This is a genomic window from Mesorhizobium sp. M0816 (genome assembly GCF_040320005.1).
GTDB lineage: Bacteria > Pseudomonadota > Alphaproteobacteria > Rhizobiales > Rhizobiaceae > Mesorhizobium.
Genome location: NZ_JAMYOT010000001.1, coordinates 114321 through 171991, shown reverse-complemented (window position 1 = coordinate 171991; position 57671 = coordinate 114321). Strand labels below are relative to the sequence as shown.

Annotated in this window: 50 protein-coding genes and 1 pseudogene (2 of these 51 cut by a window edge); 39 read left to right on the top strand and 12 right to left on the bottom strand. The window is 62.0% G+C overall.

The window, feature by feature from the left end:
• From smc to nadE, 6 genes are all read left to right on the top strand, one after another.
• Positions 1 to 1952, top strand: partial view of a chromosome segregation protein SMC gene (smc, locus tag NKI17_RS00810; RefSeq protein WP_023674159.1) — the 3' portion only. 1507 nt of this gene lie to the left of the window's left edge; only the last 1952 of its 3459 coding nucleotides appear in the window; the start codon falls outside the window, past its left edge; it ends in the stop codon at positions 1950 to 1952.
• A gap of 109 nt (positions 1953 to 2061) precedes the next feature.
• A complete protein-coding gene (locus NKI17_RS00805; RefSeq protein ID WP_352455763.1) occupies positions 2062 to 3033 on the top strand; it encodes an NAD-dependent epimerase/dehydratase family protein in 972 nt (323 codons plus the stop codon).
• A 186-nt stretch (positions 3034 to 3219) separates the two neighbouring features.
• Positions 3220 to 5157 (top strand): asparagine synthase (glutamine-hydrolyzing), encoded by a 1938-nt coding sequence (asnB, locus tag NKI17_RS00800; RefSeq protein WP_352571383.1) that lies wholly within the window; start codon positions 3220 to 3222, stop codon positions 5155 to 5157.
• 19 nt (positions 5158 to 5176) lie between these two features.
• A complete protein-coding gene (locus tag NKI17_RS00795; RefSeq protein ID WP_352571429.1) occupies positions 5177 to 5440 on the top strand; it encodes an acyl carrier protein in 264 nt (87 codons plus the stop codon).
• Positions 5441 to 5462: 22 nt separating this feature from the next.
• Complete coding sequence (locus NKI17_RS00790) at positions 5463 to 7010, top strand: class I adenylate-forming enzyme family protein (RefSeq protein ID WP_352571382.1); 1548 nt, start codon at positions 5463 to 5465, stop codon at positions 7008 to 7010.
• Entirely contained in the window at positions 7007 to 8014 is a 1008-nt protein-coding gene (gene nadE / locus NKI17_RS00785; RefSeq protein ID WP_352571381.1) for an NAD(+) synthase, read from the top strand. Before NKI17_RS00790 ends, nadE begins: the two co-directional genes overlap by 4 nt.
• A 276-nt stretch (positions 8015 to 8290) precedes the next feature.
• Here nadE and NKI17_RS00780 read toward each other — a convergent pair whose 3' ends face one another.
• Together NKI17_RS00780 and NKI17_RS00775 are read right to left on the bottom strand one after the other, a co-directional pair.
• Complete coding sequence (locus NKI17_RS00780) at positions 8291 to 10048, bottom strand: adenylate/guanylate cyclase domain-containing protein (RefSeq protein WP_352905257.1); 1758 nt, start codon at positions 10046 to 10048, stop codon at positions 8291 to 8293.
• A gap of 293 nt (positions 10049 to 10341) precedes the next feature.
• Entirely contained in the window at positions 10342 to 11457 is a 1116-nt protein-coding gene (locus tag NKI17_RS00775) for a hypothetical protein (protein ID WP_352592441.1), read from the bottom strand.
• Between the two features lie 508 nt (positions 11458 to 11965).
• On the opposite strand from NKI17_RS00775, the gene NKI17_RS00770 reads away from it, so the two are divergent.
• The 6 genes from NKI17_RS00770 (at position 11966) to NKI17_RS00745 (ending at position 17807) form a co-directional block, all read left to right on the top strand.
• Entirely contained in the window at positions 11966 to 12850 is an 885-nt protein-coding gene (locus NKI17_RS00770; RefSeq protein ID WP_352905256.1) for a dihydrodipicolinate synthase family protein, read from the top strand.
• 39 nt (positions 12851 to 12889) lie between these two features.
• The gene (locus NKI17_RS00765) at positions 12890 to 13549 is read left to right on the top strand and encodes a GntR family transcriptional regulator (RefSeq protein WP_023674176.1); all 660 of its coding nucleotides are present in this window, start codon (positions 12890 to 12892) and stop codon (positions 13547 to 13549) included.
• A gap of 61 nt (positions 13550 to 13610) precedes the next feature.
• Positions 13611 to 14948, top strand: a complete 1338-nt coding sequence (locus NKI17_RS00760; protein ID WP_352796010.1) for an extracellular solute-binding protein — start codon at positions 13611 to 13613, stop codon at positions 14946 to 14948.
• A 35-nt stretch (positions 14949 to 14983) separates the two neighbouring features.
• Positions 14984 to 15886: a carbohydrate ABC transporter permease gene (locus tag NKI17_RS00755; RefSeq protein ID WP_245274609.1), complete on the top strand. Its 903-nt coding sequence runs from the start codon at positions 14984 to 14986 to the stop codon at positions 15884 to 15886.
• Positions 15887 to 16708: a carbohydrate ABC transporter permease gene (locus NKI17_RS00750; protein ID WP_023674179.1), complete on the top strand. Its 822-nt coding sequence runs from the start codon at positions 15887 to 15889 to the stop codon at positions 16706 to 16708.
• 40 nt (positions 16709 to 16748) lie between these two features.
• The gene (locus NKI17_RS00745) at positions 16749 to 17807 is read left to right on the top strand and encodes an ABC transporter ATP-binding protein (RefSeq protein WP_352905255.1); all 1059 of its coding nucleotides are present in this window, start codon (positions 16749 to 16751) and stop codon (positions 17805 to 17807) included.
• Positions 17808 to 17837: 30 nt separating this feature from the next.
• Here the strand turns inward: NKI17_RS00745 and NKI17_RS00740 are convergent, their stop codons facing one another.
• Positions 17838 to 18911 (bottom strand): Gfo/Idh/MocA family protein, encoded by a 1074-nt coding sequence (locus NKI17_RS00740; protein ID WP_502894405.1) that lies wholly within the window; start codon positions 18909 to 18911, stop codon positions 17838 to 17840.
• A 60-nt stretch (positions 18912 to 18971) separates the two neighbouring features.
• The gene (locus NKI17_RS00735) at positions 18972 to 19628 is read right to left on the bottom strand and encodes a GntR family transcriptional regulator (protein WP_352745534.1); all 657 of its coding nucleotides are present in this window, start codon (positions 19626 to 19628) and stop codon (positions 18972 to 18974) included.
• Between the two features lie 225 nt (positions 19629 to 19853).
• Between NKI17_RS00735 and NKI17_RS00730 the strand changes: the two genes are divergently transcribed.
• Positions 19854 to 21011, top strand: coding sequence for an LLM class flavin-dependent oxidoreductase (locus NKI17_RS00730; protein WP_352905254.1), 1158 nt, complete (start codon positions 19854 to 19856; stop codon positions 21009 to 21011).
• Positions 21011 to 21493 (top strand): flavin reductase family protein, encoded by a 483-nt coding sequence (locus tag NKI17_RS00725; RefSeq protein WP_023674185.1) that lies wholly within the window; start codon positions 21011 to 21013, stop codon positions 21491 to 21493. The genes NKI17_RS00730 and NKI17_RS00725 overlap by 1 nt, the downstream gene beginning before the upstream one ends.
• On the opposite strand, the gene NKI17_RS00720 is transcribed toward NKI17_RS00725, so the two are convergent.
• Positions 21478 to 22545, bottom strand: a complete 1068-nt coding sequence (locus NKI17_RS00720) for a LacI family DNA-binding transcriptional regulator (RefSeq protein ID WP_352796004.1) — start codon at positions 22543 to 22545, stop codon at positions 21478 to 21480. The genes NKI17_RS00725 and NKI17_RS00720 overlap by 16 nt on opposite strands.
• A gap of 111 nt (positions 22546 to 22656) precedes the next feature.
• Between NKI17_RS00720 and bglB the strand changes: the two genes are divergently transcribed.
• The 13 genes from bglB to NKI17_RS00655 all read left to right on the top strand — a co-directional run bounded on the left by bglB (position 22657) and on the right by NKI17_RS00655 (position 41864).
• Complete coding sequence (gene bglB / locus NKI17_RS00715) at positions 22657 to 23757, top strand: beta-galactosidase BglB (protein WP_352576542.1); 1101 nt, start codon at positions 22657 to 22659, stop codon at positions 23755 to 23757.
• Positions 23754 to 24587 carry a 5-dehydro-4-deoxy-D-glucuronate isomerase gene (gene kduI / locus NKI17_RS00710; RefSeq protein ID WP_352635291.1) on the top strand — a complete coding sequence of 278 codons (834 nt, stop codon included), beginning with the start codon at positions 23754 to 23756 and terminating at the stop codon, positions 24585 to 24587. The genes bglB and kduI overlap by 4 nt, the downstream gene beginning before the upstream one ends.
• Complete coding sequence (locus NKI17_RS00705) at positions 24584 to 27103, top strand: hypothetical protein (protein WP_023674189.1); 2520 nt, start codon at positions 24584 to 24586, stop codon at positions 27101 to 27103. The genes kduI and NKI17_RS00705 overlap by 4 nt, the downstream gene beginning before the upstream one ends.
• 89 nt (positions 27104 to 27192) lie before the next feature.
• Entirely contained in the window at positions 27193 to 28461 is a 1269-nt protein-coding gene (locus tag NKI17_RS00700) for an ABC transporter substrate-binding protein (RefSeq protein WP_352635289.1), read from the top strand.
• On the top strand, positions 28458 to 29480 hold the full coding sequence (locus NKI17_RS00695; protein WP_023674191.1) for a carbohydrate ABC transporter permease: 1023 nt from the start codon (positions 28458 to 28460) through the stop codon (positions 29478 to 29480). Before NKI17_RS00700 ends, NKI17_RS00695 begins: the two co-directional genes overlap by 4 nt.
• Entirely contained in the window at positions 29477 to 30529 is a 1053-nt protein-coding gene (locus tag NKI17_RS00690) for a carbohydrate ABC transporter permease (RefSeq protein WP_023674192.1), read from the top strand. Before NKI17_RS00695 ends, NKI17_RS00690 begins: the two co-directional genes overlap by 4 nt.
• 7 nt (positions 30530 to 30536) lie before the next feature.
• Positions 30537 to 31625: an ABC transporter ATP-binding protein gene (locus NKI17_RS00685; protein WP_023674193.1), complete on the top strand. Its 1089-nt coding sequence runs from the start codon at positions 30537 to 30539 to the stop codon at positions 31623 to 31625.
• Between the two features lie 655 nt (positions 31626 to 32280).
• The gene (locus tag NKI17_RS00680) at positions 32281 to 35409 is read left to right on the top strand and encodes a PAS domain-containing protein (protein ID WP_023674194.1); all 3129 of its coding nucleotides are present in this window, start codon (positions 32281 to 32283) and stop codon (positions 35407 to 35409) included.
• Between the two features lie 374 nt (positions 35410 to 35783).
• Positions 35784 to 38621, top strand: coding sequence for a sensor histidine kinase (locus tag NKI17_RS00675; protein WP_352905348.1), 2838 nt, complete (start codon positions 35784 to 35786; stop codon positions 38619 to 38621).
• Positions 38618 to 39259 (top strand): response regulator transcription factor, encoded by a 642-nt coding sequence (locus NKI17_RS00670; RefSeq protein WP_352905253.1) that lies wholly within the window; start codon positions 38618 to 38620, stop codon positions 39257 to 39259. Before NKI17_RS00675 ends, NKI17_RS00670 begins: the two co-directional genes overlap by 4 nt.
• A gap of 2 nt (positions 39260 to 39261) precedes the next feature.
• Positions 39262 to 39651, top strand: coding sequence for a response regulator (locus NKI17_RS00665; protein WP_023716983.1), 390 nt, complete (start codon positions 39262 to 39264; stop codon positions 39649 to 39651).
• Positions 39641 to 40324 carry a response regulator transcription factor gene (locus NKI17_RS00660; protein WP_352796224.1) on the top strand — a complete coding sequence of 228 codons (684 nt, stop codon included), beginning with the start codon at positions 39641 to 39643 and terminating at the stop codon, positions 40322 to 40324. The genes NKI17_RS00665 and NKI17_RS00660 overlap by 11 nt, the downstream gene beginning before the upstream one ends.
• Before the next feature lie 559 nt (positions 40325 to 40883).
• Complete coding sequence (locus NKI17_RS00655; protein ID WP_502894404.1) at positions 40884 to 41864, top strand: alpha/beta fold hydrolase; 981 nt, start codon at positions 40884 to 40886, stop codon at positions 41862 to 41864.
• A gap of 11 nt (positions 41865 to 41875) precedes the next feature.
• On the opposite strand, the gene NKI17_RS00650 is transcribed toward NKI17_RS00655, so the two are convergent.
• On the bottom strand, positions 41876 to 42367 hold the full coding sequence (locus NKI17_RS00650; RefSeq protein WP_352905251.1) for a hypothetical protein: 492 nt from the start codon (positions 42365 to 42367) through the stop codon (positions 41876 to 41878).
• A gap of 23 nt (positions 42368 to 42390) precedes the next feature.
• On the opposite strand from NKI17_RS00650, the gene NKI17_RS00645 reads away from it, so the two are divergent.
• The 10 genes from NKI17_RS00645 to NKI17_RS00600 all read left to right on the top strand — a co-directional run bounded on the left by NKI17_RS00645 (position 42391) and on the right by NKI17_RS00600 (position 49376).
• Positions 42391 to 43140: a glucose 1-dehydrogenase gene (locus NKI17_RS00645; protein WP_352905250.1), complete on the top strand. Its 750-nt coding sequence runs from the start codon at positions 42391 to 42393 to the stop codon at positions 43138 to 43140.
• 436 nt (positions 43141 to 43576) lie between these two features.
• Positions 43577 to 44368 carry an alpha/beta fold hydrolase gene (locus NKI17_RS00640; RefSeq protein ID WP_352592496.1) on the top strand — a complete coding sequence of 264 codons (792 nt, stop codon included), beginning with the start codon at positions 43577 to 43579 and terminating at the stop codon, positions 44366 to 44368.
• Positions 44369 to 44435: 67 nt separating this feature from the next.
• Positions 44436 to 45194, top strand: coding sequence for an SDR family oxidoreductase (locus tag NKI17_RS00635; protein WP_023674205.1), 759 nt, complete (start codon positions 44436 to 44438; stop codon positions 45192 to 45194).
• A gap of 46 nt (positions 45195 to 45240) precedes the next feature.
• Positions 45241 to 45642 (top strand): cupin domain-containing protein, encoded by a 402-nt coding sequence (locus NKI17_RS00630; protein WP_352455791.1) that lies wholly within the window; start codon positions 45241 to 45243, stop codon positions 45640 to 45642.
• A 51-nt stretch (positions 45643 to 45693) separates the two neighbouring features.
• The gene (locus NKI17_RS00625; RefSeq protein WP_352455792.1) at positions 45694 to 46341 is read left to right on the top strand and encodes an HD domain-containing protein; all 648 of its coding nucleotides are present in this window, start codon (positions 45694 to 45696) and stop codon (positions 46339 to 46341) included.
• Positions 46342 to 46607: 266 nt separating this feature from the next.
• Positions 46608 to 47129: a carboxymuconolactone decarboxylase family protein gene (locus tag NKI17_RS00620; RefSeq protein ID WP_023674208.1), complete on the top strand. Its 522-nt coding sequence runs from the start codon at positions 46608 to 46610 to the stop codon at positions 47127 to 47129.
• Between the two features lie 137 nt (positions 47130 to 47266).
• Positions 47267 to 47704 carry a CBS domain-containing protein gene (locus NKI17_RS00615; RefSeq protein WP_352619266.1) on the top strand — a complete coding sequence of 146 codons (438 nt, stop codon included), beginning with the start codon at positions 47267 to 47269 and terminating at the stop codon, positions 47702 to 47704.
• 128 nt (positions 47705 to 47832) lie between these two features.
• Positions 47833 to 48567, top strand: coding sequence for a sensor histidine kinase (locus tag NKI17_RS00610; RefSeq protein ID WP_352798136.1), 735 nt, complete (start codon positions 47833 to 47835; stop codon positions 48565 to 48567).
• Positions 48568 to 48621: 54 nt separating this feature from the next.
• Positions 48622 to 48903 (top strand): GNAT family N-acetyltransferase, encoded by a 282-nt coding sequence (locus NKI17_RS00605; RefSeq protein WP_352798139.1) that lies wholly within the window; start codon positions 48622 to 48624, stop codon positions 48901 to 48903.
• Positions 48904 to 48944: 41 nt separating this feature from the next.
• Positions 48945 to 49376: a DUF1810 domain-containing protein gene (locus tag NKI17_RS00600; RefSeq protein WP_352905249.1), complete on the top strand. Its 432-nt coding sequence runs from the start codon at positions 48945 to 48947 to the stop codon at positions 49374 to 49376.
• Between the two features lie 67 nt (positions 49377 to 49443).
• Here the strand turns inward: NKI17_RS00600 and NKI17_RS00595 are convergent.
• The 4 genes and pseudogenes from NKI17_RS00595 to petA form a co-directional block, all read right to left on the bottom strand.
• A pseudogene (locus NKI17_RS00595) lies at positions 49444 to 50170 on the bottom strand (pirin family protein).
• A 26-nt stretch (positions 50171 to 50196) separates the two neighbouring features.
• Positions 50197 to 51714 carry a mechanosensitive ion channel family protein gene (locus NKI17_RS00590; protein ID WP_352905248.1) on the bottom strand — a complete coding sequence of 506 codons (1518 nt, stop codon included), beginning with the start codon at positions 51712 to 51714 and terminating at the stop codon, positions 50197 to 50199.
• Between the two features lie 23 nt (positions 51715 to 51737).
• On the bottom strand, positions 51738 to 53033 hold the full coding sequence (locus NKI17_RS00585; RefSeq protein ID WP_352724102.1) for a cytochrome b: 1296 nt from the start codon (positions 53031 to 53033) through the stop codon (positions 51738 to 51740).
• Positions 53034 to 53048: 15 nt separating this feature from the next.
• Positions 53049 to 53525 carry a ubiquinol-cytochrome c reductase iron-sulfur subunit gene (gene petA / locus NKI17_RS00580; RefSeq protein ID WP_352571144.1) on the bottom strand — a complete coding sequence of 159 codons (477 nt, stop codon included), beginning with the start codon at positions 53523 to 53525 and terminating at the stop codon, positions 53049 to 53051.
• Positions 53526 to 53986: 461 nt separating this feature from the next.
• Here petA and NKI17_RS00575 point away from each other — a divergent pair, with 461 nt between their 5' ends.
• Both NKI17_RS00575 and NKI17_RS00570 read left to right on the top strand, forming a co-directional pair.
• The gene (locus tag NKI17_RS00575) at positions 53987 to 54571 is read left to right on the top strand and encodes a glutathione binding-like protein (RefSeq protein WP_352571145.1); all 585 of its coding nucleotides are present in this window, start codon (positions 53987 to 53989) and stop codon (positions 54569 to 54571) included.
• Positions 54572 to 54909: 338 nt separating this feature from the next.
• Positions 54910 to 55965: an alpha/beta fold hydrolase gene (locus NKI17_RS00570; RefSeq protein WP_352571146.1), complete on the top strand. Its 1056-nt coding sequence runs from the start codon at positions 54910 to 54912 to the stop codon at positions 55963 to 55965.
• A gap of 77 nt (positions 55966 to 56042) precedes the next feature.
• On the opposite strand, the gene guaD is transcribed toward NKI17_RS00570, so the two are convergent.
• Both guaD and NKI17_RS00560 read right to left on the bottom strand, forming a co-directional pair.
• On the bottom strand, positions 56043 to 57410 hold the full coding sequence (gene guaD, locus NKI17_RS00565; RefSeq protein WP_352905247.1) for a guanine deaminase: 1368 nt from the start codon (positions 57408 to 57410) through the stop codon (positions 56043 to 56045).
• A gap of 100 nt (positions 57411 to 57510) precedes the next feature.
• On the bottom strand, positions 57511 to 57671 hold the end of the coding sequence (locus NKI17_RS00560) for an aromatic ring-hydroxylating dioxygenase subunit alpha (RefSeq protein ID WP_352724107.1). Its footprint extends 703 nt past the window's final position; the window shows 161 of its 864 coding nt (coding positions 704-864); its start codon lies beyond the right edge, outside the window — the gene reads right to left on this strand; its stop codon occupies positions 57511 to 57513.

Genomic DNA, 57671 nt, shown 5'->3' with positions numbered 1-57671 from the left:
ACGCCGCCAGCGGCGATCTATTTCCCTCGGTGCTGGAGCAGATCAGCGTCGAGCGCGGCTACGAGACGGCGCTGGGTGCCGCGCTTGGCGAAGATCTCGACGTGCCGCTCGACCGCAGTGCGCCGGTACATTGGGGCCAGAGCGAAATCCAGCCTGCCGACGCCGCATTGCCCGAAGGCATAAGGAGCCTCGCCAGCGTTGTGCGTGCGCCGGCACAGCTGGCCCGCAGGCTGGCCCAGATCGGCATTGTCGAAGCCGCCGACGGAAGACGGCTGCAGACGCTGCTTGCTCCCGGTCAACGGCTGGTCAGCCGCGAAGGCGCGCTCTGGCGTTGGGACGGCTTCACCGCCAGCGCCGATGCCCCGACCGCCGCCGCGCAGCGGCTGGCGCAGAAAAACCGGCTGGCCGAGCTCGATGCCGAAGCAGTCCATGCCACGCGCACCCTGCGCGAAGCTGAACAAGCCCTTGCCCAGGCCGAACAGGCGCTTGCCCAGGCGAGCGAGGCCGAACGCAACGCCCGACAGGCCGGGCGCGACGCCCAGCACGGGCTCGACGCTGCCCGCAATACGCTGGCCGAGGCCGAAAAAGCCGGCGGCGAGCTGTCGAGCCGGCGTGCAGCACTTGACGAGGCGCGCGCACGCATTGTCGACAGCCATGAGGAAACGGCGGCGGCATTCGTCGAGGCGGAAATGCTGCTGCAGGACGCGCCCGATCTCGGCGATCTGCAATTGCAGCTCGAGCAGTCGGCCGCCAACGTCGCCCGCGACCGCGCCGCCCTTGCCGATGCGCGTGCCGTTCACGAGGGCCTGAGGCGGGAAGCCGAGGCACGTGCGCGCCGGCTCGACGCCATCAGCGTTGAACGGCGCAACTGGGTCGAGCGCGCCGAAAACGCCTCGACGCAGATCGCGGCGCTCGGCGAACGCAAGGCAGAGGCCGAGGCCGAGCGCGAGCAACTGGCCGACGCTCCCGACGAGATCGACGCCAAGCGGCGCGCCCTGCTGTCGCAGCTCGCCGAGGCCGAAAGCCTGCGCAAGGCAGCGGGCGACCGCTTGCAGGAAGCGGAGAACCGGCAGTCCGAGCTGGACAAGGCTGCGACTGCTGCCATCCAGTCGCTGGCCGAGGCGCGCGAATCCCGCGTTCGCGCCGAAGAGCGGCTGACCGCCGCCGACGAGCGTCGGCTGGAAGTCGAGGCGCGCATCCAGGAAACGCTGAACACGCCGCCGCATCTGGTGATCCGCCACACCGGCCTCGAATCCGACAGCCCGATGCCCGAAATGGCCGAGATCGAGCGTCAGCTCGACCGGCTGAAGGTCGAACGCGAACGGCTCGGTGCCGTCAATCTGCGCGCCGAGGAGGAGCAGAAGGAACTGTCGGACCGGCTGGAGACCATCGTCTCCGAGCGCGACGACATCATCGAGGCGATCCGCAAGCTGCGGCAGGCGATCCATAGCCTGAACCGCGAAGGCCGCGAGCGGCTGCTCGCCGCCTTCGAGGTGGTCAACGGCCATTTTCAACGGTTGTTTTCGCATCTGTTCGGCGGCGGCACCGCCGAGCTGCAATTGATCGAGTCCGACGATCCGCTCGAAGCGGGGCTCGAGATCCTGGCGCGCCCGCCCGGCAAGAAGCCGCAGACGATGACGCTGCTGTCCGGCGGCGAGCAGGCGTTGACGGCGATGTCGCTGATCTTCGCCGTGTTCCTGACCAATCCGGCGCCGATCTGCGTGCTCGACGAAGTCGACGCGCCGCTCGACGACCACAATGTCGAGCGTTTCTGCAATCTGATGGACGAAATGGCCGCAACCACCGAAACGCGCTTCGTCATCATCACACACAACCCGATCACCATGGCGCGCATGGACCGGCTGTTTGGGGTGACCATGGCCGAACAAGGCGTCAGCCAACTGGTGTCGGTTGACCTGCAGGCGGCCGAAGCCATGCGCGAGGCAAGCTGACGCATCAGCTTAATGGTGGTCTCCACCTCGGCTTTCGACTATAGCACGACAAAATGGGCCGGATCTGCCGCTCCAGATACCGGCCCGGCTATGCGCGTGGAGAAGCTTGTTGCCTATACTTGTCACCGGAGCCGCGGGATTCATTGGCAGCCACGTTTGCCACCATCTGCTCGACCGGGGAGAAGCGGTCGTCGGCGTCGACAACATGAACGACTATTACGACCTGGCGCTCAAAAAGGGGCGGCTTGCCCGCCTTCTGCCCCATAAGGATTTTTCGTTCCACCAGATCGATATTGCCGAACAGGGCGCGCTTGCAGCCGCTTTGGCCGGGCAAGGCATCGTTAGGATCGTGCACCTTGCAGCGCAGGCGGGCGTGCGCCACTCACTCGACAATCCGCGGCTCTATATCCGCTCCAATGTCATGGGCCACCTCGAAGTGCTCGAATTCTGTCGCGCCGAACCGGCATTCGAGCATCTGGTCTATGCCTCGTCGAGCTCGGTGTATGGCGGCAACCGCAGCGTGCCGTTCAGCGAAGCCGATCAGGTCGACAAGCCCGTTTCGCTTTACGCTGCCACCAAGAAAACCGATGAGTTGATGAGCCACACCTACGCCCATCTGTTCGGCATACCGCAGACCGGCCTGCGGTTTTTCACGGTCTACGGTCCCTGGGGCCGTCCCGACATGGCCTATTGGATGTTCACCCAGGCGATGCTCGAGGGCAAGCCGATCCGGGTCTTCAACAATGGCGAAATGTGGCGCGATTTCACCTACATAGACGATGTTGTGAAGGCGGTTGTCGCCGTGCTCGACAAGCCGCCGGCGGCTGACGTTCCGCCGAACAGGCTCTACAATGTCGGCAACAACCGGCCGGTGCGGCTGGGCGACTTCATCGACATTCTGGAAAGGCTGCTCGAGGTCAAGGCAATCCGCCACAACGAGCCGATGCAGGCGAGCGACGTCGAGAAGACTTACGCCGACATGACCGCGCTGGAGCGGAATTTCGGCTTCAGGCCTAGCGTTTCGATAGAGGACGGGCTGAAGAAGTTTGTTGACTGGTACCGGCCGTACTCGAAGCAGTGATTTGCATCGCTCGCCGTGACGCCTTCAAGCGTGACACCTTGGAGTGGGGCGCAAGTCGGTCCGCAAAAGCACCATTTTGTCCTAACATCCTGTTAACCACATGCTTGCTGAAAAGTATCCGATTAACCTTTGAGGCGCTTATGACCGCTATGTTTCGTGGCTTGCTGTTCAGTATGAGCTGTGTGGATGTGCGGATTCGGGGGCTATTTCGGTTCAGTCCGGGATGCGGAAGCTTTGCTTGCGCGCATGACGTCTGCGATCGCCCATCGCGGGCCGGATGAACAAGGGAAATTCGTAGCGCCCGAGGCTGGGCTTGGGCATGCGCGGCTGTCGGTGATTGGAATTGGTGATGGCCAGCAGCCGATGTCCGACGAAACCGGCAATTTGACGATTGCGTTCAACGGCGAGATCTTCAACTACGTGGAATTGCGCGAAGGGCTGCTGGCCAAGGGCCGACGCTTCCGCACGTCGAGCGATACCGAAGTTCTCCTGCAGCTGTATGACGAGATGGGCGAAGACTGCCTGTCGCTCCTGAACGGTGATTTCGCCTTCGCGATTTGGGATAACCGGCGGCGGCGGATGGTGCTTGCAAGAGACCGCATGGGTGTTCGGCCGCTGTTCTACACCAGCAAGGACGGGGTGCTCTACTTTGCGTCGGAGATAAAGGCCCTGCTGAAGGTACCCGGCGTCTCGGCCGAAATCGATCCGATTGCACTCGACCAGATCTTTACGCTGTGGGCGCCGATCGCTCCACGCACGGCTTTCCGCAACATCCACGAGCTGGAGCCGGCAAGCGTGATGATCGCGACACAGGGGCAAGTCACGGTCAAACCATATTGGCACCTAGACTACCCGTATCCGGATACGCCATCGAAGATCACCAATGAGGACGACGCGGCCGAGGAACTGCAGGCCCTGTTGACCGACGCGGTGAGGCTTCGCATGCGCGCCGACGTGCCGGTCGGTTCCTACCTTTCGGGCGGGCTCGATTCATCCCTCGTTTCGGCACTCGCGGCCGGCATGACTCCTCTTAAGCTGCAGACATTTTCCGTGACGTTCGACAGCGCCGAGCATGACGAAAGCGCCTTCCAGACCGAAATGGCGTCAGCACTTGGCACGCGCCATCGAACCATTGCGTGTCGTGCCGGCGATATCGCCGGTGTGTTTCCCGAAGTCATCCGCTTTACCGAGCGGCCGATCATCCGCACCGCCCCGGCCCCCCTCTATCAATTGTCTGGCCTCGTTCGCCAGGCCGGTTTGAAAGTGGTGCTGACAGGCGAAGGCGCCGACGAGGTGTTTGCCGGTTATGATGTCTTCAAGGAAGCGCGGGTTCGCCGTTTCTGCGCGCGACAGCCGGCATCGCGCATCAGGCCACAACTGTTCCGCAAGCTTTATCCCTATCTGCCGGGCCTGCAACAGCAGTCCGTGGAGTACCTGGCTGCGTTCTTCGGAACCGGCAGCGCTGCCCTGGACGATCCGCTGTTCTCGCATCGGCCGCGTTTCAAGACCACATCAGCGGCGAAGATGTTCTTTTCCGGTGACCTGCGCGCGACATTGAAGGGGTATGACGCAGCCGAGGACCTAGCCAGCCGGTTGCCTGAGGCATTTTCCCGGTGGCATCCGCTGCATCAGGCGCAATATCTCGAAACCCGCTTTCTCTTGCCGGGCTACATCCTCTCCAGCCAGGGCGATCGCATGGCCATGGCGCACGGTATCGAAGGGCGATTCCCCTTCCTTGACCATCGCTTGGTAGAGTTTGCGGCCAGACTTCCGCCGGAGATGAAGCTGAAGGGACTGGTGGAAAAACACATATTGCGCAAAGCTGCCAAGCACCTGCTTCCGACGGCCATCCGCGAGCGCACCAAACAGCCTTACCGGGCACCGGAAGCCCGCTCCTTCGTTGGAGCGGGAGAACTGGACTACGTACGCGACTCACTGAGCGAAGCGAGCATCGCCGCCGGCGGACTATTCAACGCCAAGGCGGTGGCGAACCTGCACGAGAAATGCCGCTTGCAGCCAGCGTCCGGATTCCGCGACAATGCGGCTTTCGTCGGCATTTTGTCGACGCAACTGTGGCAGAAGATTTTCACTGGCGAAAAGGTCGGTGCAGCACGAGCGGCCTGAGAAATCGAGGGAATGAAAAATCATGGTAGCAATCAAGGACAAGGTCAAAGCCTTTATCGTCGACAACTTCCTGTTCGGGGACACGTCCTACGAGCTTGCAGACTCCATATCACTGATCGAGAACGGCATCATCGACTCGACGGCCGTGTTGGAGCTCGTGGCATTCATAGAGGATGATTTCGGCATAGCGATGGTCGATGCCGACATCGTACCGGCCAATCTGGATTCGATTGACCGCATCTCAGCCTTCATCAAGGCAAAGGCAGAAGCGCTGGCAGCGTAGGCGCCATCGGCGAGGAGCGTCCGTGCGGATCGAACATTTTCTGACGGCGAAGGCCGCTGCCCATCCAGCCAAAACGGCATTGATCACCGAGCACAAAAGGCTGTGCTATGAAGAGCTGGACGATCTTTCGAGCCGTCTGGCCGCCGCCCTTTTCATGAATGGCGTCAGTCGCGACGACCGGGTCCTGATCTTCATGGACAATTGCTGGGAGGCTGCGGTTTCGATTTTCGCAGTTCTTAAAGCAGGCGCGACTTTCAGTCCGATCAATGCATCCACCAAGGCCGAAAAGCTGGCCTACATCATCGCCGATTGCGACGCAGCTGCGATCCTCACGCAAGCAAAACTGATGCCCGTGGTCGCCGAGGCGTGCGGATCGTCCGGCAAGACCGGCATCTTCGTGGCCTCCACCGTTGGTGCCGATAACCAATGCCCGGCAGGGGCCACATCCCTGGCGGATTGCTTGACGCTCCAAGCCAGGGAGATTGACCACCGCGGCGTTGACGTCGATCTTGCGATGTTGATCTACACCTCGGGCTCGACCGGCCGGCCCAAGGGCGTGATGATGACGCACCGCAATTGCGACGCGGCGGCGGGCTCCATCATCACTTATCTGCGCAACTCCCCAGACGACATCATCTTGAATGTTCTGCCCCTCGCTTTCGATTACGGCCTCTATCAATTGCTGATGACCGTCAGGCTCGGCGCCACGCTCGTGCTCGAGAAGTCCTTCGCTTTTCCCCAGGCGGTCTTTGAACGCATCCGCCAGGAAGGCGTCACCGGGCTTCCGCTCGTGCCCACGATGGCAGCGATGATCCTGCAGATGAGGGACCTGGCGCCGGGCTTCCTGCCCAGCCTTCGCTATATTTCCAACACGGCGGCTGCCTTGCCGCCGCCTCACATAGAACGCCTTCGGTTCCTTTTCCCCGGTGTCAGGCTCTATTCGATGTATGGCCTGACGGAATGCAAGCGCTGCACCTATCTGCCGCCCGAGGAGCTCGACCGCCGGCCGGGCTCGGTCGGAATAGCCATTCCGAACACCGAAGCCTTTGTCGTCAACGACGAGGGGCAACGGGTGCCGCCGGGCGTAGCAGGTGAGCTGGTCATTCGCGGGCCGCACGTCATGCAGGGTTATTGGCGAAACGAAGCTGCGACGGCACGAGCCTTGCGCCCGGGTCCGAACCCTTGGGAGAAGGTTCTCTACACCGGCGATCTGTTCAGGGCCGATGAGGAAGGCTTTCTTTATTTCGTCGGCCGCAAGGACGACATCATAAAGTCGCGGGGAGAGAAGGTGGCGCCCAAGGAAGTGGAAGCCGTGCTTCATGCTCATCCGGGCATCGCGGAAGCGGTGGTTGTCGGTGTGCCGGATCCCGTGCTCGGGCATGCGATCGGCGCAGTTATCGTACGGTCCGACCCAGCGCTTAGCGAAAAGGATATCATACGCCACTGTGCACGCCACCTTGAGGACTTCATGGTCCCCAAGGTCATCGAGTTCCGCCGCGAGCTGCCGAAGACCGATACCGGCAAGGTCAGCCGTCGGCTTGCGGCAGAAACCATGGAGGCCGCGCAATGAATGTTCGCCCGACCGAGGATGCGCGGACCTTTCTGGCGCAGGCTCTGGCAATCGACCTGATCACTGAAACGGACCGTATCGTAACGGCCTTGCGCCAGCAGTTGCGCGGGCTTCGCAAGCGGGGCCTTGTGCTCGGTCTTTCGGGCGGGATCGATTCGAGCGTGTCGGTCGCGTTGGCGGCACGAGCCGTCGGCCCCAAGAATGTGCTTTGCCTGTTCATGCCGGAAAGCGATTCCGATCCTGAAAGTCTGCGGCTCGGCCGCCTCGTCGCCGAAACTTTCGGTGTCGAGGCTGTGACGGAGGATATCGGGCCGGCCTTGCGCGCGATGGGCTGCTACCAGCGCCGCGACGCCTTCATCCGCGAATTGGTCCCGGAATACGGCGAAGGCTGGGCCTCGAAGATCGTGATCGCGAACGCGCTCGAGGGCCAAGGCTATAATATCTCGTCGCTGGTGGTGCAGGATCCCGAAGGCAAGCAGACGAAACTGAGAATGCCGTTGCCTGTCTATCTCGGCGTCGTCGCCGCTACCAATATGAAGCAGCGCACCCGCAAGCAGATCGAATACTATCATGCTGATCGTCTGAACTTCGCCGTTCTTGGAACACCGAACCGGCTGGAATATGATCAGGGATTCTTCGTGAAGAACGGTGACGGCGCCGCGGACGTCAAGCCGATCGCCCACCTCTATAAAACGCAGGTCTATGCGCTGGCGGCCCATCTCGGTGTTCCGGAGGAAATCCTGAACCGGCCTCCGACCACCGATACCTACTCGCTGGCGCAGACCCAGGAGGAGTTCTACTTCTCGCTTCCTTATGACCGTATGGATCTTTGCCTTTACGCTCTCAACAACGGCGTGGCGGCTGAGGTAGTGGGGCAGGCCGCGGGGTTGGCCGCCACACAAGTGGAACGCGTCTGGGCCGATATCATCGCCAAACGCAAGGCGACGCGCTATCTGCACCAGCGTCCGCAACTCGTCGAGGAAGTCGAAGAACTCGGTACCTGACCTGCTTCGAGACCGGCCACGTCCCAAAAAGCGCCTTAGGGTCAAAACTCAATCAGCAGGCTGCCGCCAATGGCCGAGAGGGGCGGGAGGTTGCCGTTCGTCTCATCTGCCAGACGAGCACGTTGCGCCAGGAGCGGAAGCTTAGCAGGGGTCACGCCAGCGCCCAGTTAGCGCTACGAAGCAGACCTTCAGCCTGTGCCGGAAGCGGGGCCTGGCTTACCAAGTGGCATATCCAGGAAGCGCGTCCCCCTCCTCAGCTAGGCACCGTTTTCGGCTCTACGCTATACCTGCGCGACGAGCCCCTTCCTTAATCGCAGCGAGGGCCAGAGGATTGGTGACGGGATAGGTTCGGATGAAGTTCTCGACGGTGAACCTTGGAAACTCGACGGCAATCCGCCTGGCGATCGACTGCGCCTGCGCCGGCTCTTCGAGCAGCGCGTGACACAGGGCACGGAACATCAGAGTGACGGGAATATCCGGCGGACTTTGGCACAGCGACGACAGACTGTCGGCATAGCGACCGGCGACGAACCGCGCCCGGGCGAGCTGCGCGTAGTACCAACTCGGAGCCTGCGGATTGAGGCGAAGCGCCCGTTCGGCAAGAGCACAGCCTTCTTCCGGATTTCCACACACGAGAGCTCGGCTTGAGGCAAGCATCGACAGCACATCGGCGTCATTGGGTGCCAGGGCCAGCGCCCGGTCGTATTCCTCTGCGGCCCCGCTGATATCGCCGTCAATGGCGCGGAGAGCGCCCATGTAAAGGCGCGTCATCGGATCGGTAGGGTCGAGCGCCAGAGCCTTTTCCACGCATTTTCGCCAGCGCTCGACCGAAGCGGCTGAATCTGGCGTGAAGGCATTGAAGGCGTCGACCGCATGTGCCAATCCCAACGTCATCCAGGCCCGCGCGAAGCCGGGGTCGAGTTCCACGGCGCGGGACAGCATGCGTATGGCTTCTGCCCTCGCATCGGTCGTGAATCTGTCGTGCAGTTCCACCCCGAGTAGATAGCAGTCGTAAGCACCCAGGCTCGAGGGAGGCTTCCGCCGAGCCACCTCACGCCCGAGATTGGCGAGCTTGCCGAAAGTGCCTGCCAGGGCATTGATGACGTTCTGTGTGATGCTGTCCTGCATGAGAAAAAAATCATCGGTCGACTCGTCGAACCGCGCCGACCAAAGGTTGGCTCCGGTCCGGGTGTCGACCAGCTGCACCGCGACGCGGACACGCTGTCCGATCGCCTGGAGGGTCCCTTCCAGCAGGTAATCGGCGTTCAGTTCCCGTCCAACCGAGCGTGTGTCGCTCGCCCGTCCCCGATAGGACTGCATGGTCTGGCGCGAAATGACCGCAAGGTCGGGATAGCGCGCTAGGTCGCCGATCATGTCGGCCGACAGGCCGTCTGCCAGCCGCGTCCAGCCGTCGTCGGCGCTCAGGTTTTCGAACGGCAAAACCGCAATTACCGGCGGCTTACTGTCGTCGCCGGAAGAAAGGCCTGGTTTGGCACCGACGATCTTGCCCGCAGTAGCGGGGTCGATCAAGACACGGTACACGCGAACCGGTTCGGCGATACTTTTCATTTTCTGCTCGCCGAGTGAGGCAAAGCCGATCGGCACCTTTCCCCTCACATGGTCGCAGGCGGTGGCGGAAATCGCGATTCCTCCAGGTTCCGCCAGCCCTTGCAGCCGATCGGCGATGTTCACCGCATCGCCGTGGATGTCGTCACCCTCAACGATAACATCGCCCAGATTGATGCCGATGCGGAAATCAAGCCGCCGTTCTGGCTGCGTGAGAACGTTCACCTCCGCCTTCTGTTGCTGGATTTCGACCGCGCAGCGTAGGGCGTCGACCACACTGTGGAACTCGACCAGCATCCCATCTCCCATGGTTTTCACCAGTCGACCATGGTGCGCAGCGATCCTTGGCTCGAATACTTCGTTCAGGTCGGTTCGGAAAAGCGCACGCGTACCCTCGTCGTCGATCTGGCTCAAGCGGCCATAGCCGACGACATCGGCAATCAGGACGGCTGCGAGATGACGTTCCATCCCCCAATCCTTCGCGGATTGTTACCCGCTTTCCAAGCTTACAGCAGGTCGCAGGTTGATGCCATTGCCGCCGCCCCTGAAAGACAGCTTTTCGGGTCTGTGTACCTGTTGCATGAGAGCCCGAATGTCGGACAAGGGTCAGATCGCGTCATGCGACGCTCCCAACTGGATGACGGCAAAGGGTCGAACTCGGTCGTTCAGAGTGATTGGGTTTTGACCCAAGCATTTCGCAGCCAAGTGGAACGCGGCTAAAACAAATAGATAGAGCGGGATTGAACTTGAACGCATCCGCCTCAGCTGAAGCGGCTACCGATCAGCCGGCTCCACTGCTCGCCCGCAAGCCCGTTCAGGAAGACTTGCGAGTTCTTCATCGCGTCCAGAAGCTCTGGATCACGTGAATGCACCACCGTTGAGGCAACGGTCAGGAAAGCAATGCGTCGTCCAAGCATCGCCTCCAGAAGTGCAGGTTGAATGCGTCCGCGCAGGCCGCTGACGCCGCGCGTGGCGGCGTGATCGATCAGGCAGTCAATCACCGGGCCCGCCTGGCCGGGGAGGGCGAAGATCTGCAGCACGCGACCAATTTCATACTTTCGTGCGTAATAGGCGAAAGCGCCGACATTGGTGCCGACTGGCGACGTCACACAAACGTAGACAAGCTCGCCCAGATCCGGTTTTTGTGCCGCATCGGTCAGGATGTGGTCGAGTTGGTCTTCCGTCCATTCCGGGCGCAGGGCGAATTGAGCGGTAAACGGTTCGATGAGCCTGGCAAATGCGTGGCTGTCGATTTCGGATGTACGAAATGCTCCGTGGCCTGCCCCGTCCACCGCCACACCCGACCAACGTCGTTCGCTGGACGTCATCCTTCTGCAGTAAAATCGGTCGACTGTCCGCGCCAGCGGATTGAGCATTCGCGCAAGCGCCATGCGATTGGCGGAAAGGCTGAGCATGAAGGCCGCGGGGCGCATCACGCGGACCCAGTCAAGGCTGTATTGCGGCAGGACCACGCCGCGCAGCCGGGTCCACAATTTCACGGAAATATCGTTGGCCGTCTCGCTGAAGGAGATGTCCTGCGGACCATCCAGGTAAGCTTTCAGCAAGCGGGCGCCGGCCAGCGGGTCGTGCTCATGGTCCTCGACCATGAGCGAGCTACAGATGGCCGCGCGTAGTTGTCGGCCGTTGAACGTCATCGGCAGGACGTGGACGCCGACAAATCCGGAGACGCGACCGGCGTCGTTGACATGGACAAGCGACCGGAGGTTGTCTGCGCAACCGGGCGCATCCAGATAAAACCGTTTCATGTATTCCACGAGAGAGGCCGGCGCTTCGGTCCTCTCCTTCAACAGCACGCGCTGAAACATGTTCGCAACTGCCGGGAGGTCGGCGCCTTGCAAGGCGCGAATGACGCTCAAGCCCGGCTCCCGCCACCAAAGTCCCATCCACCGAGCTTCCGGGCCAAGGCGACGCGAGGCACGAGAACATCGGGCGCGCGTTCCAACTCGACGCCCATGAAGCCGTGTAACCTCGGCCAGTTGCGATCGCCCCGGTGACCGAACGGAGTGCTGAATTGCTGCGGCAAGGTGGAACCCTTTGCTTGACCGACGAAAAACCGGCGTCATTGCTGCTAGCAGATTCAGGTAAACCGATATTAAAGTCGTTGCTTTGAATGGTAGCGAACCGGGTTTGTCCGGCGCGCTCAGCGAATGTGGATTGATTACGCATTCCACGGCGAACCATAGCGGCTACCCAAAAGTTTCCGGCCGATCTAGCAAGAACGCTCGGGGCACCAGCATGTGTCATCGGATGTGATCGGCCATCGCAGGCGCCGTTCGGCGATGCCGAGTTGACAAGATCATCCGTTTACATCTGACATGTTAGCGTGCTAACGCTACGTCCACATTGATTACAACGGAGATCGCATTGGCTTCCCGCTTTGGTCTTTCGGTTGCCCTGACCACACCCTTCGACCCGTCGGGGCAGATAGCGCTCGCGCCGATGATCGCGCATGCCCGAGCCTGCCTTGGCGCCGGCTGCAGCAGTGCGACGCTGTTCGGCACCACCGGCGAAGGAGCCTCGGTCGGCACCGACGAGCGGCGGATCGTCACCGAAGCCATGCTGGCGGCCGGTATTCCGGCACATCAGCTCGTTGCCGGCGTGCTGGTCGATGCAGCCGAAGATGCCGCCGATCAGGCTCGGCACGCTTTGCAGCGCGGCGTTCGCAACATTCTGCTCGCTCCGCCGAGCTACTTCAAGAATGTCGGCGAGGACGGGCTGTTCGGATGGTTTTCCGCCGTCTTCGCCGCACTCGGTCTGCTGGCGCGCGACGTGCTGCTCTATAACATCCCCTCAGTCACCATGGTGCCGCTCCCGCTTAGGCTGATTAGCCGGCTGCGCGCCGCTTTTCCCGCTGTGGTGGCCGGGGTGAAGGATTCCGGCGGGGACTGGAGCTACAGTGAGGCGCTGCTTGAGGCGCACGGCGATCTGGTGATCCTCATCGGCGACGAACGGCATCTGGCGAGAAGCGTGCGCCGCGGCGGACAGGGCGCGATTTCCGGCATGGCTAATTTTGTTACCGGCGAAATCCGGGCAATGGTCGAAAACGGGGGCGACGACCCACGCGTCGAAGACTTCGTGCTCGAATTGCTCAAGTACCCGGTCACGCCGGCGGTGAAGGTCATGGTCGCGCGCAAGACCGGCGACGAGCGCTGGCTGGCGGTCCGCCCGCCCCTAGAGGCGATCGATCCGCAGGGACAGCGGCAGCTTGCCGCTGCCTACGACAGGCTGTTTGCGACAGAGGCGGCCTGACCGATAAGGCCGGGCTGACCGACAAGGAAGCGAGCTGAAGTGGAAGACGGCAGCGAACCGATCACTCTCCGGGAGAAGGCCTATGCCAGCTTCACGCGGCATTTGCTGGCCCGCGATCTGCGGCCGGGGCAGTTCGTGTCACAGCGCGAACTGGTCGCTTTCACCGGGCTGCCGCTGGGTGCCATTCGCGAGATCGTCCCGCGTCTCGAGGCCGAGGGACTGCTGACCACCATCCCGCAGCGCGGCATGCAGATCGCGCATATCGATATCAATCTGATCCGCGAGGCGTTTCAGTTTCGGTTGTTCATGGAACGCGAGGCAGTGGCGCTATTCACGACCAGCGCTTCTGATGCCGAACTTGCCCGCATGCGGCGAGAACATGAAGAGATGCTGGCTCAAGCTCTCGGGCAGGCGCCGACGCCGGAAATGGAAGCCAAGGCCCAGAACATCGACTGGGCGATGCACGACACCTTCATCAATGCGCTCGGCAACGAGATTATCGCCAAGGCCTATCTGGTCAACTCGGTGAAAATCCGGCTGATCCACCAGGAGCGTTTCCGCATCGACGGTCGTGTGGTGCCGGTGATGCGCGAACATTTGGCGGTCATCGAAGCCATGGAGAGCCGCAATCCGCAAAAAGCGGTTGAAGCGATCAGTCTGCATATCGACAATGCGCGCCGGCTGGCGCTCCAGATCTGAGGAAATATAGCCGCGCCGCGGTTCGCGGCGCATCCACAACGACAGCAACCGGGAGGAAGAAATGTCGTCCAATCTGTTCAACCCAACCAGGAGGCAACTCCTTGCCGGAACCGCGGCGCTAACCGCTGCCGGCCTTGTGGGGCTTCGCCCCGGCTTTGCCGCAGGCGTTGACTGGAAACGCTTTGCCGGGACGACGCTTGACGTCAATCTGGTGAAAAGCCCACGCAGCGACACCATCCTGAAATATCTCGCCGAGTTCGAGGAACTGACCGGCATCAAGGTCAATGCCGAGGCAACGCCCGAGCAGCAGCAGCGCCAGAAGACGGTGATCGAGTTGAGCTCGGGCAAGCCGAGCTTCGACGTCGTGCATCTGAGCTACCACGTGCAGAAGCGCCAGTTCGAGAAGGGTGGCTGGCTGGCCGACATCGCCGGCTATCTCGCCGATCCGTCGCTCACCGACCCGGCGCTGGTCGAAAGCGACTTCGCCGAAGCCGGCATGCTGTTTGCCAAGGACGGCCAGGGCGTGCTGCGCTCGCTACCGTTCTCGGTGGACTACTGGATCCTGTATTGGAACAAGGAGCTGTTCGAGGCCAAGGGCCTCAAATACCCAGAGACCTTCGAGCAACTGGTGGCAGCCGCCGAAGCGCTGACCGACCCCTCGACCAATACATACGGCTTCGTCGCCCGCGGGCTCAAGAACGCAAACACGCCGGTGTGGACGTCGCTGATGCTCGGCTACGACATGACGCCGCTAGATGACAACGGCAAGCTGCGCACCGAGGCTCCCGAGGCGATCGAGGCTGCCGCGCTCTATCAAAGATTGATGACCAAGTCCGCCCCTCCGGGCGTTACCGGGTTCAACTGGGCCGAAGCACAGTCGGCCTTCCTGCAGGGCAAGATCGGCATGTGGCTCGACGGCGTGGGTTTTGCCCCGCCGATGGAAAATCCGGAAAAATCGAGGGTGGTCGGCAAGGTCGGTTACGGCGTGATGCCCAAGGGTCCCAAGACGCATGCCTCGGGCACCTTCGGCGACGGGATTGGCGTTACCGCCGCCAGCGAGAAGAAGGAGGCTGCCTATCTGTTCTGCCAGTGGGCGGTATCGCCAACCATGGGTGCACGGCTGTTGCAGGCCGGCGCCGGCGTTCCGTTCCGCAAATCCGTGCTGGAGGATCCCAAGGTGCGCGAAGGCGTCACCATGCCGGCAAGCTGGCTTGATGCCGTGGTCGGCTCGGGCAATATCAGTCGGCTGGCACTGCCGGTCATCATCCCGGTCACGGAATTCCGCGACATTTATGGTGTGGCGTTGACCAACATGATTGCCGGCGCCGATCCAGCCGCGGAGCTGAAGAAGGCCACCGAACAGTTCCAGCCGGTTCTCGATAGGAGCGAGCAGGGCTGATGTCGGCCACCACCCCAGAACAGACCGGGGTGACGATGCCGGTTATCGACGGGAGCCAGACGATCCGGCTGGCTCCCAACTACTGGCCTTTCGTTGTCCCCGCACTCGTCGTCGTCGGCGCCGTCATCGTTTTCCCCTGGGCTTTCACCCTGTGGATGAGCGTCAATCGCTGGACGCTCGGCCAGTCGCGGAGCTTTGCCGGGATGGAAAACTATCTCCGCCTGGCCAGCGACCCACGTTTCTGGGAATCCCTTGTTCATACGTTGACCTACACCTTCCTCTCGGTTGCAGCGCCGATGCTGCTGGGCACTCTGGCCGCCCTGATCTTCGATGCCAGGTTTCCGCTGCGCGGCTTGCTGCGCGGCGTCTTCGTCATGCCGATGATGGCGACACCCGTTGCCGTCGCACTGGTTTGGACAATGATGTTCCATCCTCAGCTTGGCGTGCTCAACTACCTGCTGTCGCTGGTCGGCATCCCGGCTCAGGAATGGATATTCAACGCCAACACGGTCATCCCGTCGCTGGTTGCGGTCGAGACCTGGCAGTGGACGCCGCTGGTCATGCTGATCGTGCTTGGCGGGCTGGCCTCGGTGCCGCGCGAGCCCTTCGAAAGCGCCGAGATCGACGGCGCCAATGCCTGGCAGCAATTCCGCTATCTCACTCTGCCGATGATCGCGCCGTTCCTGATGATCGCGGTCATCATCCGCACCATCGATGCGCTGAAGAGCTTCGACATCATCTACGCGATGACCCAGGGCGGGCCGGGAACGGCGTCGGAGACCATCAACATCTATCTCTACAACACCGCCTTCTCCTACTACGATATCGGCTACGGCTCGGCCATGGCCGTGGTGTTCTTCATTGTCATCGTGGCCCTGTCGTTTGTCCTGCTGATGCTGCGCCAACGCTCGCAGTGGATCGATACGGAGGGCAAATAGATGAGTTCACGGCTGCTCAACCAGATCGGTCTGTTTTTCGCTGCCCTGGTTTTCGTCTCGCCGGCGATCCTGTTCTTCCTCTGGATGATCTCGCTGTCGCTGAAATTCGAGATCGACAACGGTGCCTATCCGCCGATCCTGATCCCCGAACGCTTCGCCTGGTCGAACTATGTAAAGGTGTTCGAGGAGAACAATTTCCTGCTCTATCTCTGGAATTCGGTTCTGGTGACCGGCACGGCGACCTTGCTGGCGCTGCTGATCGGCGTACCGGCCGGCTATGGCATCGCACGGCTCAAGGCTGAACGATCGGCGGTCGTCATCATGATCGCCCGCATGACGCCTGGGCTATCCTATCTCATCCCGCTGTTTCTGCTGTTCCAATGGATCGGGATACTCGGCACGCTGTGGCCGCAGATCATCATCCATCTGGTGGTGACGGTGCCGATCGTGGTGTGGGTGATGATCGGCTATTTCGAGACCACGCCGATGGAACTGGAAGAGGCGGCCAACATCGACGGCGCCAGCTCCTGGCAGGTTTTCCGGCTGGTTGCCCTGCCCATCGCCAAGCCGGGCATCGTCGTCGCCTTCATCCTGTCCGTGATCTTCTCGTGGAACAATTTCGTCTTCGGCGTGGTGCTCGCCAGCCGTGAGACGCGCACACTGCCGGTCGCCGTCTACAACATGCTGTCCTACGAGCAGGTGAGCTGGGGGCCGCTCGCCGCGGCGGCGCTGGTGGTGACGTTGCCGGTGCTGATCCTGACCATGTTCGCGCAAAGGCAGATCGTCGCGGGGCTGACCGCCGGCGCCGTCAAGGGCGGTTGAGCGCGCGCCCGGACATCACTCTTTTTTCAGGAAAGATCCAATGGCATCGGTAACGATCAACAACGTGCAGAAGGCCTTCGGGGCCACCAAGATCATTCACGACGTCAGCGTCGACATCGCCGACGGCGAATTCGTCATCCTGGTCGGCCCGTCGGGATGCGGAAAATCGACGCTGCTGCGCATGATTGCGGGCCTTGAAACGATCTCCGGCGGAAAGATCGCCATCGGCGAACGTATGGTCAACAATCTGCCCGCGCGGGACCGGAACATCGCCATGGTGTTCCAGAATTATGCGCTCTATCCGCATATGACTGTTGCCGACAATATGGGCTTTGCCCTCAAGATCAAGAGAGCCGATCCGGCCGACACCGCTGGCCGGGTCCGGAAGGCAGCCGGCATTCTTGGCCTGGAAAAGTTGCTTGACCGCTATCCGCGCCAGCTTTCTGGCGGCCAGCGCCAGCGCGTCGCCATGGGCCGCGCGATCGTACGCGACCCACAGGTCTTCCTGTTCGACGAGCCGCTCTCCAACCTCGATGCCAAATTGCGCGTCCAGATGCGCGGCGAGATCAAGGCCCTGCACCAGCGGCTGGGTACCACGACGATCTATGTCACGCACGACCAGATCGAGGCCATGACCATGGCCGACAAGATCGTCGTGCTGCATGACGGCCTGGTCGAGCAGATCGGCGCGCCGCTGGACCTCTACGACCATCCGGCCAACCTCTTCGTTGCCGGTTTCATCGGCTCGCCCGCCATGAACTTCATTGCCGGCCGCATCGAGGAGGGCGTGTTCCGCAGCGCCGGCGGGTTGATCCTGCCGTTGCCGGAAGGCGCCCAGCCGGCGGATGCCGCGGGACGCGAACTCGTCTACGGCATTCGCCCGGAACATATCCGGGCAACCGGGCAGGGCGTGCCGGGCACGATCACGCTTCTCGAGGCGACCGGCTCCGAAATCTTCGCCAGGGTCGACTGCTCCGGTGAAGAAATCTCCTGCCTCTTCCGAGAAAGGCTTGCGCTCAAGCAAGGCGAAGGGGTGCGGATCGAAATCGACCGCGCATGTGCGCATCTGTTCGACGCAGCAACCGGTCGGCGCATCTGACCCGATGGTTTGGTGAATGCGTGGTCGGCCTTAGGTCGGCAAGGCGAATTCACCGGCGAGTTCGATGGCGCGGCCTTCGCAGGCCGATCTCTGGGCGGCGAGACCCATGACGACGGCCCACCAGCCGTCTTGTAAGGTCACTTCAACCTTGCTCTGTCCGCGCACCGCAGCGGTGAAGCGGGCGTGCTCGAAATAGGTCGAACCGTTATGGTCGCCTGCCTCGAGCAGCCGGGGGTCGACGGGAATCTCCAGCAGTCGTGGTCCAGGCGGATTGCGCGGACTAACGATCAACTGGGGCACTGGCGCAGGGCCAAGGTGGGTCGGCCAGAAACGGCCTGGTCCGGGCACCAGACACTCGATCTTTCCGTCGCCGCCGACAGCGCAGAGTTCCTCCTGGTAGCGGCTGCCCTCAGCAAACATGCAGAGTTCCAGCATGGCGCGCGCGCCGCTCGCGAAATCAACCAGCACATAGCCATGGTCAAGGATGTCCGGCCTCTCACCGCCATAGCGTTCGTCGAGATGGTTTACGGCCTGTCCAGCGCTCGCCATCACGCGGACGGGGTCGGATCCGAGGATCAGCCGCATCAGGTCGAAGAAGTGGCAGCACTTCTCGACGAACGTGCCGCCGGTGTTGCGGTTGAAGCGGTTCCAGTCGCCGACCTTGGCCAGAAACGGGAAGCGGTGCTCGCGGATCGTCAGCATGCGGATGCCGCCGGCGGCGTGGCGCGCCTGCTCGACGAATACGGCGACGGGGGGCATATAGCGATATTCCATAGCCACCCAGACGAGCGGAAGCCGAGCTTTCAACGCCGCGATCCGCCCCTCGTCGGCGCCCTCGGTGAAGAGCGGCTTTTCCACCAGTACCGGCAGTGGTCGAAGTGCGGCGATCTGCTCCATCTGACCGAGGTGCTGGTGGTTGGGGCTGGCAATCAAGACGCAGTCCACCTCATCCATGGCCAGCAGTTCGGCGATCGATGCCGCCGATCGCGCGCCCGACGCCGTCGCCAGCGACGCCGCCAACATGCCGGGGTCCGGCTCGACGATCGCGGCCACATGCGCGTCGGGCAACAGAGCGATATTGCGGATATGCTCGCGGCCCATCATGCCGCAGCCGATGATGCCGTAGCCGATCGATGATCTGGTCACGCTGCGTCTTCCTCCGGCCTATCTGAAACGCGTGACGTACCGCGCCGCGCCGGGATCGAACCAGCTGCGGGAATATTCCGCGCTGGCGCCGTCGCCAGCCCAGGCGATACGTTCTATGAACCCCACGACCGTCCCCGGCGGTGGCCTGAATTCGAGCGGGGCCCAGTCCGGCGCGGGTGCGACGGCAACATGGTCTTCGGCGCGAACGATCGAAAAGCCGAGCGCGAGCCGGTAGTGGAGATAGAGGGATTCCGACAAATCCTCGCGCTTGAGCCGCTCGGCGCGGCTGACGTCCAGCCAGATCTCCTCGACCGCGGCCGGCTCGCCGTCGAGCCGCCGCAGCCGGCGTATACGGTGGGCTTCGCCGGCGCTGCCGAATTGCGGCAGGTCGGCGGGCTTGGGCAGTCGCTCGACGGACAGCACGTCGGCGCTCGGCAGGCCGCCACCGCCGATGCGCTCCAGGCGAAAAAAGGCATAGACCCCGAGCAAGTCGCCGCGCGCCCGCACATAGTTACCCGAGCCCTGGATGCGGTCGAGAAGGCCCTTTTCGGTCAAATCTGCCAGCGCCCTCCTGAGCGTCCCGACGGCAATCCCAAGGCTCGCGGCCATCTCGCGCTCGGGCGGCAGCCGCGCCCCGTCGGCCAGCCGTCCGGCCGCGATTTCGCGGATCAGCATTTCGCTGGTCTGCAAGTGCACAGGCAAGGGCCCACGCATCTGGCTGGATCGGTGGCCGGGGTCAGCCCTTGTCAAATGCATCCCGCGTTCCAATCGCATCCCGGTTTCGGGTTTGGCTCAAATTGATACAGTATTGATCTACACCAAAACGAATGCTACGCAAGCCCTATTCGCAGCTCCGGACCTCTTTGAAGAATGGCCCGGGCTTCTTTTTGAAGAGTGGCAATGAGCATCGTCCCAATCACCTCGCCGGATCTCGATGCAGCCGAAGTCTCGTGGTTCGCCGCACTCTGCTCGGACGACTATCGCTATCTCGGCGTGCCGGACGGCGCGTTGCGCTCGAGCTGGGCGCATTGCTCCGAGATCGTGAAGACGTCCGAGGAACTAGGTTTCCGCAACATCTTGTGTCCGTCGTCCTATCAGGTCGGCCAAGACACGCTGAGCTTCGTAGCCGGCTGCGCGCCGATCACCTCGAAGATCAATCTGCTCGCCGCTGTGCGCTGCGGCGAGATGCAGCCGATCATGCTGGCGCGCACGATTGCGACGCTGGATCACATGCTGGAAGGCCGGCTGACGGTGAACATCATTTCGTCGGACTTTCCGGGCGAGACAGCCGACAGCGCCTACCGTTATCAGCGTTCGCGCGAGGTTGTGCAGATCCTGCGCCAGGCCTGGACCAGGGACAGCATCGATTTCGAGGGCGAGGTCTATCGCTATAAAGGACTCTCGACGGCGCCAGCGAAGCCCTATCAGCAAAATGGCGGCCCGCTGCTCTATTTCGGCGGTTATTCGCCCGACGCGCTCGAGCTTTGCGCCGAACAGTGCGATGTCTACCTGATGTGGCCGGAAACCAGGGAGGAACTTGCCGGCCGCATGAAGGCCGTCCACGAACGCGCCGAGCGCCATGGGCGGACGCTCGACTACGGCCTGCGCGTCCACATGATCGTGCGCGATACCGAGGCCGAGGCAAAGGAATATGCCCGGGAGCTGGTTTCGAAGCTGGACGACGAGCAGGGCAGGGCGATCCGCGAGCGCGCGCTCGACGCCCGATCGCTCGGCGTATCGCACCAGGCCAGGAACCGCCAGATCGCCGATGCCGAAGGCTATGTCGAGCCGCATCTGTGGACGGGCGTCGGGCGCGCGCGCTCTGGTTGCGGCGCGGCGCTCGTGGGCTCGGCCGATCAGGTTCTGTCGGAAATCGAGACGTATATGAAGATGGGGATCCGCGCCTTCATCTTTTCCGGCTACCCGCATCTCGACGAGGCGCGTCATTTCGGCACCAAGGTGTTGCCCCAGCTCAAGACATGCTCGCTCCCGCACGCCTATGGCCGTGTGCCGGAACGGACCCCGGCGACACCATTGGGAACGGGGGAGCGCCGCTGATGGAGCATGTCGTGTGCGATCCACGCCTTTTGCGCAATGCCTTCGGGCGCTTCGCCACCGGCGTCACGGTCGTCACCACCGGCACGGCCGACGGCCCGGTCGCAATCACTGCCAACAGCTTCTCATCCGTGTCGCTCGATCCGCCGCTGGTGCTCTGGTCTATCGGCCGCCACTCGCGCCGGTTCGAAGCCTTCGCCAATTCCGCGCACTACGCCATTCACGTGCTGGCGGAAGATCAAATCGATCTGTGCTGGCGTTTTTCGAAGTCGGGGACGGACTTTGCCGATCTTGACCTGTCGTGGAGCGAGCACGGCGTGCCATTGCTGCCGCGCGCACTGGCGCGGTTCGAATGCAGCGTCGCCGACCGCTTCCCGGCTGGCGACCATATGATCCTGCTTGGACGTGTCCTTGAACTGCAGACGCAAGAGGGTTTGCCGCTGCTCTTTGCTGGCGGCAAGTCGCGCGCTCAAGAGGCCAGTTGATGACCGCCGGCGCCGCTTCGGGCTGGTGCCGTCGACTGGCGCACCACGAGATTGCAGGCAAGTTCGACGCGACGCGGCGGCGACCCCGAATGGGCCATATCGTCGAGCAGCAGGCTAAGCGCCGCCGATCCGATCTCGCGCATGGGAATGTGCATCGCCGTCAGCGGCGGGTTGCAGAAGGCAGCGAGCGGCAAGTCGTCCATACCGACCACGGACACATCGCCAGGCACCGAATATCCGGCCTCCTGGACGCCGGCGATGGCACCAAACGCCAAGCTGTCGCCGGCCGTCAGCACGGCGGTGAAATCGAGGCCACGGGCCGCGATGCGCTCGGTCACGGCCCTGCTCGCAAGTTCCGGCAGCCAGTCCTGCACCTCGACCACGAAGTCGTCGAAGCCGGCAATGCCGGCTGTGATCAGCGCGTCGCGCCAACCTTCGTAGCGCCGCTCGATCGTGCGCCGGCCACGCCGCATCAGGAACAGGATGCGGCGGTGGCCGAGGCCGATCAGATGCTGCGCCGCAAGCATGGCGGCAGAGCGATTGCAGGGCGTCACGCTCGAATGGCGCATCGAGGGATCGTCGCCGTTGACGAGCACGATCGGCTTGGCGAATCCGGCTGTCAGCGTCAGCACATCGTCATCGTCCAGCGTCAGAAACAGGCAGCCGGCGACACTGTCGTCGCGCTCGGATTCACGCAGCAGCGCGATTTCGTCCTCGGGCGCCGAAACCGGCCGGGTCACGAGTTCGACGCCCAGCAACCGGGCGCGCTCGTTGAGTCCATCAAGGACATGGTAGGTGAACTGATTGCGGGCACTGTCCACCATTGCCACGCTGCTTGCGGCCAGGATGACCTTGCGGCCGGCAACCGAGGCGGGAATGGCATAGTTCATCGACTTCGCCGTTTCGATGATCCTGGTGCGAAGCTCGTCCCTCACGCCGCCGACGCCGCTCAGCGCACGGGAGGCGGTGCTGACCGACACGCCGCAACGCGCCGCTATCTCTTCAAGTCGAATGCGGCGGCTGGGGCGGGCGCGCTTGCCCTGGATATTCATCCGCTCCGTCACCTCCGGCAAAGTCATCCGATTAATGCAAAAAATTTTCAGATTGCGCAAGAAAAATGGCTGTGAAACAGTTCCGATGAAGCGGGAGAAACGGGAGGAGTGATGCCGCTATCGGCCGAACGCCTGAATTCCGTGCTTGCCAGCCTTGTGGCCGGCATGACCGGCTTGCGTCATGACGGGCGGTTCCATGAGCCGAATCTCGACGGCACGCCGGGCGACTATGTCAGCTTCGACAGCTGGGAATGGCCGCAAGGCGTCGGGCTCTACGGGCTGGTTCGGCTGTGGGCGCAGACCGGCGACGATCGGCTGCTGCAGACGATCGAGGCCTGGTACGACCGACGCATCGCTGCCGGTCTCCCTGCGATGAACGTCAACACCACCGCGCCCCTTTTGGCGCTAAGCGAATTGTGGCGGCGCCGGCGCCAGCCGCGCTTCGAGCCGGTGCTGCGCGAATGGGCCGAGCGCGTGGCCACCGCCTTGCCGCGGACGCCCGAAGGCGGTTTCCAGCATGATGTTTCGGACCGGGTCAACGACGACGAATTGTGGGACGACACGCTGTTCATGGTGGCGCTGTTCCTCGCATCCTACGGCCAGGCTGCCGGCCAGCGTCGCTTCGTCGAGGAAGCAGAAAGGCAATTCCTGGTCCACGCCCGTTATCTCGCTGACCCGGCATCAGGGCTGTGGTTTCACGGCTGGACGTTCGCGGGACGGCACAATTTCGCCCGCGCGCGTTGGGCGAGAGGCAATGCCTGGATTACCGTCGGCATCCTGGAACTGGTGGAGTTCGCCGAAATTGCACCTTCGGTCCGGGCCTATCTGCTCGGCGTGCTGGACACGCAGATCAACGCCCTGCTCGAGGTGCAGGCAGGTTCGGGCGCATGGCACACTCTGCTCGACGACCCGACATCTTACGAGGAGATTTCCGCCACGGCCGGCTTCGGCTACGGGTTGATGAAGGCCGCGCGGCTCGGAATCGGCTCGACAGAGTGCCGTGCCGCCGGCCTCCGCGCCTTGGAAGCCGTGGTGGCCAACATCGATGACAAAGGTGTGGTGGCGAACGTGTCCTATGGCACACGCATGGGCGCCGACCTGCAGTTCTATCGCGATATACCCATCCATCCGACGGGCTACGGGCAGGCGCTGGCCATTCTGTGCCTGACCGAAGGGGCGCGGCATCTGCAGTCGAAGGTGGAGGCGGCATGATGCGGGCGCTCTATGGCGCGTCGCCGGGCGATATTGCCGGCATGGACACGGACCGGCTGAGGGCCGAGTTCCTCGTCGACGGCTTGTTCCGGCCTGGCGCGATCGAATTCGTCTACACCCATGTCGACCGCATGATCGTCGGTGGCGCGGTGCCGCTGGCCAACCCGCTGGCATTCGGCAACGGGGCCGAAGTCGGCACCCCGCTCTTCTTTGACGCGCGCGAGATGGGCATCGCCAATCTCGGCGGCAATGGCGCGGTCGCGGTGGACGGCCGGCGCTTTCACGTGGCTAACCGCGACATCGTCTATGTCGGACGCGGAGCGCGTGAGGTGACGCTGGAGAGCGACGATCCGGAGAGGCCGGCACGCTTCTACATGAACTCGGTGCCGGCCGGCGCCAATGTTGCGCACCGTCTCATCGTCAGCAGCGAAGCCAAGCCGCTTGTGCTCGGCGAGGAGGCCCGCGCGAACAGGCGCACGCTGCGCATGTACATCCATCCCGAAGTGGCCCCGTCCTGCCTCTTGCTGATGGGGATCACCGACCTCGCGCCGGGCAGTGTGTGGAACACCATGCCGCCGCATCTGCATGAGCGGCGCATGGAAGCTTATTGCTATTTCGACCTCGCCGAGGCCGACCGTGTAATCCATCTGATGGGCCGGCCAGACAAGACGCGCCACCTGATGGTCGCTGACGGCGACGTCGTCCTGTCGCCTGCCTGGTCTATCCATATGGGTGCCGGCACCGGCCCCTATGCCTTCGTCTGGGGCATGACCGGCGAGAACCAGGCCTACACCGATGTCGATCCAGTTGCCGTGAAGGATTTGCGATGAGCGAGGCCGCGCAAAGCGTTCGGACGGACTTTACGCTGCGCCGGCCGCTCATGGCGGGGCAGCCAATCGTCTATTGGCGGCTCGGGTCTATCGCCGAGCAACGCTACGACGTGGCCGACCAGCCCATGCAAGGCGAGATGGATCCCTTCTTCTTCCTGACCAAGCACAAGAATTTCATTCCCCATGAATATCCGTGCCGCACGCAGTTCGCAGCGGAACGACGCGGCAAGCGACCACAGGTCAGCGCCGAATTCGGCGCCGAGCGCATCTGGCTGCCCTTCGCCTCGCCGCGCATCGACCTATCGGGCTTCTGGTTCCGGCCGACGGTGCTTGGAACCTGGGCCGAGACCACCATCGAGGCGGCCTCGACTGGCGAGGCGCTGGTGCGGCTGCGCACATGCGGCGGCGCCACACTCTTTGCCAATGGCGAGGAAGCCGGCTGGATGGCGCCCTACGGCCGCAACCTGGAAAGTGCAGAGCATTTCAAGATCGCGCTGAAGGCTGGCCGCAACGACGTCCGGATATGGTTCGACGATCTCGCAGAGCGCGACGCCCGCTACTATTTCCAGCTCGATTATCTATCCGGTCCGGCTGCTTCGGTGGCACTGCCGATCGAAGTCGAGAGCGGCGTTGCCGATGCGATGGAAGCAGCCCTTGACGACATGCATTTCGACCGTCCCGCCTATGACGGCGGCGAGGTGGCGCTCGTCACCGGCGTGGCCCTGCCGCGCGACGCGCAAGTCGAGATCGAGATCGAAGGCGATTTCATGTCGATCGAGACGCCGGTGCGCTTCGCCTTCGATCTGCCGGCGGGCCAGACGCGGCTGCCGATCGCCGATACCGAGCAGCTGCCGGCCGACTTTCGCCATTTCAAGGTGGCGCTGACGGTCGCAGACCATTCCGTATCGCGTGTCTTCGGCGTCGAGATATGCCACGCGCGCCGTCAGGGCGATGCGCCGGAAACGCTTACCGCGCGTATAGATGAAGCCCTGCGCGAGGTCGCCGGTCACGCCGAGGCCGACACCGTGCGCGCGCTGGCGCGCCTGGCGATCGGGCGGCAGGGCGCCGAGACCGACGCCATGATCTCTGGCACGCTGCCGGCGATCGAGGATTGTCACGATTGCGCCGACTTCATCCTGGTGCCGCTGCTGTGGTGCCGCAAGGCCTATGGCGATCGGCTGGAAGCGAGCCTGCGCGCGCGCGTCGACAACGCCATCCTCGGCTATCGCTACTGGATGGACGAGCCCGGCAATGATGTGCAGTGGTACTTCTCCGAGAACCACGCGCTGCTCTTCCACACCGCCGCCTATATTGCCGGGGGCCTGTTGCCTGATGTGCGGTTCGTGCGGTCGGGCCGCCTTGGCCGCGAACAGTCCGCGGTTGGAGCCGCGCGTGTACGCGCCTGGCTCGACCATTTCGAGGCATGGGAGATGGCCGAGTTCAACTCGGCGCCTTATTTCCCGATCGACCTCAAGGGCCTGTGCGCGCTTTACGCGCTGGCCCCGGACAAGGACATCGCCGAACGTGCCGGCAAGGCAATCATACGCCTGCTTGAAATCGTCGCCCGCTCGGCGCATCGCGGCATCCTCACCGGGGCGCAGGGCCGCTCCTATGAGCACACGCTGCGCGCCGCGCGTTCCCTGGAATTATCCGGCATCTGCCGCATGCTTTGGGGCAAGGGCAACTACGGCATGCGCTTTCACGCGCTGCCGCAGCTGGCATTGTGCCTGCGGGATCACGATTTGAGCGTTCCGGACGGGTTGGCAGCAATTGCTTCCCTCACCGACGATACGGCGTGGGAATGGACTTTTGCGCAGGGACAAGACCGCTTCGCGCGGCTCTACCACTACAAGACGCGCGACCATGCGATGGGCAGCGCCGCTGGCTACCGCTGGAACCAATGGGGTTATCAGGAGACCGTCATTCACGCCCGGCTGGGCAAGAATCCGGATGCGCAGATCTGGATCAACCACCCCGGCGAAGTGCTGCAGTCGGGATATGGCAGACCATCATATTGGGGTGGCTCAGGCACTTTGCCCCGGCTTCACCAATACCGCGACCTCGCCGTCGTCAGCTTCTTCTGCTCGGATGAACAACCCGACTTCACGCACGCCTGGTTTCCCGCACGTGCCTTCGATGCCGTGCAAGTGGGTGGCGATCGGGCGTTCGCGCAATCGGGCGACGCCTTCGTCATGCTGAAGACGGATGTTCCGCTCACGCAGGTAGTGGCCGGCCCGACGGCCGGCAACGAGTTGCGGGCGGCGGGACGCAGGACGACATGGATCATTCGCCTCGGTGACCAGAATGCCAATCGGCCGGCCCTCGACGCCTGGACTGCCGTTTTTGGGGACCTGTCGGTGCGGTCGGGTCCCGGCGGCGAGTTGATCGTCGAGGATCCGGAATACGGCACGGTGCATTTCCTCGCCGACGCAAGGATCGTGGCTGAGGGACGTACACTCGATCCGGCCAACTGGACCGTGCGCGGTGAGGCGATGCGCATGAAGCACAGAGAGTAGGGAGGAGATCGGCTGCGACGCTCAAGAGGAGGAGGGCGTAGCAGGCTTGAACCATCGGGGCGCCGCCCCGCTAAAGGAGGAGACGAAGCATGAATAAGACCCGCACTTTGCTGGCCGCGCTATCGGTCAGCCTGCTCGCATCGACCAGCGCGTTTGCCGGCGACGTGCGTATCATGTGGTATTCGGACGGTGTCGAGGGCGATGTCATCCAGGACATTCTGAACCGCTTCATGAAGGACAATCCCGACATCCACGTCACGCTCGACAACGTCGCCTACAAGGTGATCCAGGAGCAGTTGCCCATCCAGCTCGAAGCCGGCCAGGGTCCGGACATCGCCCGCGTCACAAACATCAAGGAGCTTGCCCAGCACTGGCTCGATCTCAGGCCACTGGTGGCCGATCCGAAATATTGGGAGGACAATTTCGCTGACACGCTGGACTGGATGCGCCCCGACGGCTCCAACGCCATCCCGGGTTTCATGACCCAGCTCACGCTCACCGGCGGCTTCGCCAACAAGACGCTGTTCGAACAGGCCGGCGTGCCGCTGCCCGGTGACAAGGCGACCTGGGACGACTGGGTCAAAGCCGCCGCCGAGGTGGCGAAGAGCCAGCAGCTTCCGGCTGCCTTCGCCATCGACCGTTCCGGTCACCGCATTTCGGGTCCGAATGTCTCCTTCGGAGCGAACTATATCGGCCCCGATGGCATGCCGGCGAAAGTGGACGACGGCACCAAGGCTTTCGTCGGCAAGCTCGTCGACTGGACCGCCAAGGGCCTGATGCTGAAGGATACCTGGGTTTCGGCGGCAGGCTCGACCTATCGCGCGGCCGCCGACGACTTCATCAACGCCCAGATCCCGTTTTATTATTCGGGTAGCTGGCAGGTCGCCAATCTATCGACCAAGATCGGCGATAGTTTCGACTGGGTGGCGACCGGCTCGCCTTGCGCTACCGCAGGCTGTTCGGGCGTGAAGGGCGGCGCGGCGCTGGTCGCCATCAAATACACGAAGAATCCCAAGGACGTCGCCAAGGTCATGGATTATCTGGCCCGTGAAGACGTGGTAAAAGAGTTCAGCGAGCGCACGCTGTTTCTGCCCGCGCACAAGGGCGTCGTAGACAAGGGCGGGCTGAAATGGGTCTCGGCCGACAAGAACGTCGGTCCGGCGCTCGACAAGTTCGTCAAGGCGGCGGGTGAAACCCTGCCGGCGGCCGATGCGCTGCCGCCGTGGAAGTGGGCCAACGCTTACTTCGCCGCGCTGGTGACGCGCGTCAGCCAGGTGATGGCCGGCGAGCTCAGCCTCGACGATGCCTGGGGCAGGATCGACCAGGATATCGCCGACAAGGTTGCCGAGGCGAAGTGACCGCCGCCGCGACACTGAAGGCAGGGATTGGCGCCGCCCTCGCGGCGCCGGTCGTGTGGCTGGCGTCGATCGTCAACGTGCCGCTGAAGTTCTGGCAGCGAGCGACGGGCACCGGCGGCATGGCCGCGTTCTTCCTCGCCCCAAACATGGCGATCTTCGGCATTTTCGTCCTGGTGCCGATGATCATCAACTTTTTCTATTCGGCCACGTCGGGAACGGCCTACTTCCTGCAGGACCGAACCTATGTGGGGCTCGAGCAATATCAGCGCCTGCTCGATTGCGGCAACTACCTGGACACTGCCACTTGCCACGAGGATCTCTTCTGGAAGGCCGTGCACAATACCGGCCTGTTCGTCGTCGTGCAGGTGGCGCTGATGACGGTCGTGTCGATGGCGACAGCGTTGATCCTCAACCGCGAGATCGTCGGGCGCAGCTTCTGGCGCGCGGTGTTCTTCTTTCCGGTGCTGTTGTCGCCCGTCGTCACCGGCCTGATCTGGCGTTGGATCCTGCAGCGCCAGGGTCTGCTCAACCTGATCGTCCATGATCTGGGCGGCGAGCCGCACAACTGGCTGACAGACCGTTTCTGGGCTTTCACCGCCGCGGTCAGCGTTTCGGTTTGGGCACATATGGGCTTCTATACGCTGATCTTGCTTGCCGGATTGCAGGCGATCCCGCGCGACCTTTACGAAGCGGCCGAGATGGACGGCACGAAGCCGGCGCGGGTGTTCTGGCGCATCACGCTGCCGCTGCTGATGCCGAATCTGCTTGTCGTTATCGTACTGGCGCTGATCCGCGCTGTGCAGATCTTCGACGAAGTCTATGTGCTGACGGGTGGAGGGCCGGGAACCTCGACCCTCTATATCACGCAGTACATCTATGAGATCGGCTTCGCCTCCCTGCTGCGCAACCCGGGGCTGGCTTCGGCGGCTTCGATCCTGATGGGGTTGGTGCTGGTCGTGCTCACCTTGGTTCAGCTGCAGGTCGGACGCCGGGGTGAGCGGAAAGGAGCCCGCGAATGAGCGGCGTGATGACATTCCTGACCCGCCGGCGCGGCGGTCGCGGCTGGCACTGGACGGATATCGTGAGCTGGCTGTGGCTGCTCGGCGGCGTTGTCATCATGTTCGGCCCGGCCGTCTGGCTGGTGGGTTCGTCATTCAAGACGCCGGCACAGCTCGCCGAGTTCCCGCCGACCATAATGCCTTATGTCAGCCAACACGCGAGGGTCGAAGGCTACGACAAGCCGCTGACCCTCTACAGGGTGAAGTTGCCGGATGGTTCGACCAAGGTGCTGGCCGAGGTGCGGCGCATCGGCATCGTGGCGCAAATGGTGGATCCGCAGGCGCCGAACGATATCGTGAAGGTCAACATCGCCGACCGGCAGCCGGTGCGCGAAATCGGCTTCGCGACGGAGAATTACACCGAGCCCTTCGTCCATTTCGACTTCCTGCGCTATCTGCGCAATTCGGTTTTTGTGACGGCAATGGCAACGCTGATCACGCTGCTCACCAATTCGATGGCCGCCTTCGCCTTGTCGAAATACAAGTTCCGCGGTCGCGATCTGACGATGCTTGTGATCGTCGGTACGCTGATGGTGCCGCTGTCGGTCATCCTGGTGCCGCTCTATTCGGTGGTGGGCGCCGTCGGACTGCTCGATTCGCTGTGGGGCGTGATTTTGCCGACCGTGGCGACGCCAACCGGCGTCTTCCTGCTGCGCCAATATATGCTGACCATCCCCGACGAGCTGCTCGATGCGGCGCGCATGGACAACGCTTCCGAATGGCAGATCTACTGGCGCATCGTATTGCCGCTTGCAGCACCGGCGCTCGCCGTGCTGGCGATCTTCTCGGTCGTCTGGCGCTGGAACGACTTTCTGTGGCCGCTGGTGGTGCTGTCGCGCAAGGAACTCTACACACTCCAGGTCGGCCTCAACACCTATGCCGGCCAGCTAAACGTGCAGTGGCACTACATCCTGGCGATGACCGTGGTGACGATGATCCCCGTCGTCCTCGTCTTCGTCTTCCTGCAGCGTTACATCACTTCCGGCATTGCCGGCACCGGGCTGAAGTGAGGATGTCATGGGACGGATAACGCTGACCAACATCGATCGCGCTTACGGCAAGATGAAGATCTTGCACGGCATCAACCTCGACGTCGGTGACGGCGAGATGCTGGTCCTCGTCGGCCCGTCGGGTTGCGGCAAGTCCACGCTGCTGCGGTTGATTGCCGGGCTCGATCGGCCGACCGACGGCAAGGTCGAGATCGACGGGGTCGACGTCACTAACGTTTCGGCCGCGCAACGCGGTCTGGCGATGGTGTTCCAGTCTTACGCGCTCTACCCGCACATGAGCGTGCGCCAGAACCTCGCCTTCGGGCTTGAAAACATTCGTATGCCGAAGGCCGAGATCGACGCGCGGATCACGGAAGCGACGCGCATGCTGGAAATTGCTCCCTATCTAGACCGCCGGCCCGGTCAATTGTCGGGCGGCCAGAAGCAGCGCGTGGCGATCGGCCGTGCGGTGGTGCGCAATCCGACCGCCTTTCTGCTCGATGAACCGCTGTCCAACCTCGATGCCGAACTGCGCATCACCATGCGCGCTGAACTGGCGGGCCTGCACCGGCGGCTGGCAACCACGATGGTCTACGTCACCCATGACCAGATCGAGGCGATGACGCTGGCGGACCGCATCGTGGTCATGCGCTCGGGGCGGATCGAACAGGTCGGCCGGCCGCTCGATCTCTACAACGCGCCGGCCAACCTGTTCGTCGCCGGCTTCATCGGCGCGCCGCGGATGAACCTGCTGCCGGTGAAGGTGCGTTCGGCAAGCGGCGCCGAGGTGCGTGTCGAAGGTCCAGGCGGGCTGTCGGCCTCGATCGCCGCCGACGGGGTCGCGCTGAAACCGGGAGACGACGCGACGCTTGGCATCCGGCCACACGACATCCAACTTTCGAATGGCGGCAAGGGATCGGTGGAAGCGCGGGTAACGCTGGCCGAGGCGTTGGGACCGGAAACAGTTGTCCACGCCACCATTGCCGGCGACAGCAAACTTATCGCCGTTCTCAAGCAGCAGGGCGTTGAATCGCAAGGGCCGCCGATCAACCTCGCTCTGCCGCCGGAGCGCATGCATCTCTTCGATGCCGCCGGGCTGCGTGTCGCACCGCGTTAGCCGGCGGCAAGATAGTGGGTTGCTTTTCATGAACCCTCGCAACTGCGCACAGCGAATGCGTGTTGCGCTTGTCAAAATAGGTGAACGTTAAGACAACCGAACTCTTCAAGAGGGCGCTCTCTGCGATCATTGCTGCCACAGGATGATCCGGAAACACTTCAAAGTGGATTTTCTCGTGGGCGGTCTTCGGCACTACGGAGATCCGCGCCGGCACGTTCGCGCGCCTGAATCCGGCTGACTGATAATACGACCTGTGCTGAGGTTCAGTACGAACTACCGATCAGGTTCTGTTGTCCGGCTTCGTCATCCAAAGGACCGGGATGCGCCTGATCACGCTTGCGCCATTTGGCATTCTGCTCTTCGCAGGCGCGATGTGGCTGCTGTCTGCTTCGACGAGCGGTAGCGTCTTACCTGTCCGGCTCGTATTCCCAGTGATATGTGTTGATGCATCGATCCGCGTCGCTCCTCGCGCGAGGCCATCGTAAGGGCCCCCGTAGCGGCGATATCTCCGCGCAATGCATGGATTTCCATGAGATGCAGCCGAGGCATGGCGGAACTAGATTTAGGCGGTGAGTTCGCCTGTCCAGATATTGAAAACAAGTGCTATATCAAGCGCTGACCGTCCCCAGGCTTTTTTGTCCGACAGGAGAAGCCAATGACAGCAGCGTCCAACTCACTTGGCGAAATCGACCCCGAAGCAACGCTTGCGCTGCAAATCATCGAGAGCATGCCCGGCCACGCGTGGGCAGCCGATGCCGCCGGAAGATTCACCTATGTCAGCCCAAACACCCTGGCGTTCCTCGGCAACACGCATGAGGGTCTCAACACTTCCGAAGACGACGATGAGTTCGGCTGGCGTCGAGCCGTCCATCCCGACGATTATGATCCTGTAGCCGCCAGATGGCGGCATTGCCTCGAAACCGGCGATCCCTATGATACCGAGCATCGCCTGCGGCGCGCCGATGGCGTCTATCGCTGGTTTCGAAGCTCAGGACGACCTTTTCGCGATAGCCAGGGGCGCATCATTCAATGGTACGGCACGACAATAGACATTGAGGACCAGAAGCGGGCCGAGTCAGCATTGCGCGACCGGGAGCGGGAACTCTCGCAACTCGTGGACATGGTCCCGAGTCACATCTGGCGGCTCGATCCCGACGGCGAGCCGATCTTCTTCAATGGGCGCATGGTCGACTTTCTCGGCCTCGACGTAGCGGATCTGGACCGACCGGGCATGAGCCGGCTGGCGGTGATGATACAGGCCGCCGTTCATCCGGACGACGCGGCAGCATTCGGCGATGCACTCCGTGGTTGCTTCGCTACCGGTGCGAGCTTCGCGATGCGCTATCGCCTGCGCCGTGCCGATGGCGTCTATCGCTGGATGTCGAGCCGGGCGGAGCCGATGCGCGATGACGCCGGCCGCATCGTCCAGTGGTACGGCCTCTGTCACGACATAGACGATCAGATGCACGCCGAAGCGGCGTTGCGGCAGAGCGAGCAGCAACTTCAGCACATGATCGACGCGGTGCCGGTCCGCATCTGGAGTGTGATGCCGACCGGCGGGCCGGTCTACTTCAACAAGCGATACCAGGACCATTTCCGCTCCGTTATCGCGAACTTTGATGTGCTCGGCGAGCCGGGCATCGAAACGTTGCTGCACGAGGTGATTCATCCCGAAGATGCGCCCGAGGTGCAGCGCACGTTGTTGACCTGTTTCGAAACTGGCGGCGGCTCCGCGATGCGGTTTCGCTGGCGCGAAAAAGACGGCACCTATCGCTGGGCAGAGTGCAGGGTCGAGCCGCGGCGCGATGACGACGGAACGGTCGTGCAGTGGTACGGGGTTTCTCTCGACATCGACGATGAGGTGCGCGCGCAGGCCGCGTTGCGCAAAAGTGAGCGGCGCCTTCAGCAGCTGATCGACACCGTGCCCGCTTTGATCTGGAGTACGACACGGGAAGGGACGCCTTCCTACGTCAACAAACGGTTCACCGATGTAACCGGGGCCACGCTCCACGACATCACCGCCCCGGACGGGTCGCCGTCGCTGAGCGTGATCCACCCAGACGATATCGACACCGCACGGCAGGCGATCCGCCATTCATTCGCAACGGGCGTGCCTTACGTTCAGAGATATCGCCAGAGGCGGGCCGACAGCGGCTATCGCTGGACCGAGACTCGCGCCGAGCCGCTGCGCGACGAAGATGGCAGCATTCTCCAATGGTACGGCGTGAGCGTCGACATCCATGACCTGGTGACCACGCAAGCCGCGTTGCACGACCGGGAACGAGAGCTCTCGCAGCTCGTCAACATGGTTCCGAGCTACCTCTGGCGGCTGTCTCCCAACGGTGAGCCGACCTTCTTCAACAAGCGCCTGATAGATTTTCTCGGCCTGGACATAGCGGACGCGGAAAAGCCGGACACGAGCCTGCTGGCGGCCTTCATTGCCACCGTCGTCCATCCCGACGATGCAGCCAGCCTGAAGGAAGCACTCGACAGCTGCTTTGCCACCGGCGAGCGCTTCTTCATGAAGTATCGCCTGCGCCGTGCCGATGGCGTTTATCGTTGGATGGAGGGCCGCGCGGAGCCGCTGCGGGACCAGGGTGGACGCATCGTCCAATGGTACGGCCTTACGCACGACATCGACGATCAGCTGCGCGTCGAAGAGGCGCTGCGCGAGAGAGAACGCGCTCTCTGGCAGCTCGTTGAAACGCTGCCGGCAATGATCGATTGCGCCGCGCCGGATGGCGAACCGATATATCGCAGCCAGCAGCTCCGCGAATTCCTCGGATACAATCTTGAGGAATTGGACGAAGCGGGAAAGTCCCGGCTGGCTGGCACACTCGACGCCGGTGTTCATCCCGACGACCTGACAGGTGTCAAAGAGAGATATGCCCATTGCCTGTCCACAGGCGAGCCGTATGCGCGACGGCACCGTCTGCGGCGCTTCGATGGTGAATATCGCTGGGTCGAGACGCGCGCCGCGCCGATGCGCAACGCTGAAGGCGCCATAGTGCAGTGGAACGTTATCTGCCTCGACATCGAAAATGAGGTGCGGACACAAGAGGAGCTTCGGCTGGCACAAGAGAGACTTGCGCGTGCGAGCCAGGCGGCGAGCCTTGCCGAACTCTCCGCATCCATCGCTCATGAGGTGAACCAGCCGCTGGCCGCCATCGTAGCCAACTCCAACGCATGCCACCGTTGGCTGTCCGCCGAGCCCCCGAACGTCGAGCGCGCGAAGATCACGGCCGAGCGTATCATCCGCGATGCCAACTCGGCGGCGGATGTCGTCAGCCGCATCCGTGCCTTGTTCAGACCTTCGCTTGAAATGAGAACCAGCACACCGATCCCCAGCGTCGTTGCCGAAGCACGTGACCTTATGGCCGAGGAAGCCATGCGGCGTCGCGTTCGCATGGACATCGACGTCGAAAGCAACCTTCCGCTGGTTGCGTTCGATCGCGTCCAGATTCAGCAGGTCCTGGTCAACCTCATTCGCAACGGCATGGAGGCGATGGACAACACGGCGGGCGACAAGGTTCTCGGAATGCGCGTGCGCCGGATAGAGGACACGATCCAGACCGAGGTCCGCGACCGAGGCCCGGGTATCGAACGTCCCGACAAGATATTCGAGCCGTTCTTTACAACGAAAGGGAACGGAATGGGCATGGGGCTCGCGATCTCCCGTTCGATCATCGAGTCTCACGGCGGACGCCTTTGGGCGGAGAATAGCGTGCCGCGTGGGGCGACATTCATCTTCACCCTCCCGGTTGAAGCGAAAGCTGCGCAATAACTGGCGGCGCTCAGTAAGCGCTTGGTTTTTTCGGCTCTCGGTGAAGGGGCGCCGCCGCCCCGTGCAATGCATGGATTTCCATGAGGTGCGGTTGGGGCGTGGCGGGATTAGGGTGGCTACGTGAGTCCGTCAGCCCAGTCCAGCTATCAAGAGCAAGTGCTACACGAAGCGCCGACAATCTCCAGAGTTTGTTTGTCCGTCAGGGGCACCCGATGACGATAGCGCCCAACTCACTTGGCGAGACCGATTCCAGCGCAACGCGCGCGTTAACGCATGACTTGGACCGATCCGGACCGGGAAGTGGCCGATCTTTCGCGACGAATGAACCGGGCCTGATTCGCGGCAACATGATCAGTGATCTTGAAAGAGGCAGGTTGTCGCGCGTCTGGTCGCACCGTCCCCAATTCTTACATCTGGGGCTTTTTATTACGGCCTATGTCCTGGGCTGCGGCTTCGCCCAGTCGCTCGCAATCATACCTGGAACAGGGATTTCCATTTGGCCTCCGAGCGGGCTTTTCATCGCTACGCTTGTCTTCGCCTCCAGGTATAGCTGGCCGTGGTGGGTGCTGGGGGCCTGTGTGGCAGAACTGTTCAGCAACTTCTTGTGGTTCCACACTCCGCTGCCCGCGGCCTTCCTGATCTTTGCCGGCAACGCTCTTGAAGCGGTGGCCGGCGCATGGCTTGTGAACCAGACCTGCAAGCGCGCAGTTCGGCTGGAAACGTTGCGGGACGTTCTCGCATTCGTCGCACTGGCCGCTGGAGTTGCGCCAGTTGCAAGCGCGACGGTGGGAAGTGCGGCGCTTGCGTGGTTTGGCATACAATCGCAAACCTTTGCGACGGCTTGGCCGCTGTGGTGGATCGGAGACGCGACGGGAGTCCTGATCGTAGCGCCACTGGCGCTGGTCGTGTTCCAGAACTGGCGCGGCAAGGCGCAGCTCTCGGCGGCGCGGTGGATGGAAGCTTGCGTCCTGGGGCTGATCTTTCTTGGTATCGCCGCCCTTTCCTTGAGCGGCTATCTGCCCTTCGCCTACATCATCATGCCGCCTCTTCTTTGGGCCGCGGTGCGCTTTGAGTTCCGAGGCGCCGCCGTAGCATTGACCGTTCTCGCTCTGATCACGGCGGTATTCACGATATCCGGCGCCAGCCAATTTGCCGGCGATCCCGAGTCCCAGAAGCACAACCAGATCATGCTGCAGCTTTTTCTGGCCATCTCTGCATTTTCGGCGCTCGTCGTGGCCGCCATTTCCAGGCAGCATCAGGCGGCGGTGCTCACTTTGCGCCAAAGTGTGGAGACCTTGCGGGAGCGGGAGCGAGAACTCTCGTTGCTGGTCGAAATGATCCCCGCTCACATCGCCCGTATGGCGCCCAACGGCGAACCAACCTTCTTCAGCAAACGCACGACAGACTATATCGGCCTCAACGACATCGCGGACTGGGACAAGCCGGGCACGAGCCGCCTGGCGACCGTGGTCGCGGCAGCCGTCCATCCCGACGATGGACCCAGGATGAGAGAATGGCTCAGCCGCTCGCTCGCCACCGGCGAACCCTATCCCATAAGGTATCGCCTGCGTCGCGCGGACGGCGTGTACCGCTGGAGGGAGGGCCGCGCCGAGCCGCTGCGGAACCAGAGTGGGGCGATCGTGCAATGGTACACGGCCAGCATTGACATCGACGATGAGGTGCGCGCGCAGGAGGCATTACGCGACCGGGAGCGGGAGCTCTCGCAGCTTGTCGACATGGTTCCGAGCCATGTTTGGCGCCTGACGCCGGACGGCGAGCCGACCTTTTTCAACAAGCGAATGGTCGACTTTCTCGGCCTTGACGTAACGGATTTGGACAAACAGGGCATCAGCCGGCTGGCGGCGATGATAGCGGCCATCATCCATCCGGACGACGCAGCAGCATTCGGCGATACGCTCAGTCACTGCCTCGCCACCGGTGAGCGCTTCTCCATGAGGTATCGCTTGCGCCGCGCCGATGGCATCTATCACTGGATGTCGAGCCGGGCAGAGCCGATGCACGATCACGCTGGGCTGATCGCGCAGTGGTACGGTCTCTGTCACGACATAGACGATCAGATGCAAGCCGAAGAGGCCCTGCGGCGGAGCGAATTGCAGCTTCAGCAGATGATCGACGCTGTGCCGGTCCGCATTTGGAGCGCGGTGCCGACCGGCGGGCCGGTCTACTTCAACAAGCGATACCAGGACCATTTCCGCGCCGTCATCGCCAATTTCGAAACACTCGGAGAGCCGCGCATCGAGGAATTGCTGCAAGAACTGGTTCATCCCGAAGATGCTCCCGAGGTGCTGCGCACGTTGCTGAGCTGTTTCGAAACAGGCGGCGGTTCCGCGATGCGGTTTCGCTGGCGCGAAACAGATGGCTATCGCTGGGCGGAGTGCAGGGTGGAGCCGCGGCGTGATGAAGACGGGGCGGTTGTGCAATGGTACGGGGTTTCCCTCGACATCGACGAAGAGGTGCGCGCCCAGGAAGCGCTGCGACAAGCCTCCGACAAACTCGCGCAAGCCACTCAGGCTGCAAGTCTCGCCGAGCTTTCCGCTTCGATCGCGCACGAGGTGAATCAGCCGCTGGCCGCGATCGTCGCCAATTCCCATGCATGCCACCGTTGGCTGTCCGCCGCCCCTCCGAACGTCGAACGCGCGAAGATTACGGCCGAGCGCATAATCCGGGACGCTAATTCGGCGGCGGACGTCGTCGGCCGCATCCGCGCGCTGTTCAAGCAATCCACCGAGACGAGGACCAATGCGACGCTCAGCAGTGTCATCGCAGAGGCACGCGACCTCGTGGCCGAGGAAGCGATGCGTCGGGGCGTTCGCACCAGCGTTGATGTCGGAAGCGACATTCCGCTAGTCGCGTTCGATCGCGTCCAAATCCAGCAGGTTCTGGTCAATCTCATCCGCAACGGCATGGAGGCGATGGACTCTGGTGCGGATGACGGAGTTATCAGCATCCGCGTGCGCCATATCGGGGATGTTGTCCAGACGGAAGTCAGAGATCGCGGCCGGGGCGTCGCGTTTCCCGACCGGATATTCGAACCGTTCTTTACCACGAAAGAGCAAGGGATGGGCATGGGACTGGCGATCTGCCGTTCGATCATCGAGTCGCACAGCGGGCGTTTATGGGTCGAGAAGAACGAACCACGTGGAGCGACGTTTATCTTCACGTTGCCGATTGAAGCGAAAGCGGCGTCATGACGACGGACGGCCAAATTGTCTTCATCGTAGATGACGATGAACGCATCCGGGAGGCGCTCAGTGAGCTGCTGGCTACACACGGCATGTGTGCCCTAGCGTTCGGATCGGCGGGCGATTATATCCGCGCTGACAAGCCGGACGTCCCTGCCTGCCTCATCCTCGATATCGAGTTGCCGGATATTAACGGCCTCGATCTGCAGCGGCAGATTGCCGAGGGCGATCATCCGCCGATCGTTTTCCTGACGGGACATGGCGATATCCCGTCCTCGGTGCGTGCGATCAAGCACGGCGCCGTGGATTTCCTGACTAAGCCCTTCAGCGATGCAGACCTCATGGCCGCAATCCATGCGGCGATTGCCCAGGATCGGGTACAGCGATCGGAGCGCGCCGAGCTGGGCATGTTGAAGCAACGTTATCTCGAGCTGACGCCGCGCGAACGTGAGGTGCTGCCGCTGGTGGTCAGCGGCTTGCTCAACAAGCAGGCCGCCGCTGAACTGGGGATCAGCGAAGTTACGCTGGAAATTCATAGAAGGAACGTCATGCAGAAGATGGTCGCGGCGTCGCTCGCCGACCTAGTGCGCATCGCCGAGCGATTGGGAATACCGATCACGCACTCGCGCAGGGCAGGGGGGAGCTGAGCGTGAGCAAGCGGAGGCCTGTCGTGGCGATTGTCGACGATGACCCAAGACTGCTCGAGTCGCTGGAGGACCTTCTGGAGTCCGCCGGCTATGTGGCCCGCAGCTTCTCGTCGGCGGGGGCGTTGCTGGTCAGCGGCCTGTCTGGATTGGACATGCTTATCACCGACATCGGGATGCCCGGCATGGACGGCTTTGAACTTCGTGACTTGGTCAAGAAGGCGCGTCCGGACCTGCCTGTGTTCCTGATCACCGGCCGCCACGAGATAGTGGATCAGCACCGCGCCAAGGGCATTGGCGGGCTTTTCCGCAAGCCGTTCGATGGCCAGGCACTGCTTGCGGCGATCGGCGACGCTTTACGCAACCCAGAAACGGAGGCTAAACATGAGAGTTGACCAATTGCCCTTACCGAGATCGGCGCCATCATCACAGCAGCGAAGGGCTGAAGCCGAGCAGCCGCTGGTCATTATTGTCGATGATGATGCCTCTGTTCGGGAGGCGCTGTCTGAATTGATCCTGTCGGCGGGTTTCCTGCCGGTGTGCTTTACCTCAACCCGTGAATTGCTTGACGCCGACGTGTTGGAGAGCCCCGGCTGCTTGATCCTCGACGTGCGCATGCCGGGGACGAGCGGTCTCGATCTGCAGCACCATCTTGCGAAAAACGGCAACCCCAAACCCATCATCTTCCTGACCGGGCATGGCGACATCCCGATGACTGTCCAGGCGATGAAGGCCGGCGCCGTGGACTTTCTCACCAAACCGGTGCGGGATCAGACGCTGCTTGACGCTGTGATCGCCGGCATTGCGGTGGATGCCAAGCGGCGGGCGGATGCCGTGATCGTCAAGCGCAATATCGAGCGCGTCGGGACGCTGACGCCGCGCGAGCGCGAGGTCCTGCGTGAAGTGGCGCGCGGACGCCTCAACAAGCAGATCGCCTTCGACCTCGGCATCAGTGAAGTGACGGTCAAGCTTCACCGCGGCAATGTCATGCGCAAGATGGAAGCCGCTTCCATCGGTGAGCTGATCCGGGCGTGGGAAACGCTGCCCGCGCCGATGCGCGAGGTCTAGAATTTGGCACAAGCCGATCCATGCCCCATCCAATAGGATCGCCCGGCGCGCCCGGCCATTTCAGGTGCTTTCTCAGCGCGCCCAGGCCTTCCTGCCTGTTGGTACGCTCGTGCTGCTGCGGGTGATCCTGATGTACATCGGTGGTCCTGTTGGTGTTTCGCGGCAAGGCCCGCGCCAAACATCGTTACCACTGAGCGGCGCTCTTTGGCGGCGCCAGTCTGACCGACAAACTCGCAACATTTCATGCATCAGCAACTGACGCCGGCGATGCCGCGTCGGTCCCCGCGCCGCTACCCAAGCCTAAATTGACGTGTGTCTATAAGAGCTTGCCTTAGCCCGGCCCTATCTTCGGCGTGCCTGCCCTGCACCTTGGCATCGTATGACAGATGCTTCCGTAGAATAGGTTCGCGGCCCGGATCGATGCATCCTGTTCCTCGCAAGCCATCACGACCGTCGCGTTTCTACCGCTCCTCGCTCGCTCCTCCCCGAACGCGACCGCACAGGCCGACTCGACGGTCGTGATGGTGAGCAGGATGTTCAAAGCACATGGATGGACATGATGAACAGAGACGGACTTTTCTCCGTCGGCGGATCTCGCCGCGATGTCTTGCTGGCAGGCCTGATCTCTACGGTTGCCGCCGGACTGCCCCGCGCTGCTTCGGCAACGAGCCGAAAACAAAACCTTCCCTCTTCCCCCTCAATCAAAGGAACCAAGACGATGAGCACCATCACGACCAAGGATGGCACCGAAATCTACTACAAGGATTGGGGCAAGGGTCCTGTCGTCACGTTCTCGCACGGCTGGCCGCTGAATTCCGACGCCTGGGACGGCCAGATGCTCTTTCTTGCCCATAACGGCTTTCGCGTCGTTGCGCATGACCGGCGCGGCCATGGCCGATCAAGCCAGGCCACGTCCGGCAACGACATGAACGGCTATGCGGACGATCTTGCAGCCGTGATCGAGGCGCTGGATCTCCGGGACGCCACGCTGGTCGGCCATTCGACCGGAGGAGGCGAGGTTGCTCGCTATATCGGACGGCACGGGACGAAGCGGGTGGCCAAGGCTGTTCTTATCGCCGCTGTTCCGCCGATCATGGTGAAAACGCCGGCCAATCCGGAAGGTCTGCCGATCGAGGTATTCGACGGCATAAGGGCTGGCCTCGTCAAGGATCGTTCGCAGTACTACCGGGACCTCGCACCGTTGTTTTATGGCGCGAACAGGCCGGGCGCCAAGGTTTCCCAAGGGACTCTGGATCAGTTCTGGCTCTGGAGCATGCAGGCGGGTCTCGTGAACGCGTACGAAAGCGTCAAGGCGTTCTCCGAGACCGATTTTACCGAGGACCTCAAGAAGTTCGACGTACCAACCCTCGTCCTGCATGGCGAAGACGATCAGATCGTCCCCGTCAAGGACTCGGCAGTCAAGTCGGCCCGATTGATCAAAGGCGCAAAGGATATCTATTACCCCGGGGCGCCCCACGGGATCACGGCCACGCACCAAGATCAGGTCAATGCTGATCTGCTCGCCTTCATCAAAGGATAGCACGCCCTCAGTCACGACCGCATGTTCTCCGCAATTCCTTGGAGCCGCCGATGACCACCTTTGGCAATATTTCGCGCGCCCTGAACCGCATTTCGGGTGGCGCGCCAGGTCAAATCTTGTGCGCTCGCATAGCCGCGCGGTGGCCTGAATGCTGGTTCTGTCGGCTCATGTCCCGGATTGTGGAACCGAACCACTGCGCCATCGAGCTGGAGCGCTGGCAGAGGCGCGAAACATATGCTGCGCCACGGCTGCCGCTCGGGCAACTGCGCCTGTGCAGCGCGGAGGCGATCGCCGGCGTTCGACACTACGTCGCGCTGTCGGGGGTCGCCGCCGCGCGCTTGTTCTGCTTTGAAGGCCAAAGCGCTCTCCAAGAGGTCAAACTGGCTAAGCGCCGGAAGTTTATCAATCGATAGCCGTTTGCGATTGCCGCTCATTTTGGCGGTCTCAATTCGGCGTGAAATTTTCTTGGCCAGCAGTTGCGACCATCGCAGCAGCACCGGCACAATTTTTCGAAGGCAGGAACGACATGGGCGCACTCTCAGGCAAGATCGCGGTGGTCACCGGCGGAAACAGCGGGATCGGACTATCGGCTGCAAAAATCTTTGCGGCCGAGGGCGCGCAAGTCGTCATTACCGGCCGCCGACGGCAGGCGGTCGAGGATGCGGTCGCACAGATCGGGGCAGGAGCGCTGGGCATTCAGGGAAATGTGGCCGACGTGTCGCACCATGACGAGGTAGCGCAGCAGATCCGCCAGAGGTTCGGGGCGCTCGACATCTATATGGCGAACGCCGGCATAAACACCATCACGCACTCGGCCGACGTCTCCGAGGCAGAATATGATGCGCAATTTGCCGTCAACACGCGAGGCGTCTTCTTCGGCGTCCAGAAGCTGATTCCGATCATGCGGAACGGCGGCGCAATCATCCTCACAGGCTCGCTGGCCAGCGAAAAGGTTCTGGACGGTCATGCTGTTTACGCGGGCTCGAAGGCGGCCATAAATGCCTTTGCGCGCGGTTGGGCGATCGAACTGAAGTCTCGCGGCATCCGGGTCAACGTGCTCAGCCCAGGTCCGGTGGATACGGCTATTCTCGATAAGCTAGGCGTGCCGTTTGAGCAGCGCGGGCTGTTTGAAAAGGCGATGGCGGAGGCAATACCCCTGGGCCGGATGGGGCAGCCGGAAGAGCTGGCAAAAGCCGCCCTGTTCCTTGCCTCGGACGCGAGCAGTTTCGTCACGGGCATCAATCTGCGGGTCGACGGCGGGATGGCAGTGCTCTGAGCCACGACTGCGATGTCGCGCCAATAGACTGGCGAATAACGCCGGTCCGGCTGTTTGACCCATACCAAGGCATTGGGCGATGCGGGCCGAAGGCCAGGAACTATGTCGTTGACGAGAGGAGGCTTTGCCGCCGTGTTCGATCCGGCCGGCTCACCAGCGCTCAACGGATCGACCGCGCCAGGCTCTCGCCACGGCGGCAGCGGCGTCTTGCAAACACAACTCTCTGGCCGCGCGCCCTCAGTGTCTGTTCCGGCGACCGCCGCCAATGCACACCCCGCATAGATACCTCAATCATGCTGCAGGGCACCTGATCTCCCTGGTGACCTACCCTGCACCTTGGCATTGTATGACAGACCCTTCCGCACAATAGGTTGGCGGGCCGCGTCGGCGCATTCTCCTGAGCATTGGTCACCACAGGCCACACGGGAGAAAGCAAATGCGAAACATAACTCGAGTCCTGGCCCTCACCGCAGCGCTTGCCGCGTCGGGCGGCGGGATGGCGCAGGCCGCGAATTCTCAGCCCAAGCCGACGATCGTACTGGTGCACGGCGCCTTCGCGGAATCGTCGAGCTGGGATGCAGTCATCACCAAGCTCAGCAAAGACGGTTATGTAGCGATAGCCGCAGCTAATCCGCTCCGCGGCGTTGCCAGCGATGCGAAAGCAGTCTCAGCCATCGTCCGGTCGGTTTCCGGGCCGGTCGTGCTGGTGGGGCATTCCTACGGCGGGCCTGTCATCACCGAGGCCGCCAATGGCAATCCCAATGTGAAGGCATTGGTCTACGTGGCGGGTTTCGCGCCGGATACCGGCGAATCGAGCCTTACGTTGTCCAGCATGTTTCCCGGCAGCACCTTGGGGAGCGCGCTTGCTCCAGTCGCGTTGCCGGACGGCGGACAAGACCTCTTCATCGAGCCGGCCAAGTTCCGCGCCCAGTTCGCCGCCGACGTTCCGCAAGAGCAGACTTTGCTGATGGCTGCCACTCAACGCCCTGTTGCGCAGGCGGCTCTGGCTGAAGCCTCGGGCGTCGCCTCATGGAAGACGCTGCCGTCCTACATGATCTACGGCTCGGATGACCGGAACATCCCGGCAGCCGTCATGAGCTTCATGGCCAAGCGTGCGCATGCGGTAAAGACCGTCGTCATCGAGGGTGCGTCCCATGCGCTCATGGTTTCGCATCCCGACGAGGTCACGTCACTCATCGAGGATGCTGCTGCATCGGTCAGTCAGTAGCAGGCCGGAAACGCCCAGCATCCGATCGAGCAACGAAAAATAGACACGCAACACCAGGAGACCAGACATGAAGATCGTCGTCATCGGCGGAACCGGGCTGATCGGTTCAAAGACCGTGGAGAGACTGCGAAACAAAGGACACGACGTGCTTGCGGCGTCGCCGAATTCGGGCGTCAACACCGTTACGGGAGAGGGTCTGGCGGCCGCGCTTGCCGGTGCGCAGGTCGTCGTCGACCTCGCGAACTCGCCGTCGTTCGAGGAAAAGGCTGCCCTGGAGTTCTTCGAGGCATCCGGGCGTAATCTTTTTGCCGCCGAAACGGCCGCCGGCGTCCGTCATCACGTGGCGCTGTCGGTCGTCGGTACCGACCGGCTGCAGGGCATGGGCTATTTCCGCGGCAAGTTGCTTCAGGAAAAGCTGATCAGGGAGTCCGGAATTCCCTACACCATCGTTCACGCCACTCAATTCTTCGAATTCACCGCCGCCATCGCAAACACGGGCGCCGTCGGGGATACCATTCATATGTCGCCGGCCTACTTCCAACCCATGGCGGCTGATAATGTTGCCGATGCGATGGCGGACGTCGCGCTTGCCGCGCCGTTGAACGGCATGATCGAAATTGCCGGCCCGGAGCGTGTTCGCATGAGCGAACTTGTCGAGCGCTTCCTGAAGGCCACCAACGACCCGCGCAAAGTCGTCCCGGATCCCGGCGCGCTCTACTACGGCCAAGTGGCAATCGACGATCGAACGCTGGTGCCCGGCGAGAACGCGCGCATCGGCGCCGTGCGTTTCGATGATTGGCTCAGCCGATACACACCACCGAAGTAAGTAATCATCGGATAGGCCCGCCATTCGCACAACAAGGAGACCAGACATGATCAAAACACTTCTCTGCGCCGCGCTCACCTCCGCTTCCGTCACCGCAGCAATGGCCAATGACGCCGCCAACGTAAAGCTTGTCTACGACCAGGCTCTTCCAAACGTGCCCGGCAAGAGCATGAAAGCCGTGCTCGTCGAGTACGCGCCTGGGGGTACGTCGCCGGCTCATACCCATCCCAAATCCGCGTTCATCTATGCCACGGTCCTGGAGGGGGCGATCCGAAGCCAGGTCAACGACGGGCCGGTGAAGACTTATCGCGCCGGCGAGAGTTTCTCGGAATTCCCTGGCGACCGTCATGCCGTCAGCGAAAACGCCAGCAAGACGGAAGGCGCACGTCTGCTTGCTATTTTCGTCGTCGACACCAGCGAGACGGAACTTACGACGAACGCGAAATGAAATCGTAGCCCCCGGGACCATCGGGGCGTACGCGAAGGGACGGTCAGTGACATGAATTCGATCGCCATCCGCACACTTGCGGGGATTTTGGTCCCCGATACTCCGCTTGTTGGCCGAGCGATCGAACATGCCCGCCAGCGATGTGAACCCTACCTGTTCAACCACGTGGTCCGATCCTGGCTTTTCGCGGCCCGGATCGGACAGATTCAGAATATCCAGCACGACGCGGAGGTTGTTGCCGTTGCAACCCTGTTGCATGACGTCACGCTCAATGAGGACTTCGCCGGGCCGCGCCGTTTCGAAGTGGAAGGCGCCGATCTTGCCCGCACTTTCGTTCGGGAGGGCGGCTTCGACGAGCGGCGCGCCCAATTGATCTGGGACAGCGTCGCGCTCAACTCGACGCCGTCAATCGGCCTCTACAAGGAGGCTGAGGTGGCGCTTTGCACAGCCGGCATCTGTCTCGATGTCGTCGGCTTGCAATACAGCCTCATTTCGTCAGCCGAGATTGCAAAGATTATCGGTGAGTTTCCACGCCTCCAAATGAAGCGACGGATGACGCGATGCTTTTGCCATATCGCCGAGGTCAGGCCGGAAACCACCTACGACAACTTTGCCCGGGACTTCGGCGAGCGCTTTGTTTCAGGCTACAAGGCGACTTCGGCAGTTGATCTTGTGATGAACGCTCCCTTCGAAGAGTGAACGCAGTTTCGATCCAGGTTCTATCGACACCGGTCGGTTCAGCCTCGCCCTTCAAGTGACCCAAACGCCGCGCGCCTGTCGCATGCCTGCGCCAAAGCGAATTGCCGAGGGCAGCGGTCAGGTGCCAATTTCCACCTCCTATACTTCGGTTTAGGCGCCCCAACCAAATCGAGTGGCAATACATATCATCGGCACGATAGCAACAGCTCGTCTCACCGGTCATCCTTACGCTGCAATGGATTGCAAACACCTCAAGGAGATAAGTAATGAATATTGCAGCGTCACCGGTCGCTCCGAAGGGAAAAGCCGTCGCCCAACGCGCGAGTTATGCCGAGCAGTCGCCGGAACTTCTGAAGAAATTTATTGAATTTCTTGGTGCGACGCGAGAGGGGTCGATCGAAGAACCGATCCGCGACCTTGTTGCAGTCCGAGCCGCGCAGCTGAACGGGTGCACCTTCTGCCTCGATATGCACGTCAAACAGGCGAAGATCCATGGCGAGCGCGAACTGCGCCTTTACCACCTGGCAGCCTGGCGGGATTCGACCTTGTTCGTTCCTCGCGAGCGCGCAGCCTTGGCATGGACGGAAGTCTTGACCAAGCTGCCCGAGCAGGGTGTCCCGGACGAGATCTACGATCGGGTCAGGTCGCAGCTTTCCGAGAAGGAAATCTCCGATCTGACCTTCGTTGTCATGGCAGTCAACTCTTGGAACCGTCTGAACATCGGCTTCAAACCCGTCCCGGGCTCGGGCGATGCGAAGTTTGGCCTGAGCAAAGCAGCACTGAGCTAATCTTTGGAATGGGTCAGAATGGCGCTTGTTTGTGCGCCATTCTGACCGGCCGGGCGAAGGCGCCGAGCTCGGCGACCAACACTGGAACCGATCTCAGCCTCCCGGCCGCGGCCGCGAGGCGCTCTCAGGAGGGCGTCATGCGCATTGACAGTCTGCATCCAGTAATATCGGCCCGTCTCATGGTGGTCGATGTCGACGCTCCACTCCGCAGTGCGGCACTCTCACTTTCCAGGCCCGCAATAGGCCTGGTCGTGGTGTGCCACGGCAGTGGGGAGGCGGCAGGCGTGCTGAGCAAGTCCGACCTTGTCCGCCATCTGGCCAATTCAGGGCCAACAGAAGCGCCGATTGCGGCTTTGATGAGCACGTCCATCGTGTCCTGTGGTCCCGATGACGACCTTCATTCAGTCTGGCAGACCATGGCCGCGCAAGGCCTTCAGAATGTGCCGGTGCTAGGGGCTGACTCGAAACCGCTAGGCGTCCTCGATATCCGTGATGCGATGAAGGCGCTTTTCAAACAAGAGGAACTGCAGGAACGGCTGCTTGCCAACTACATCAGCGGGATCGGCTATCAATAGAGCTTGGTCTATCGTTTGGATATACAGAAGTATGTATCGGAGGCTTCTTAGATATAATTGACAATAAATGCCGTAAATTATAGCGTATTGAAGCAAATGGGTGTCGACTGAGCCAACGGGGTTATGAAATGTTTCGTCCGGACATAAAAGAAGATGTCTTCGACGGCCCGCCCGATGGTCTTGGAAGTGGTATGTCCGTGCAAATGTCGACGGCCGGCATCGTCCATGACCTGGGCAATCTCATTCAGGTCGCCTCGTCGGCGTTGAACCACCTGGCCCGCGATCCGAGCATCCAAGCGACTCCGGCGCTTGGGCCTGTAATTGCCGGCGCCAAAACGGCTTTGGAACGGGCTGGGGACCTTGTCCGGCAAACCATCAGCCTGGCTCGAGAGAGCCACGCGGAAATCGAATACACAAACGTAGATGCTTGCCTGGCTGAGATCGAAACCCTCGTGCGGAGCGCCTTGGATGCCAATTTCGGTCTTGAGCTTCGGGTTGGGTCCGACCTGCCTTTGGTGAGATGCGATCGCTTTGGGTTGCAAAATGCGGTTCTGAACCTTCTGTTCAACGCGCGCGATGCAATGCCTGACGGCGGTTTCATCTCGATCGATGCCGGCTTGGCCTCTGAGAGCTCTACCGCCGGTCAGGTAGATATCCGTGTCGCGGACAACGGTATCGGGATGACCAGCGAGACGATGGTCTGCGCCTTCGATCCGTTCTTCACCACCAAAAGCGAAGGCCTCGGCGGCGTCGGTCTGCCGATGGTGAAGCGCTTTGTCGAGCAGTCAGGCGGAAGCATCGATATTCAGAGCACACTTGGGGCAGGCACGACCGTCACTCTGCGGTTGCCTGCGGTGCGATAGCGGCCGGCCAATCTCCCTCCGGTGACAGACGTGACATACAATCGAGAGATAGAGATGGATGCACAAGTCGTTGAAGACGTCCAACAGCACCGTTTCGAGCTGCCGATCGCCGGCGATATGTTTGCGGCGGCCTACTATGGGCTCGAGGGCGGGAAGGTGGCGCTGATACACACCGAAGTCCCGTCGGAATTTTCCGGACAAGGGATCGCGTCGCGATTGGCCCAAGGGACCTTCGAACTGCTCCGCAAAACCGGCCGTAAAGCGATCTTGAAATGTCCCTTCATGAGCCGCTTTTTCGCCAAGCACCCGGACTATGCAGATGTCGTCGACGGCTAGTCAGGGCACGAATGTTGAGGGTTTCCCAGGGATATATCCAAATGCCTGACGAGTATGATTTGCAGAGGTTCGTCAGCGCACAGGATCCGGTCTACGACGACGCGCTGGCCATTCTACGTCGAGGGATGATGTGCACTCCCTATATGGAGCTCATCTTCCCAAGGTTGGCCACAAGGCCAAGTGGTGCAGCGCCTGAGCCATATGCAATCACATCGCTCGACGAAGCCAGCGCCTATCTGTCATTTCCGATCCTCGGAGGCCGTTATCGGGAATGCGTTGGCACCCTGCAACGGCTCTCCGGCCTAAGCGCTCCCGCTGTCTTCGGTGACGTTGATGCGAAGAAGTTGCACGCGTCCCTGACGCTTTTTTCCGAAGCAAGCAACGACGAGTTCCTGCTCGAGACAATCTTCGACGTCTGGTTCGCCGGTTTGCTCGATGAGGAAACGATGAACGATCTCTACTTGATTTCGTAGTGGTCTGCCTGCGCCACCCGGCCTAAAGCTGTCGCGGCGCTGAGGTCACCATCCGCTGCCTTATCCCTCACACGCTGCCATCTGGCAGAGGCATGAGCTCGTGCTCTCCCGGCACGCCGGGGAAGCGGCGTTCGCGCCAATCCGCCTTTGCCTGCTCGATCCGTTCGGCTGAAGAGGAGACGAAGTTCCAAAAGATATGACGTGGCTCGGCCAGGGGCTCACCTCCTATCAGCATCAGTCTCGCCGCATGGAAGGCAGGCGCCTGGAGCACAATCTCAGCGCCGGGCGCCAGAGCTACTAATTCGGCCTCATGAAACGTACCGAGCTGGCCGACAATTCCAACCTCACCGGCGACGATGTAGATCGCACGCTCACGGTGTTCGGGTTTCACCTGGTAGCGCGCACCGCTCGTGAGCACAATTTCGGCATAGACCATGTCGGAGAACGTCCGGTGGCGTGCGCTCGGAATGGACGATGCCCGACCCGGCCGTCATCCAGTTGGCCTCGCCAGGACGGATGGTCTGCACTTTACCCAAATTGTCGCGATGGACGATCTCGCCATCGATCAGGTAGGTCACGGCCGCAATGCCGATATGCGGATGTGGTCCCATATCGAAACCGTGACCTGCGTCGAACATAGTGGGGCCGAAATGGTCGAACAGGATGAAGGGCCGGATCATCAGGCGATTCGAGGACGGCAATACGCGCCTTATCTTCAGTCCGTCCGCAAAATCACGGATAGCCGGCTGGATGAGTGTATCGATGCCTGTGATATCGCTTTGGCGGATGGTCATGGATCTCTGTCCTTCTGCATGCCTTATCAGCCAGGTGCCCGAACGCGCTTGAACGGAGCGGCGCGAAAGACTGTCTGAATGGCTTTGAGGAGCGCGAATTTGGAGCCCGCGTGGTGCTGTCCGGCGATGCCGCTTTCATTAAGAGCCGACACCCTCATCGACAGGATCGCGGCAAGATCTTCGGCCATTTCGGGCCTGTCGTGCAGCAGCGGCGCAAAGTTTTCCTGGTCTATCTCGTAAACCGTGATGGGGGTCATTGCCCGCAAACTTGACATCTCGCCAATGCCGGCGAGCAAGCCGGTCTCGCCGAAGAAATCGCCAGGTGCAAGCCGGCCGATCTCCTGCAGTTGATCATCGCCCTCGCCAATTTGCCGGACGATGACTCCCGTCCGCACGATCATGAGCGACGGCAGCATCTCTCCCTGTCGTGCGATGATTTCGCCCTTATGGTAGGTGCGAACCGAGGCCGCTTTGGCGAGCGACTCCTGCTCGGTATCCGTTAGCGCCGAGAATACCGGTATGGAATTGATGAGTTCGATCGGGGTGAAGCCTTGGGAGGCCGCCGTCTCGTGGCCCGGCCGGTTGGTCATGGCAATCGAGCCCGAAAATGGCTCCGCCAGCAGCATGCCGGTCGACTTTGAATGGCGATAAATGAGATCGAAGATTTCGTTCCGAGCGGCACTTCGCTGGTCGATACTTGTGACGCGAAAAAACAACTCGATCTCGATAGCTGCGGCATCCAGGCTTCTGATGGTGACCGAAGGCGAAGGCTCCTGGAGGATTGAATTGCAGCTCAGCAAGACAGTGCGCATGAGCTCTACGATGATCGCCGGCGTCTTCGTTGGCGCCACCTTGACGGTTACGGCAAGTCCATGGCTCTCGTCCGGACCGCTTAGATTTGTTACCCCGATCTTGGCGAGAAGGCTGTTTGGCAGCGCCACGACATTGTGTGTCGGGGTCAGAAGTTGGGTCGACCGCCAATTGGTCTCGACAACGCGGCCTTCGGTTCCGTCGCCCAGAATGATCCAGTTTCCAAGCACGTAAGGGCGGCCGAGGTTAAGCGCGATCGCCGAAAATACGTCACCAAGCGTATTCTGGAGCGCCAGTCCCAGGATGACGGCAAACACGCCCGACGTGGCAATGAGCGTTCCGACCGGCACTGCAAAGACAAACGCCAGGATCGACAGGAACATTCCAGCGTAGACGACACCGACCACGACGTCCTGCAGGAGACGTGCCTCGCGCGGCTTTCGCTCGAAGACGAGATAGATACGGACAAATCCGATTAGCGCCCAGGCAAGGTGAACCCACCAGAGCAGCTTGACCGAGCCGATGAGGATCGCTCCTCCGGTTGTCTCGTTGTCCCCTGCGGTCTCGTATGGCACGACGCGCAGGTCGAGAACCATGGCCGACATCGCGAGGAAAAAGCCGAGTTGGACGACCAGCTTCGCATTGGCGAAGCGTCTGGGGATGAGGGACCAAACGACGATCCCGGCGAGGCCGAGCAACACGATGTAGACCAGAGGAGAGTTCCACCAGCTCATGAACGATCACCGCGATGCCAAGTTCAATGTTTGGTCTCCGGCCCGGCGATCGGGCCTCTGCCGCTGGCCTTGTCTTTTTCGAGAACTGCTTCGGTGATCGAATTCGGCAGCCGTCGCGGCTTTTCGATCAGCCCGAGCACCGGCATGGCGATGATGAAGAACGCAAAATAGTAAAGCGTCGCCAGTTGGGACATGACGATATATGCGCCTTCCGCCGGCCGGGAGCCGAGCCAACCGAGAAAGAGAGCATTGGCAACGAACAGCCAGAAGAGCACCCTGTACCAGGGCCGATAGACCGCCGAGCGTACCCTCGAGGTGTCGAGCCACGGCACCAGGAACAGCACCGCGATCGAGCCGAACATCGCGAGCACGCCGCCGAGCTTGGAATCGATGGGCCCGATATTGAAGGTGATGGCCCGCAGGATCGCGTAAAACGGCAGGAAGTACCATTCCGGGACGATGTGGGCCGGCGTCTTCAGCGGATTGGCGATGCTGCTATTGTCGGAATGGCCGAGGTAGTTCGGCAGGTAGAAAACGAAATAAGCGAAGAAGAACAGGAACACGAGGATGCCGAAGGCATCTTTGACGGTGGCATAGGGCGTGAAGTCCACGACATCGGTTTTCGATTTGACCTCGATGCCGGTCGGATTGTTCTGGCCGACGACGTGAAGCGCCCATATGTGCAAGGTCACCACGCCCGCAAGCACAAATGGCAGCAGGTAATGCAGCGCAAAGAAGCGGTTCAGCGTCGGATTGTCGACCGCGAAGCCGCCGAGCAAAAGCTGCTGGAGCCAGTCGCCGACCAGCGGGATGGCGGTGAAGAAGCCGGTGATGACGGTGGCGCCCCAGAACGACATCTGGCCCCAAGGCAGCACGTAACCCATGAAGGCCGTCGCCATCATCAGCAGGAGGTTGGTGCAACCGAGCACCCACAGCAGCTCACGCGGCGCCTTGTACGAACCATAGTAGAGCCCGCGGCAGATGTGGAGGTAGACGGCAATGAAGAAGAACGACGCGCCGTTGGAATGGAGATAGCGCAGCAGCCAGCCCGAATTCACGTCGCGCATGATCTGCTCGACCGAGTTGAAGGCCAGCCCCGTATCAGGAGCGTAATGCATCGCCAGCACGATGCCGGTCAGGATCTGTGAAACCAGCATGATCGTGAGAATGCCGCCGAACGTATAGGCATAGTTCAGGTTGCGCGGCACCGGATAGACAATGAAGCTGTCGTGCACCAGCCGCGGCAGCGGCAGGCGGGCATCGAACCAACGTTCGATTCTGGTTTTGGGCGTATAGGTCGAGTGTTTGTCGCCGCTCATCGAAATGCGCTCGCCTCAGCCGATACGGATCTTGGTGTCGGAAACGAATTGGAACACCGGTACCGCCATGTTCTCGGGTGCCGGCCCCTTCCGGATGCGGCCCGCGGTGTCGTATTGCGAACCATGGCAGGGGCAGAACCAGCCGTCGAAATCGCCTTCCTGACCATGCGGGATGCAGCCGAGATGGGTGCAGACCTGGACCATCACCACCCAGGCTTCCTTGCCCGGCATAGTTCGATTGGCGTCGGTTGCCGGCGCATCGGCCGGCAGGTTGGCGTTGCGGGCAATTGGATCCTTGAGCTCGGCGAGACTGACTGCCTGGCCGTCCTTCCTCTCTTTTTCGGTGCGGTTGCGCACGACCACCGGCTTGCCGTGCCAGTCGACGATCAGCGACGTTCCCGGCGTCAGCGAGGAGACGTCGACCTCGATCGCGGCGGGCGCTTCGACGCGCAATGTGTGCTCGGCTGTGGGGGTTTCGGAAAGGTCGGCCATGATGGCGACTCCTATTGTCGGAAGCTGCGTCATCGCGTTGGTGGCAATCGAGCAAAAGCAGGCCACGGCTTTCGCCTTTCCAGTCTGCTCACGTCGCGTGAAATATGCCGGCCGTGGCCGGGTGTGAGCCATCGTGCCAACGGCACGTGCGTCCAATACTTTCGTTTAGGATTTCCTGAGCGAAGGACTGGCTGGCCTGGCGATGCCATCATGGAAGGTTCTGGATTCCTCCAGATAACCGTTGGCCACTGAGCTGGCATACGTCCCGGCATTGTGCACGGCGATCCCGAACTTCAGCCCGACCATACCTCGGCATAGGCACGCCTGGCTGTCGGTGTCGTAGTCGTCGTCTCCGCGAAGTGCGAGTTTCTGGAGCGGTTGTCTCGCGTGGCGCGGGGCAGGTTTTCCGCTCGGCGACGACCAATTGCGGGATTCAATCGGGTTCAGAAAAGGGAAAAGCGGTGAAACTCTACTACAGCCCTCTCGCCTGCAGCCTGGCGGACCACATCGCTCTGGAAGAGGCCGGTGTTTCCTTCGAGCGCGAAAGTGTGAACCTCAAGACCAAACGGACAGGCTCCGGGGATGATTTCACTACCGTCACGCGCAAGGGCTACGTTCCAGCCCTCGTGCTGGATAGCGGCGAAACGCTGACGGAAAATATCGCCGTCCTCGACTGGATTGCGTCGCAATACCCGCCACTGGGAGTGGCGGGGCCGTTGGGCCGTACCCGCCTTCTCGAAGCGCTGACCTACGTCTCAACTGAAATACACCGAAGCTTCAAGCCGATGTGGCACCAAAGCAGCGATGCCGAAAAGGCCAGGGCGAGCGCGACGATTACGAGCCAACTCGAGTTCTTCGCTGACGGGCTCGAGACCGACTATCTGTTCGGCGACAAACCCAGCGTCGCGGATTTTTATCTTTTCGTGATGCTGCTTTGGGCGGCGCGCTTCCACGTCCCTGTTCCCGCGCCCTTGCAAGCCCTTCGCGCCCGAATGGCTGCCCGGCCGGCCGTGCGCATCGCAATGGATCGCGAGGGCCTCGTCTGAAGCCGAGGGCGACTTCGAGCATAAGATCAGATGCAACATATCCTCTCGCCCAAACAGAAGATCAGGAGTCATTCTCATGCTGCCGTTCCTGCGGATGCTACATCCAGCCGCTTCCAAGCGCGGGGATGGCCTACGTCTCGAATTTCTGAGGAGGGAAATCGAGGAAACGCTGGACCTTACCGACATTCAGTCAGAGCTCGCCGCACTGCCCCCTGGCCGAGTGGTTGCAATACTGGATTCGCCGCAGTCACCGTCGAAATAAGCGCAATGTTTCCTGTCGGCCGATGCGGCGGCCGGTCTAGTTGTTCCCGCTTGTCGGTCATCATAGAGGCTTCATCATGAATGCGAGTAAGGCTCCCGAGACGGTCGATTATCGCCGCCGGCGCATTGTCGGTGCGACAGCAATGACGTTCGCCGCCACCGAACTCGGCTTGAGCGCGCCGGCAGCCACTTGGATGGTCGAGGCGAGGGCGTCCGCGACGCAAGCCAGGCCGGAATCATTCGGCTCGCTCAGACAGGTCAATGCCGAAAAACTGAGCGTCGGATATGCGGAGCTGGGGCCTGCCGAAGGTGCTTCAGTGATCCTGCTTCATGGCTGGCCCTATGACATTCACACCTACACCGACGTCGCTCCTCTGCTTGCCGCAAAGGGGTACCGCGTGATTGTGCCCTACCTGCGCGGCTACGGCACTACGCGATTCCTGTCGGACGAGACGATGCGCAATGGCCAGCAGTCGGCGCTCGCCGCGGATACGATCGCCCTGATGGATGCGCTGGGGATCGAAAAGGCCACGATCGCCGGCTGCGACTGGGGCGCCCGAACGGCCAATGTCGTTGCCGCGCTCTGGCCTGAGCGTTGCAAGGCGATCGTCTCGGTGAGCGGCTATCTCATCGGAAATCAGCAGGTCGGCATGGTGCCGCTGGCCCCGGAGGCGGAGCTTCAATGGTGGTATCAGTATTACTTCGCCACGGATCGCGGCCGCGCCGGCTACGAGAAATACACGCGCGATTTCGCCAAACTCATCTGGCAACTCGCTTCGCCGCAGTGGAATTTCGACGATGACATCTTCCAGCGCAGCGCCGCAGCACTGGACAACCCGGATCACGTCAGCATCGTCATTCACAATTACCGCTGGAGGCTCGGCCTGGCACAGGGCGAGCCGGAATATGACGTTCTGGAAAACCGGCTGGCCGAAGCTCCCGTGATCACAGTGCCGACCATTACCCTTGAGGGTGATGCCAATGGCGCACCCCATCCCGACAGCAGTTCCTACGCCAAGAAATTCTCGGGCAGATACACGCACCGGATCATCACCGGCGGTATCGGCCACAACTTGCCTCAAGAAGCCCCGCAAGCCTTTGCCCAGGCTGTCATCGACGTCGGCGAATACTGATCAAAATCCATGACGTGCCCCGACCGTAAGGAATAACACGGGAAGATTCCTGGTTCTCGGCACAGCCTCCCGTCCGCTTAGGCGAGAACAGCTCTCCCGCCGACCCAGACCGACGCGATGTTGGCCCTGGAAGCGGAGTAGACGATCTTCTGAAGGATGCCGTCGCCGTCGTCGAGTTCGTCCCACAGGTGAATTGTGCCTCTGGGCGCGGCGGTGTCGACCAGGATCGCATCGAAATGGTAGCCAGGCGAGAATCGCCCCACAGGCAAGCCGAGTGCCGCGCCACCGCCTGCCGTCGCCAGGTGGAAGGACTCGCGAAAGTCGACGCGTGCTGTTCCGGCCGTGCCGCGCGTCTCGGCCGCTAGCGCCGGGTCGGTGCCGGTTTCCAGCATGCGCGACGACATGACCGTCGCGCGCATCGCATCGAACATCGAGGCGCTCGGTCCCCCGGAAATGTCGGTGCCGAGCCCGACCTTGACACCCTTCTCGAGGGCCGCCCTCAACGGGAACACGGCGCCTGCGAAGTAGGCGTTGGAGACGGCGCAGTGCGCCACGGCCGCCTTGCGCACGCGGATCGTCTCCATGTCGGCAAGCGTAATGAAATTGGCGTGCGCGAGCACGCTGCCGGCGCGCAGCAGGCCAAAGCGATCAAGGCTCGACGTGTCGCTGATCCCGTGGCGCTGCAGCACGTAGCCATGCGCCCAGTCGCTCTCCGAGCAATGCGTCTGCACATGGCAGCCGTATTCCTGCGCAAGCGTGCCGAGCCCTTCGAGGGCGGCGTCGGTACAGGAGGGGATGAAGCGCGGCGTAATGACCGGCTTTACCCGTCCCGTGGCATTGTCCGGATGCCCATGCACGTAGCCGATCAGAGCGCGCGTGCCATCGATGGCCGCGTCCGCCGAGGTATCGCGATAATAGGCCGGGCACTCGTCGGGATTGTCCATCGCCACTTTGCCGACCAGCGCACGTTGCCCGCGTTCGAGGCAAATGTCGACGAGCAGCCTTGTCGCGTCCTGGTGGATAGTTGCGAAGTAGAGCGCTGTGGTCGTGCCGTTAGCGATCAGGTCGTCGACCAGCAGGCCGTAGCTGCGCCGCGCGAAGGCGAGATCGGCGTAGCGCGCCTCCAGGGGAAACGTGTGTTTGTGGAGCCAGGCCTCGAGCGGCACGTCCAGCGCCCGGCCGAGCTGCGGATATTGCGGCGCGTGCACGTGAAGATCGACGAAGCCGGGCAGCAGATAACTCTGCGCCGGCAAGGTCGCCAGCGAACCGGTCCGGCGCGCGGCCTCCAGCGCCTCGTCATAGCCAGCACCATGCGGATGCAGCACCGAGGCGATGATGCCTGATTGATCGATTGCGATCAGGGCATGGCGCAACTCTTCCACGAGCCCGCGCTCCGGAGCGTGAAAGCCGCTGGCCAGAAGCGTCTTGCCGCTCAGGTCGCTCACCTGTCCTCCGCCGAAGAACAGCTACGCACTGCCGTCGCGAAGCGCCAGAGCGCGATTGCCCGTCCGTCGATGCCGATGACAATATCGGAAGGGCAGCCGCTCATGCGGCTTGCGCCGTCGTGCCGTAGGTGATGCCCTTCTCCTTCAGCCAGCGGCGATAGGCGATCGACGAGCCGTCGGCCCGCGTCGGGATTTCCGCGCGCGGCTCGAGCGGCAAAAGAAGTGGCCGCTGGTTCTCCAGGATGATGCGGTCCTGCAGGA

Coding starts and splice junctions, on each gene's coding strand:
- asnB (WP_352571383.1), top strand. CDS start 3,220: ATGTGCGGATTCGGGGGCTATTTCGGTTCAGTCCGGGATGCGGAAGCT.
- nadE (WP_352571381.1), top strand. CDS start 7,007: ATGAATGTTCGCCCGACCGAGGATGCGCGGACCTTTCTGGCGCAGGCT.
- NKI17_RS00780 (WP_352905257.1), bottom strand. CDS start 10,048: ATGGAACGTCATCTCGCAGCCGTCCTGATTGCCGATGTCGTCGGCTAT.
- NKI17_RS00760 (WP_352796010.1), top strand. CDS start 13,611: ATGTCGTCCAATCTGTTCAACCCAACCAGGAGGCAACTCCTTGCCGGA.
- NKI17_RS00755 (WP_245274609.1), top strand. CDS start 14,984: ATGCCGGTTATCGACGGGAGCCAGACGATCCGGCTGGCTCCCAACTAC.
- NKI17_RS00750 (WP_023674179.1), top strand. CDS start 15,887: ATGAGTTCACGGCTGCTCAACCAGATCGGTCTGTTTTTCGCTGCCCTG.
- NKI17_RS00745 (WP_352905255.1), top strand. CDS start 16,749: ATGGCATCGGTAACGATCAACAACGTGCAGAAGGCCTTCGGGGCCACC.
- NKI17_RS00740 (WP_502894405.1), bottom strand. CDS start 18,911: ATGATGGGCCGCGAGCATATCCGCAATATCGCTCTGTTGCCCGACGCG.
- NKI17_RS00735 (WP_352745534.1), bottom strand. CDS start 19,628: ATGCTGATCCGCGAAATCGCGGCCGGACGGCTGGCCGACGGGGCGCGG.
- NKI17_RS00730 (WP_352905254.1), top strand. CDS start 19,854: ATGAGCATCGTCCCAATCACCTCGCCGGATCTCGATGCAGCCGAAGTC.
- NKI17_RS00725 (WP_023674185.1), top strand. CDS start 21,011: ATGGAGCATGTCGTGTGCGATCCACGCCTTTTGCGCAATGCCTTCGGG.
- NKI17_RS00720 (WP_352796004.1), bottom strand. CDS start 22,545: ATGAATATCCAGGGCAAGCGCGCCCGCCCCAGCCGCCGCATTCGACTT.
- bglB (WP_352576542.1), top strand. CDS start 22,657: ATGCCGCTATCGGCCGAACGCCTGAATTCCGTGCTTGCCAGCCTTGTG.
- kduI (WP_352635291.1), top strand. CDS start 23,754: ATGATGCGGGCGCTCTATGGCGCGTCGCCGGGCGATATTGCCGGCATG.
- NKI17_RS00705 (WP_023674189.1), top strand. CDS start 24,584: ATGAGCGAGGCCGCGCAAAGCGTTCGGACGGACTTTACGCTGCGCCGG.
- NKI17_RS00700 (WP_352635289.1), top strand. CDS start 27,193: ATGAATAAGACCCGCACTTTGCTGGCCGCGCTATCGGTCAGCCTGCTC.
- NKI17_RS00690 (WP_023674192.1), top strand. CDS start 29,477: ATGAGCGGCGTGATGACATTCCTGACCCGCCGGCGCGGCGGTCGCGGC.
- NKI17_RS00685 (WP_023674193.1), top strand. CDS start 30,537: ATGGGACGGATAACGCTGACCAACATCGATCGCGCTTACGGCAAGATG.
- NKI17_RS00680 (WP_023674194.1), top strand. CDS start 32,281: ATGACAGCAGCGTCCAACTCACTTGGCGAAATCGACCCCGAAGCAACG.
- NKI17_RS00670 (WP_352905253.1), top strand. CDS start 38,618: ATGACGACGGACGGCCAAATTGTCTTCATCGTAGATGACGATGAACGC.
- NKI17_RS00660 (WP_352796224.1), top strand. CDS start 39,641: ATGAGAGTTGACCAATTGCCCTTACCGAGATCGGCGCCATCATCACAG.
- NKI17_RS00655 (WP_502894404.1), top strand. CDS start 40,884: ATGAACAGAGACGGACTTTTCTCCGTCGGCGGATCTCGCCGCGATGTC.
- NKI17_RS00645 (WP_352905250.1), top strand. CDS start 42,391: ATGGGCGCACTCTCAGGCAAGATCGCGGTGGTCACCGGCGGAAACAGC.
- NKI17_RS00640 (WP_352592496.1), top strand. CDS start 43,577: ATGCGAAACATAACTCGAGTCCTGGCCCTCACCGCAGCGCTTGCCGCG.
- NKI17_RS00635 (WP_023674205.1), top strand. CDS start 44,436: ATGAAGATCGTCGTCATCGGCGGAACCGGGCTGATCGGTTCAAAGACC.
- NKI17_RS00630 (WP_352455791.1), top strand. CDS start 45,241: ATGATCAAAACACTTCTCTGCGCCGCGCTCACCTCCGCTTCCGTCACC.
- NKI17_RS00625 (WP_352455792.1), top strand. CDS start 45,694: ATGAATTCGATCGCCATCCGCACACTTGCGGGGATTTTGGTCCCCGAT.
- NKI17_RS00620 (WP_023674208.1), top strand. CDS start 46,608: ATGAATATTGCAGCGTCACCGGTCGCTCCGAAGGGAAAAGCCGTCGCC.
- NKI17_RS00615 (WP_352619266.1), top strand. CDS start 47,267: ATGCGCATTGACAGTCTGCATCCAGTAATATCGGCCCGTCTCATGGTG.
- NKI17_RS00610 (WP_352798136.1), top strand. CDS start 47,833: ATGTTTCGTCCGGACATAAAAGAAGATGTCTTCGACGGCCCGCCCGAT.
- NKI17_RS00605 (WP_352798139.1), top strand. CDS start 48,622: ATGGATGCACAAGTCGTTGAAGACGTCCAACAGCACCGTTTCGAGCTG.
- NKI17_RS00600 (WP_352905249.1), top strand. CDS start 48,945: ATGCCTGACGAGTATGATTTGCAGAGGTTCGTCAGCGCACAGGATCCG.
- NKI17_RS00590 (WP_352905248.1), bottom strand. CDS start 51,714: ATGAGCTGGTGGAACTCTCCTCTGGTCTACATCGTGTTGCTCGGCCTC.
- NKI17_RS00585 (WP_352724102.1), bottom strand. CDS start 53,033: ATGAGCGGCGACAAACACTCGACCTATACGCCCAAAACCAGAATCGAA.
- petA (WP_352571144.1), bottom strand. CDS start 53,525: ATGGCCGACCTTTCCGAAACCCCCACAGCCGAGCACACATTGCGCGTC.
- NKI17_RS00570 (WP_352571146.1), top strand. CDS start 54,910: ATGAATGCGAGTAAGGCTCCCGAGACGGTCGATTATCGCCGCCGGCGC.